This is a genomic window from Neobacillus ginsengisoli, from assembly GCF_030813055.1.
Genome location: NZ_JAUSTW010000001.1, coordinates 922,442 through 980,112 on the forward strand (window position 1 = coordinate 922,442; position 57,671 = coordinate 980,112).

Genomic DNA, 57,671 nt, shown 5'->3' on the forward strand with positions numbered 1-57,671 from the left:
CAAGGTCATCAGAAAGAAGATTAGCAAGAAAAGTAATAAACGGTGAAAGGTATTGGCCGGCGAAATTCAGTCTATGGTATTTTAGGCCGCCGGGGGATTGCCCGCAAACATGGTACGACCAGCCTTTTGTCTCACGATATAAGAAACACTGTTTTTATCAACCAACGGGTGAAACCTGTGCAAATGTTTATAACACCTTTTAAATCACTTAGAGCCGTTATCAATAACGGCTCTATTTTTATAAAAATAATCCGAAACACTTTTCGAAATCCGAAATTCCTCTTATAATTAGGTAAGTTTGTTAAAGCTAAGGGTGGGACTTAAATGGATTCATACAATTTTTCTGTTAAACAGGTGTTATTTCTTATCTTTATAACCTTATCGGGAGTAATTTGGTCAGTCATCTTTCATCAACCGCTTGTGATCGGCTTTCTTCCAGGTTTCCTCGTCCTGGTTTCGACTTCGATAATGAAAAAAATGCCCTTGAAAAAGCTTTTACATATTAGTTTGAGAGGGGTAAATAAAACAAGAATCGTCATTCTCATTCTTTTTCTTGTAAGTTTTTTACTCCCATCCTGGTATTTATCCGGTACGATCGATCAAATGGTGAAAGTGGCCTTGCATGTTATTATCCCGCAGCACTTTTTTGTTCTTTCGTTTATCGTTGCGCTTAGTTTTTCGATGCTTCTCGGAACAACGGTTGGGACATTAAGTGCAATAGGTGTTCCGATTTTAGGAACAGCAATAGTCCTCCATCTTCCGGTGGACATCGTAGCGGGAGCACTCGTTTCAGGGGCGTTTGTAGGGGACCGAACGTCGCCGTTTTCCAGTTCACATCAACTTTTGTCACATACCGTTGAGGTTCCTGTGAAAAGACAATGGAAAGCAATGCTTTTGACAACGGTTATCGCGATAATAATTTGCCTTTGCTTCTATGGCGTTTCCGATTTCTTCATTTCAAGCAAAGTGACAATAAACTCGAAGCCGTTACTTTGGAGTGGGCTTTCTTGGTTAAAATTTATCCCACCGCTGATTTTAATAGTATTTGTCGTTTTTCGAATGAGCATCATTTATGCTTTTCTTTGTAGTATTCTATCAGCAGCTGTTATTGCTTTTTTTGACGGTTCATCCCTTCAAAAAATAGTTAGTTCATTTTGGAACGGAATTAATGGTCTCGGCGGCGGGCTGGTTCACATGTATGAACTACTGCTCTTTTTAGCATTGGCAGGTGCCTATAATGGTTTATTGGAGGAGTTGAACATCATTCAGCCTTATTTAGATAAATGGATGCAATCCTCCCGTTCTCTAGTGGGTGATACCCTTAAAACAATAGCGGCAACTCTATTAATCAGCTTCATTGCGGCAAACCAGACACTTCCGATTATTTTAACAGGGAGATCCTTTCTGCCGCATTGGTCCAATAAATACAAAAAAGAAGAATTAGCGAGAGTGATGGGCGATACAACAATGCTTTTTCCGGGTATGGTTCCGTGGAGCGTACTGGCGATCATGTGCAGCACCATTGTCGGAATCCCTTTGGTAAAATATCTGCCATACGCCATGTTTTTATGGATATTACCTTTTTTAACTATTTTCCTTTCGTTAGTCAAACAAGTGCGGAAATCAAAAATAAAGAAAACAGCAGCATAGATCCGGAGCCTTTTTGCAGGGCTCCATTTTTTGATAAGAAATTCCTTTTCGAATGATTTCCCAAAATCCAACATATAAGTGGTAATAATGATATTGGACAAGGGATGAGTACATGGTAAAAAAAATAGCAGTTATTGGCTTTGGGAGTACGATGATCGGAATCGGGATAAACGGCTTTATTATTCCTTTCCATTTGATCAATGGTGGATTTTTGGGTATTAGCCTTATCCTTAACTATTTGTGGGGCTTTAAAGCAGGTCTTATGTTCATATTTCTAAATGTTCCTGTTTACCTATTTGCCTTTAAATCGGATCCTAGGTATTTTATTAATGGATTAAGCGGAGCAATTATTTCCGGAATCATGATTGAAATATTAATGCCTTTAAATGGTAAGTTTCATTTACCAATCATGAGCAGTGTGATTATAGGTGCTGTGTTTATTGGAATTGGCGTCGGAATTATGTTAAGAAATCATATAAGCCCCGGTGGAATGGATTTGCTTGCCCTGTTACTGTCAAAATGGTCAAGGATAAATGTTGGAGTAATTATTTTTGCGCTCGACATGGTGGTGATTATGACGGGGTTGCTTATCCTTCAAGATGCGAAACTGTTTTATTCTTTGTTGATTATCTCCATTGTTGGCTTGTTTGCTAGTCTAATCACTTCATTTCACAGTGTACAGATTTATTTAAAATGAACCCGGAATTCAATAAAGAATAATCACGTATTATGGTAAAATGAAAAAATCTACTTTTGTTTGAAGGAACGGAGAGGTTTTTTCATGAAACCGGTCAGTGATCATGTAAAGGAAAATCTACAGATATTATTTGTGGGCTTTAATCCCAGCATACGATCCAGTGAGACAGGCCACCATTTTGCCAATCCGAACAATCGTTTTTGGAGAATACTTCATGAAGCGGGATTAACGCCGCGAAGGTATCAGGCTTCAGAGGATGAAAAGCTAATTGCGCTGGGGATGGGAATCACAAATATCGTCCCAAGGCCAACAAAGGCCGCAGATGAAATTACGAAGGAGGAATACAAAGAGGGACGGGAAGTTTTAAAAAAGAAAATTGAAAAATTAAAGCCAAAGGTAGTTTGTTTTGTTGGAAAAGGCGTTTTTCAAGAATATAGCGGGAAAAAAGCAGTTCCGTGGGGAAGGCAAATGGACTCCGTTGTCCCTGGTACGATTGATTTCGTTGCCCCATCATCGAGTGGGCTGGTCAGAATGAACCTCACTGAGATTATCGAAATCTATAAGCAGCTAGCTGATTTGGTATCATCAAAATAAAACATCGACGGAACCTCGAAATCCGTCGATGTTATTTATTTTATGATAGCTCAAATTTCTTTCGATAATTTGATAGGGCTAACAGTGGGAAAATATAACGATAGCTGTGATAGTGGATATAGAAGGCCCCTCCCATTCCTTGTCCTATCGGGTAGGCAGTGGTCCAGTCTTCTTTTTCAAGTGATGCGAGCAAATAAGAAATTCCTTTGCGGATTTCTTCTGTTGACTTATCAGCAGTTGCAATCAAGGCATCGAGTGCCCAGGAGGTTTGGGTTAAAGTACTCACTCCCAATGGAACATATGCTTTTTTTCCATCGCTTTGGCAGGATTCACCCCAGCCGCCATCCTTGTTTTGAATCCTTTTTAACCACTTAACCGCCTGTTGGACTGAGAGATGGCTGGATGGAACTCCTACAGCCGCTAAACCCGTAATTGCCCCCCAAGTTCCATAAAGATAACAAATACCCCATCTTCCATACCATGAGCCATCATTTTCTTGATTTTTCAATAGCCATTTAACGCCTTTTTTAATAGCATGTTGATTCTGCGATAGATTTGTATAATTTCCAAAAAACTCAAGTGTTCTTCCAGTTAAATCGGCTGTAGATGGATCAGATAGCAAAAATTCGCCTTTTTCGATCGGTAAAAAATCAATTAGTTTAGTATCGGTCTTTCGTTCAAAGGCCGGCCAACCGCCATCATCATTCTGCATTGAAAAGACCCAGCTAATACCTCGGTCCCAAGCTTGAAGCTGATCTGTTGCAATTCTGGAAATGGACCTAAGCGATGCAGTCGAATCGTCAACGTCCGGATTAATCGTATTGCTATCAGAAAATCCCCAGCCGCCAGGTAGACTTTTGGGATTATGAATCACCCAATCTCCGAATTTATGATGCTGTTTTATTAGCAGGTATTGATTAGCCTTTTCAACCATGGGGTCTTCAGGTAATAACCCAGCTGATTGCAACGCATAGCCAATCAAGGAAGTATTCCACACATTCGCTGTAGTGTATTGCATATGGGGCAAACCATTGATTTCGCATTTCATAGAGAGAATTCCATTTATCGCTTTTGTGATAATAGGATCCGACCTTTTATGACCAAGCGCTAAAAGTGCGAAAATCATTAAGAAGGTTGAGCTAAAATAGCTATAAAATGTTCCGTCCGCTTCAAGATGATCGAGCATATACTTTTTTGCACGCTTAAGCGCCATTTTATGAAGCTGCTCAGGTAAGCCAAGTAAGTTTTTTACGCCTTCTTCAACAACAGAAAATAAAGAACGCAGTTCAGGATGACGAACCCATGATTCTTCAACCTCCCTTGTGTGTTGCAAATCGGAAAGGTCCGGACCTTTATCAGTTCTCATCGTGAACTTTTTTTCGCTAAGTATCATGATCGGAGCAAGGTGCGCTCTCCCAAATACCGAAAACTTATAAAAATTAATTGGGAAGTGCAGCGGCAAAAGAATCACTTCAATTGGAAGGGGTGAATAGGACGGCCATATATATTGTCCCGTTAAAGAGAGCATGATTTTTGTAAACATACTAGCTTCTTCTAAACCCCCATTTGCTAAAATGAATTTTTTCGCTGCACGCATTCTTTTATCGTCTTTATTGTAATAGCCTGAATAGAGTAATGCATAATAGGCTTCTATGGTAGAAGATACATTCCCATCGCCCTCATCGAAATAAAGCTTCCAAGCGCCATTTTTCTCCTGTCTGCTTAAAATCCTCGCCGCAAGACCTTGGATTAATTCTTCATCATTTAATTCCAATGTCCTTAATAAAATAATCATATAGGCATCTGTTGAAAGGCCAGTTTCAAATGGATAATTCCATGAGCCGTCGGGAGATTGATCTTTTCTAAGTATCTCAATAATCCCATCGATTCCTTTTTTTATACTATTCATTCCTAGTCTTCATTCCTCTCCCAATTACCGTTCTCATCTATACATATTCCCTTGGTGAAAGGAGAATTCGTGAGGGAGGTCATGTGCCATTTTTTTTATGAGAACTCGAGAAAAAACTCCTCTGGAAAGTCTAAAGGAAGAATTAAAGGTAAAAAGTAAAGCTGCAAGTGGGGCCTCCCTTCAAGATGGATACGTAACAAAGGAAGAAAAAATTATTTTGGAAAAAATCGGTTTGAAGACGAGGGAATTAAATAAAAACAATGGAACCAGGACAAAGGCTTATTTTGATTTTTACCAACAACATCCTGAAATCCACTGGGCTTTTTTAGGACATATGGTTTCTCGAAATGGTGGTTGGAACATGACAGATTTAAAAGGAGAGTTTCTAACAAGAATATTATCAAGTAAAGAAAGGAATGCGTTTTTTGCTTTTTTAGAGCGCGGCAACTGGTTAATTTTCCAAGATGCGTATCCGCAATTTTTGGTTTATGAAGAAAGCTTAAAACGACACAAACCTTATTTCCATCTTTTTCCACATCTGAACATATCGGTATTTATGGAAACCATCTGGAATTATTTTTGGAGAAATCATGATACCTATGTCCTCACCATGGCGCTTATCATAAATGAACAAAGCTATTTGGAAAAAAGAGTTGTCCAAAATCCACGATATAAAAAAGAAGTATTCGGTAAATTGGAGTTTAAGCTCCAGGACCTTCTTTCCTTTAACCATATTCTTTTTCCTTATGCTAAAAAAAACTTGATTGGGCAAACACTACACCAGTTTGATTCGTTCAATGAGCGGATTCTTCTTGGAAAAAGGCTATATGCCGTTCTGTTTCAGAATCAGGATCGCTTAAAGCTGGTAATAGATTGGGCGAAACACCATCCGCATACCGGTTCAAGAAAGGATTATTGGCCCCATATATTTAACAATGTAAATGAAGGAATTCCCGGTTTTGCCTATCAGCTCCGTTTAAAATCATGCCAGCTCAGGCCTGGAGCAAGAAGAATTTATAGTCCGGACCTTGAAAGTGCATGGAAAAATGTAAGCCAGGAAGAAGCGGAAAAAGGAGATTGGTTTGAAGACGTTTATGTAATTGGGTATTTGGAAGAAAATAATGAAATTTTTGATGGGGAGATTAAAAATGAATACTGCAAAACACTTGAACGTCTCGAGCTTGCGGCACTTGCTAAAAAGGCGATTTCCATTTTGGAATAAAGATTATATTCCGGCAATGGTGCTTTCTGCGGTAATTGGAACGTTTTTAGATAATTATTTTGTTAAACAACAGCTTTATGAGTTTCCCTATAGACCTTTTCCTGAACTTTTTTCAGTCAATATTGTTTTTACACTTCTAGGTCTTCCCGTCCTCGTGATGATTTTACTTCATAACATGAAGCGAGTAAATTTATGGGGCAAAGCAGGTCTCATTATTTTTCTAAGCCTCTTAATGCCGATTCTTGAAAAATTAGCAGAAGTCTGCGGCTTGTTTGTCCATTCAAGCGAATGGAAACACCTCTATACATTTGCAGGCTACTTGGTATTTTTAACGATTATTTATCTATTTCATCAATGGGTGGAAAAGCAAAAAGGGTAAAAAACAAAAGCCAAGACATAAAGTCTTGGCTTTTGCGGTGATCACATTTGTGATACCTTAGTAATCGCAGATGCAATCACCTACCCCTCCCATCCGTACAGTGGTTAAGTGTCCCGCAACAAGCGAATGTTGGGAGGGGTACATATAGTTTATCACATTTTATAAGTAATTATAATAGTAACAATCACTTCGGACTTTCTTTTCTTTTTTGAAAAGTGTATGATAAAAATGATTTTTTACATAAGGGAGTGTTTGAAGTGGCTAAAAAAGGACATTTTTTAATGGAAAACGGAGAAAAAATCGAATTTGATTTATATCCAAATGAAGCACCGGGCACGGTTGAAAATTTTGAAACGTTAGCGAACAAAGGTTTTTACAATGGTCTTACGTTTCATCGGGTTATACCCGGTTTTGTAAGCCAAGGCGGATGCCCAGAGGGCCGCGGGACCGGCGGACCGGGTTACACGATTAAATGTGAAACAGAAGGAAACCCTCACAAGCATGTACCTGGTGCATTATCAATGGCACATGCAGGCAAAAACACAGGTGGAAGCCAGTTCTTTATCGTACACGAATCACAACCGCATCTTAATGGTGTTCATACTGTTTTCGGGCAAGTAACATCCGGTTTGGAAACGGCTAAAGCGATGCGAAATGGTGACATAATGAAAGAAGTAAAGGTTTATGATGCTGAATAAGTAAGATTTAGAGAGCTAATTTGTGGTTAGCTCTCTTTTTTGTTAGCGAAAGTATGTTTATTCCCCCAAAGGGCAAATTAAAAAAAATGGTTATTTTGGGGGTTACTATGAAAAAGATTGTTCTAATTCTTATACCTTTCCTATTTTTTTCGTTTCACCTAACTGCAAACGCTGAAAGCAATGGAACAAAAGAACTCAAGGCAGCGATTATCATTGATGATTTTGGGGGTGGCACCGGTGGTGTCAAAGATTTCTTAGATGGGGATATTCCGATCACCGCAGCTGTAATGCCTTTTACACCAACATCAAAAGAACATGCGGAATGGGCTCATAAAAACGGTATTGAAATTATGGTGCATTTGCCGATGGAGCCGAAAAGAGGAAAAAGATCCTGGCTGGGACCAAAACCGATAACAGTTGATTTGACGCTTAAAGAAGTAAGGCAACGGGTTGAGGAAGCAATCGACAACGTGCCATATGCGGTGGGGCTTAACAACCATATGGGTTCACTGGCAGTAGAAAACGAAACGATCGTGCGAACGATTGTAGAAGTAGCAAAGGAAAGAAACCTTTTTATTATCGACAGTGGAACAAGTCCAGGTACGAAATTTCCTGAAATCGCAAAAGAGCTGGGCGTACCATTGTTAAAAAGGGATGTATTCCTTGATGATATTTCTTCCTCATCCCATGTAAGAAAACAAATGGTCCGGCTGGCAAAAGTAACCGAAATTAAAGGCCAGGGCATTGCCATCGGCCATGTTGGAGTTACCGGAAAAGTATGTTCAATTGGAGTTTTTGAATCGATAGAGGAATTTAAAAGACGAAACATTAAGATTGTACCTGTCTCCCAGCTTTTTTCAGGAAAATTGCCAAATAAAAATTTCCCACCCTATTCGCATTGAAAAGCCGGAATCTTGAATTAACGGGGTTACTTCAAAGGTGCAAACATTAAAATCACACGAAGAAACACACGACATTTCACATATCGTGTGTTTCTTTTTTGTTATAGCAAGGTTTCTATACATTTTTACGAACTTTTCACATATGAATTCACAGTGTATTTCTAAAGGATAGAAATAATTATTGGACTGTATGTGAATTTAGTTTAATTTTATGGTGTGAATTCTACCTAGTATTTAAGAATTTTGCAGATATTTGCATAGCGAATGCGAAGGTTATTCGTACAGGACAAGCTGGAAATTGCCGATGATAGTTCGAATGTGAGGCTTATTCGGAAAAGGACAAATGCTCCCAGTCACATCACATAACTCGTTTTATTTTATAACTATTCAAAAGTAAAACGGTTAAGATTAGGGTTCTTCTTAAAACAATAGTCAACCGTTTGTGATTAGTGGTAAGATTTCTCCTGCGATTTACAGTTTTGCACCTCACAAGTGAACCCGTTAATCCTGAATTCCGTTTTTTTTATGATAATTTCCATTGCTAACATGCTGAGATTCATCCAAAATGAAACAATAGATAACAATGTAGGTGAAAGGGAGAAGGAGTTTTATTATGAAATTAGTTTCTTGGAATGTTAACGGCCTTCGGGCATGTGTTAAAAAAGGATTTTTGGATTATTTTAATGAAGTGAATGCCGATATATTCTGTGTGCAGGAAACGAAACTGCAGGAGGGGCAAATTAGCCTTGAATTAGATGGATACCACCAATACTGGAATTATGCTGTTAAAAAAGGCTATTCCGGCACAGCTGTTTTTACTAAAAAACAACCCTTATCTGTCAGGTATGGGGTAGGTACGGATGATTCCGAAGCTGAGGGAAGAATCCTAACATTAGAGTTTGCTGAATTTTTTCTTGTAAATGTTTATACACCAAACTCACAAAGAGATTTAGCTAGGCTTAGTTTCCGATTAGAATGGGAGGAGCGAATTCTTGCATACCTTAAAGAATTAGATGCTGTAAAGCCAGTTATTCTATGCGGGGATTTGAATGTTGCTCACCAAGAAATTGACTTAAGAAATCCAAAGTCAAATCAAGGCAACTCCGGTTTCACGGAAGAAGAACGAGGAAAAATGAGTGTATTACTGGAAGCGGGTTTTACAGATAGCTTCCGGCACTTTTATCCTGCTCAGGAAGGTTCTTATACATGGTGGTCATATATGCGCAAAGTCAGGGAAAAGAATATTGGATGGCGGATTGATTATTTTATTGTTTCGGACACATTTATAGATCGTCTGGTTGATGCCAACATTCATTCCGAAATCATGGGAAGTGACCATTGTCCGGTTTTACTGGAAATAAGATAAAATTTTCTTATCATCGCTCATAAAAAACTCGAAATTTTAATTTTCGAATTTCTGTTTTATAGTTACCTTAGATGTAACGATAGCGGGGGATGAATATGGATATTAAAAAAGACGTTCAACAGCAGTTTGGTAAAAATGCAGAATTCTATGTGTCGAGCACCATTCATAAAGAAGGTAAAGACTTGCAAAAGCTGCTTGAGTTGGCCTCCATTCATGGACAGGAACACTTGCTTGATGTAGCAACAGGCGGCGGTCATACGGCAAATGCTTTTGCTCCATTCGTAAAAAAAGTAACTGCTGTTGATTTGACACAAGAAATGTTGGTAGCGGCTGAAAAGTTTATACAAGAAAATGGCCGTCAAAACGTCGATTTTGTCATCGGAGATGCGGAAAAGCTGCCATTTCGCGATGATTCTTTTGATATTGTGACTTGCCGAATTGCACCCCATCATTTTCCGAATGTAAACAAGTTTATTAAAGAGGTTCATCGAGTCCTTTCAACAAATGGTCAATTTTTGCTTGATGACAATGTTGCACCTGAAGAGGATGATTTGGACCAATTTTATAATACAATCGAAAAAATAAGAGACTATAGCCATTTTCGCGCCTGGAAAAAAACAGAATGGCTTCGAATGCTTGAATTTGCAGGTTTTGAAATTATTGAATGGCATCGTTTTGATAAAACTTTTAAATTTGATCCATGGTGTAGTCGGATGAATGTATTGCAAGCAGATAAAGATAGATTGACTCAGTACATGCTTACAGCAACTCAAAAAATCAAAGATAAGTTTAGGATTGTTATTAACGAAGATCAAGTGATTTCATTTCAAGGAGAAGCGATTGTTTTAAAAGCAATCAAAAGGGGATGAAAAAACCTTTGCATCGAAGAGTAAGAACTCTTTTATGCAAAGGTTTTTTACGTTTAAGAAAATGTTAAATGTCATTTAGTGCGGTGCCGATAACATCGAATTCAGGTAGCCTCTCATCTTGATTAGAGTTTTCCCACTGTTCCTGCTCACTGGAACCAACAACTGCTTTTTCATCCTCTTTTTTATATGGTTTCATACCCACAGTAAGAACATCTCCTTTCCATTATTTTGTGACCGTACTAAAGTATTTTTACCCATAAAAAACCGGTCTAAACCTCTTTTGAATTTGGGAAATTATCAAGAAAGAATAGGTAATTAATAAATTGAAGAAAAGTGTATAGTAAGATGTATCAAAAATCTAATGTTTTCACAGGTGATGAAAAGAGGTTAATGGTAACGTCATATATTATGTCAGATTGCCTAAATGCGTTCACCCGGTTGGGCAAATTCTCCAACCCTGTAATAGGGCGAACGGCAAGGACAGTGCTACTTGTTTTTTTACGGATTTTAGAACATAAAAAGGATGGATCATTACTTTTGACAAGAAAAGGATTTTTGTATATATAGATGTGCGATTTGATTTTTGAAACAAATAGGTAATATCCAAAAAACTACTTCCATTTATTTCCTGAAAAATATTACAGAAAAAGATGTTGAATTTTGCTGGAATACGTAGTATTATAGATTTTGTCGCTAAGACAACATCGATAGATTGCTTAATTAACAAATGGATTTAAAATGCGGGTGTGGCGGAATTGGCAGACGCACCAGACTTAGGATCTGGCGCCGCAAGGCGTGGGGGTTCGACTCCCTTCACCCGCACCAAAGTTTTTTACGAAAGCAAAATAACTTACCATATTGCGGAAGTAGTTCAGTGGTAGAACACCACCTTGCCAAGGTGGGGGTCGCGGGTTCGAATCCCGTCTTCCGCTCCAAGATTGCCGGGGTGGCGGAACTGGCAGACGCACAGGACTTAAAATCCTGCGGTAGGTGACTACCGTACCGGTTCGATTCCGGTCCTCGGCACCAAAGTTTTTTGCGATAGGAAAAAAATTCAAAAATGCGCCCGTAGCTCAATTGGATAGAGCGTCTGACTACGGATCAGAAGGTTATGGGTTCGACTCCTTTCGGGCGCGCCATTATTTAACGGGAAGTAGCTCAGCTTGGTAGAGCACTTGGTTTGGGACCAAGGGGTCGCAGGTTCGAATCCTGTCTTCCCGACCATTTTTAAACCATATTTAATGGGGCCTTAGCTCAGCTGGGAGAGCGCCTGCTTTGCACGCAGGAGGTCAGCGGTTCGATCCCGCTAGGCTCCACCAGAAATTAATTTTATATTTGGCGGTGTAGCTCAGCTGGCTAGAGCGTACGGTTCATACCCGTAAGGTCGGGGGTTCGATCCCCTCCGCCGCTACCAAATACTTTTTTAAAAATAATGGAGGAATACCCAAGTCCGGCTGAAGGGATCGGTCTTGAAAACCGACAGGCGGGTTAAACCGCGCGGGGGTTCGAATCCCTCTTCCTCCGCCATTATTTTTTTCTTCATATGTGGAGGGGTAGCGAAGTGGCTAAACGCGGCGGACTGTAAATCCGCTCCCTCCGGGTTCGGCGGTTCGAATCCGTCCCCCTCCACCATTTTAGGGGTATAGTTTAAAGGTAGAACGAAGGTCTCCAAAACCTTTGGTGTGGGTTCAATTCCTACTACCCCTGCCACTTAATCTTATAAATTTCTAATTTTGCCGGTGTGGCGGAATTGGCAGACGCGCACGACTCAAAATCGTGTTCCTCTGGAGTGTCGGTTCGACCCCGACCACCGGTATCATGCTATTTACGAAAGAAAAACGAGAATGCTCATCATATCAACGTTTTAAGCGTTCCTGCTACGGTGGGGACGCTTTTTTCGTTGTCCCAAAAACCGTCTACGAATAAGTTCAAATCTGACGCACCTGTTAATACGCAGTGGAGGTCGAATGAATCGATGAGCAGGAGAAAAAACGTGTTGGATCAACGGGAAATAAGGATTATGGAGATGAAGGTGAAGACATACGTAGAGTCGTTTGCATCTGCGATGGATTTATTTCTGAAGGACTGTGAGGTACGTAATTTACGTCCCCACACCATTCGTTACTATCAGAATGAAATATATGCGTGTCTGAACCAACTAAGAGAACAGGGGATTAACGTAGAAACGTTGTCCCCAGTTGAGATAACACAGGAGCATATCAGAGAGAATGTTATTGCTTATATGCGTCAGCAAAAGGGTAACGATTAATACACGATTACGAGCCTTACGAGCGAAATAAACACTTTTCTAAGCTATCTTAAGGAACAGGAAATAGATGTAGCAGCGATTAAGCCGTACCAAGTTACAGCAGAGCATATCAAAGAAAACGTAATTTTATATCTACGGAAATATAAAGGTGCTAAAGTTGTAACAGTTAATACTCGATTGCGGGCGCTACGTGCGTTCTTTAACTTTCTTCATAAAGAAAAGCATATTCCTTAAAACTCATTCGACCATATCAAGCTGCTAAAAGATCGCAAGCGTATTATAGCGACCTTTACAAGAACAATTGATAAAGTTGTTCGCTCAGCCTGACTTAAAGACGTTTACTGGCGCTCGAGATATACCATAATGCTGCTTCTTCTAGAAACGGGTATAAGAGCGAATGAATCCGTAGGACTAACGCTTGCAGATATTCGCTGGGAAGATAATTTAATATGTATACGGAACGCAAAGAGCTATAGAGAACGCCTTGTACCAATTCAATCGACCATGAAAGAGCAGCTAAAAAAGTATATTGCGATACGTGGTTACGTTGAGACTGACGCACTATTTGTAACGGTGTACAATTCTCCCATATCGAAGAGAGCGCTACAAAACAGAATCGAAAAATACGGAAGGGAAGCGCAATTGAAAGGCGTTCGTTGTATCTGTCATACGTTTAGGCATACATTCGCAAAGTTATGCGTACAGCAGGGAGCTAAAATTTTCGAGCTTCAAACGATTTTAGGGCATACAAGTATGGAAATTGTGAAAACGTACGTAAATTTATTCGGTACAGATGTAAGAGATAGACATAAAGAGTTTTCACCTTTAAAGGTATTAGAGAAACGAAGAAGAGGGCGCAGCAAATGCGCTTTTTTTTACCAAAACTTCCGAGTACTTGCGCCTATTGTCTCTGAAAGGGGGCGATATTATGCAAATATCAAAAGGTAACGGCATTATTAGTATCATAGCCGACAAGAACGTCACTAGCTACGCTACAAGCGACTTTAAGCACGCAGATATGAGCGGCTACATTATTGAAGAGCCAACAACGAAAGAACTTCGAAAACTTTATGAAGTAGCTCAGCGCATATTCTGGAACATGAAAGCTAAGCGAAAAAGGAACGCTAAGAGCGCCTTTCTATGCGTCTAAGGCTCTACAGCTATGCGGTATCAAATGCGAACATTTGTACCCGAAAGCACCCTTCGCCGCTGCCAGAAACAGCCGTCAAAACTTTGCTTACATATTTTAAAACTAGATAGGTAAAATTTAGGAAGCGATACCCCCTAAAAAAATTTTTGCTAGCAAATTTAGAAACGGGGGGTTTAATCGTACCAATAACGCATAGAGCTAGCGCCTATACATACATAACGCCAGTCAAGCGTTATACTCTAATCTATAATGATGTTTCGATTATGACTGTAGCTTTATCATCGTGGGCTGCGGCTTTTTTTAGCGCTCTTTTTTGCAAGCTATTTAACCATAAAAAGAGCGGGTAGCTAGTCGTACTACTTCGATATATAAACACAAATAGGTATTGCTAAAAACTGCGCTTCTTCAACTAAAGCCCCCTTTAACGCAAAAAGGACTTATGCTTTTTAGTCGCAAAAGTCCCATTTACTACAAAATACATTGTTGAATTCGTTTTTTACTCTTTATAAGGTAATTTATTACAAGAGCTTCCGTGCCTTCTCGACGTCTTCCCTCGCCTTATCTATCTCTGCGTCCGCTTCGCCTAGACGAGCTGCTGCTACGGCTGCATGATCTACTGCTCTTTCTAACTCTTGTCTTGCTTTATCTACGTCTTCTCTTGTTTTTTCTAGTTGTTTCTCTGCAGCGTCTTTTTTCGCCGTTGCCTTAGCTAGATGTTCTAGTGCCTCCGTGAGTAATTCTTTTGCATCTTTAATGTTCATTTAAATTCACCTCTCTTTGCTTTCATATTCGGTGGATTGCTTGTCCCCGTACCATATTAAATGAAAAAAGTAATTCAAATGAAAGTAGTAATTACCTATTTTGACTAATTAAATTAACCTGAACCGCTAGCTTAATAACATTTTACCGTATTTTTCGGAACTGCGGCTTTTTTTCGTTTTTAATACAGCAATCAGACGCTTTGTCCGGTTAGGATGGTTTGGCTTTAATGTTGGAAGTGCCTTAACTCTTAATGAAGTGGCGATGGACGCATTTATCAATACAAATACAGCAGCAGCTGCTGGAATTATTGGCTGGATAGTAATTGAATGGTTGATAAATAAAAAACCGACCATGCTTGGAGCTGTATCAGGTGCAGTTGCGGGCCTGGTGGCGATCACCCCTGCTGCAGGATTTGTTACGCCGGCTGCCTCTATTCTTATTGGATTCCTTGGAGGTTCGATTTGTTATTGGGGCGTCTTCTGGGTAAAAGGAAAATTTGGGTATGATGATGCTCTTGATGCATTTGGATTGCATGGAATCGGCGGAACATGGGGTGGAATTGCTACTGGTTTGTTTGCCACAAAATCTGTGAATTCAGCTGGAGCAAATGGATTATTTTATGGAGATCCAAGCTTAGTATTAAAGCAACTAATTGCAATTGTTGCAACCTATCTATTTGTTGGGACAGTATCCTATATACTTATTAAAGTTGTAAAAGTCTTTGTCCCTGTGAGGGCAAATGAACAAGAAGAATCTCTCGGATTAGATATTACTCTGCATGGGGAAAAAGCTTATCACGAAGCATAATTTTTCCGAAAAGAGTTTACCGAAACATATCCAGACAAGATGCTGGAACCAAGAGGCTGTTCCATTTACAAAAAGAAATTTTGGCGAATTGTGGTAATTCATTAAACTCGTGGGCCAGTAAAATACCGACACACAATTGTTCAAGGACTTCTACATAATGTAGGGTTCTTTTTTGTTATCCCAAACGCGATTTTTCCCTGACAGGCCGTTCTCGAGGAAGGTACGAATATTAATGCATTAGTGAGTTAAAGTGTTGTTTGCGCTCATTATGACATTGATTTATTCAGCGTCTTTCGTTTACGAATCCAGTTAGCCGCTTAATGAAAAAATCCTAAAAATGAAATGGAAAAATCTTATTGATAATAGATTTGAAGGACAAAATCGCAATAGGGAAAGGGAAAACTGTCCTTAAAGATGGATTTGAAGGACAAAATTGCAATAGGGGAAGAGGTAACTGTCCTTGAAAATGGAAGTGAAGGACAAAATTGCAATAGGGAAAGGGAGAACTGTCCTTGAAAATGGATTTTAAAGATAAAGCATTCAATTGGTATAGGATTAAAAGAATTTGCCCCAAATTAAGTAGTCTTTATCAATATTACATAGGGGGTTAATAAGATGAGAATATTTTTTCAATTCCATTCAAAACTGGATTCATTTCAACTTTTTTCAAAGATACACCTCTTGACGATAGGAATTATTTTATTTCTTTGTATCCTTTTGTTTGTATATAGAAACGCACTTAAAAGAAGGCAAAAATTTTTTCGATTCACGTTGGCGTTTCTCCTTTTGGTTTCGGATGTCTTGCTGCATCTATGGCTTTTAACTGAAAATGCATGGTCAATGAAAAGGGATTTACCGCTGCAGTTAAGTGATCTTGCTGTTATTTTAGCGATTGTGATGCTCCTGACAAAAAGCTATTCACTTTTTCAATTTATGTATTTTGCGGGGTTAGGCAGTTCCATACAAGCCATTTTAACCCCGGATCTTGGTAAGTTTTCATTTCCTCACTTTCAATATATCGAGTTTTTTATTTTACATGGAGGAGTGGTATTAGCGTGTTTATTTATGGTTGTAGTCCTCACCTTCGAACCAACCAATCGATCGTTGTGGGTGACTTTTCTAATCGTTAATCTATATGCAGCATGTATTTTTATCCTCAATAAACTGCTGGGAGCGAATTACCTCTATATCATGAAAAAGCCTAAAATCGCTTCGCTTTTGAATTATCTTGGTCCATGGCCCTGGTATCTTATTTCGCTGGAGTTTGTGATGATTTTGAGTTTTTTTATTCTTTACAGTCCATTTTGGCTAAAAAGAAAAATCACCTCGAACTAATCTCCTTATTCTTACATATTTTATACTAGTCCAATAGTATAAAGGGGTAGTAGGTTTTGGGAGATGTAAACCTGAAAAAAGGCGATATTATTCTTAAAAGAGGGACAGGTAGGTTAAGTAGTGAGATAGAATTTTTTACACATTCTCAATTTAGTCACGCGGCATTAGTGTCAGACCCGGAGAAAAAGCTGATAATTGAAGCATCATTAAATGGTGTGGGGTATACGAATCTAGCCGGCTTTATCGGATTTTCAACGGTTTATCGGATGATGACCCTTACGGATGAACAAGCTTCAAACATCGTAACATACGCCGAACAACAGCTAGGCAAACCATATGATTATGAGGAATTGGTTGATATGTTCCTCAGATATGTATTTCATATTCCTAATAACAGGATTGAGAAAGGAAGGTATGTTTGTTCTACCTTTGTCAATGCGTGCTATGGAAGTGCAGGAATTAAATTGACGAAGCAAAACCTGCCTTCACCTGAGGATATATTTGAATCGCCATTACTAACTAAAGTTGCTGATATTTAATGTGGTCCACTTAGGTAGAGCTAAGTGGTTTTTTGTTTTCTAAAATATTTTTCATAAATTGGAAAAATAAATGAAAAAAATGATTATGGAGGAAGACATTAATACCTAGGGTTAATTTTTTAAAAAGTTTCATAATTTGTCAAAAAAAAGTATAAGTTATTGTTTCGCTTTTTGTTCAAATGTAATATACTATATAAAAATAAGTATAGCACATTAAAGATAAACTCAAAGAATATAACATAATTAATTTAATTAGGGGGTGGATATGATTAAACTGACTAAACGCCAGGATGAAATCCTCCAAATCGTAAAGGAAAACGGCCCGATAACGGGGAAGCAAATTGCTGATAAGCTTTCGTTAACAAGGGCTGCATTAAGGCCTGACTTAGCAATTCTAACGATGGCGGGTAATCTTGATGCAAGGCCTCGAGTCGGTTATTTTTTTAACCATAACTATGAGGTCAAACTTCAGGCAGAGAAGTTTTTACATCAAAAAGTTGCAGATTATAAAGCACACCCCATTGTCGTAGAGAAATCTACTTCCGTCTATGATGCCATTGTTCAGTTATTCTTGGAGGATGTCGGAACGCTTTATGCTGTTGATGGTGAGGGGCAATTAGCCGGGGTTATTTCAAGGAAAGATTTACTTCGAACAGCGATAGGCAACAAAAATCTCAATGAATTGCCTGTAAGCGTAATCATGACGCGAATGCCAAATATCATAACAATCAAACCTGATGAAACCTTATTGGAAGCAGCAAAAAAAATGATTTCGAATCATATCGACTCCCTGCCTGTAGTGAAGGAATTGGAACAGAAAACCGATACATATTTACTGATCGGACGAATTACGAAGACGACGATAACGCGGGCATACCTTGAAATCATGGATCAAAAATTAGGTTAAGGAGAGTGGCAGCAATTTTAGAACAAAGAGAAGTTGTCTATGTTGTATCAGATTCAGTTGGGGAAACGGCTGAGTTTGTTGTAAAAGCGGTAGCAACACAATTTAATGGAGGTCAAATTGATATTCGCCGCAATTCTTATGTGGATGACTTGGAGGATATTGAGGATGTTATTCTTCTCGCTAAAAAAGCCCATTCTATCATTGCTTACACCCTCGTTGTCCCTGCATTAAAAGAATATTTAGACCGTCGGGCAACGGAAGAGGGAATCCTTGCAGTTGATTTGCTTAGTCCGTTGATGAATGCCTTCGTCACACGATTTAACAAGCAGCCTCATCATCGTCCCGGGTTAATGAGAAAATTGGATGAAGAATATTTCCGAAAAATTGAAGCGATTGAATTTGCTGTGAAATATGATGATGGTCGTGACCCTAGAGGAATTACGAAGGCGGATATTGTTTTAGTGGGTGTTTCCCGTACATCCAAAACGCCGCTTTCCATGTATTTAGCACATAAGCGTTTTAAAGTAGCCAATGTTCCGTTAGTTCCGGAGGTTCCGCCTCCTGATGAACTTTTTGAAATTCCGAGGAAAAATTGTATTGGCTTAATAATTTCTCCCGATAAATTAAACGAAATTCGCAAGGAACGCCTTAAGGCTTTAGGGCTGGCATCACAGGCGAACTATGCAAGCTTTGAACGAATCCTTGATGAGCTGGATCATGCTGAAAAAATTATGAAGCGTGTTGGCTGCCCTGTAATAGATGTTTCAAATAAAGCAATAGAAGAAACAGCCGGCTTAATTTTAGAAGTGTTAAAAAAAGAGAGGAGCTTTTAATGATGGAAAAATTCGTTTATTTATTTCATGAGGGCACTGGAGAAATGAAGGAATTACTGGGAGGCAAAGGGGCAAACTTAGCGGAAATGACGCGAATCGGCTTACCTGTTCCATATGGTTTTACGATAACAACACAAGCATGTAATGCTTTCTATGAAGCTGGTAAAACGATTCCATCACTAGTAGGAAAGCAATCCTTAGAAGCTTTAAGCCGATTAGAAGAAAAGATGGGCAAAAAACTGGGAGATCCGCAAAATCCGCTCCTCGTTTCCGTTCGTTCCGGCTCTGTTTTTTCAATGCCGGGAATGATGGATACCGTCTTAAATCTTGGAATGAATGATGAAACCGTTTCGGGAATGGCAAAATTAACCAATAACCATCGCTTTGCCTATGACTCTTACCGCCGCTTCATTCAAATGTTTAGTAATGTCGTTCTTGAAATCGATACCTATTTTTTCGAACAATTTTTAGAAGAAACACGCGAGCAAAAGGGATATTCCGCTGACCCTGAAATGACGGCTGAAGATTGGCAAGAGGTTATTGCCGGCTACAAAGAAATTGTGAAAAAGCATACAAGAAAGGAATTTCCACAGGATCCAAAAGAGCAGTTGTTTCTTGCCATTAATGCTGTGTTTAATTCATGGAATAATCAACGTGCGATTGTCTACCGCCGTTTGAATAAAATACCTGACCACCTGGGTACTGCTGTCAATATTCAAAGCATGGTATTTGGTAATATGGGAAATGATTCAGGAACAGGTGTTGCCTTTACTAGAAATCCATCTACAGGGGAACATGTACTTTACGGTGAATATTTAATTAATGCTCAAGGTGAAGACGTGGTTGCAGGCATTCGTACGCCACAGCCAATCGCAACCTTAAAAGATGAAATGCCGGGAGTATACAAGCAATTTGCAGAAACGTGCAAACGTTTGGAGCAGCATTATCAGGAAATGCAAGATATTGAATTCACTGTTGAACGCGGCAGGCTCTTTATCCTCCAAACCCGTAATGGGAAAAGAACAGCGCAAGCTGCGATTCGCATTGCTGTTGAGATGGTAGAGGAAGGTATTATTGATAGAAAGACGGCGCTGCTCCGTGTGGATCCGGATCAATTAAATCAACTTCTCCACCGCCGAATCGATGACAAATATCAACGCGTGTTGTTGGCAAAAGGTTTACCTGCTTCACCGGGCGCGGCCACAGGCCAAGTGGTATTTGATGCGGATGAAGCAGAACAGTTAAGTAATGACGGCAAAAAGGTCATCCTTGTTCGCCCGGAAACGACCCCTGATGATATTCATGGAATCGTAGCTTCGCAAGCGATTTTGACAAGTCGCGGCGGTATGACAAGCCATGCGGCAGTTGTGGCACGGGGGATGGGAAAAGCCTGTATTTGCGGCTGTGAAGCTTTAAAAATCGATGTGAAAGCAAAGAAATTTACTGTTGGCGAAACTGTTGTTAGCTATGGAGAAATCATTACGATTGATGGTTCTACTGGTGAAATAATGCTTGGGGAAATCCCAATGATCGACCCTGAGCTTTCTAAAGAGTTTCTACTTTTACTAGTGTGGGCGGATCAAGAAAGAAAAATCGGGGTTCGTGCCAATGCCGATAACCCGGAGGATGCCAAAAAAGCATTTGAATTTGGTGCGGGCGGGATTGGGTTGTGTCGCACTGAGCATATGTTCATGGACCTTAAGCGAATTCCGATTGTCCAAAAAATGATTTTAGCAGAGACTTATAGTGACAGAATGGATGCACTGGGTCAGCTACTACCAATGCAGCAAGGGGATTTTGAAGGAATCTTTGAAGCGATGCATGGGAATCCCGTAACCATCCGTTTACTAGATCCGCCGCTACATGAATTTTTACCGGACAAAGAGGAGCTTATAGTGGAAGTGACAAAGCTTCAAATCTTAGAGCCTGCTTCAAAAGAACTGAAGGAAAAAGAGCACTTGCTGAAAAAAGTGCGCCAACTAGATGAATTCAACCCAATGCTTGGTCACCGAGGTTGCCGCCTTGGTATGATTTATCCTGAAATCTATGAAATGCAAGCAAAAGCGATTTTCTATGCAGCAGCTAAACTGGCTGAAAAAGGAATGGAAGTTCAGCCGGAAATTATGATTCCGCTTGTAGGCCATGTGAATGAGCTAAAGCAAATGCGCCAGTTAGTTATCGATGCAGCTTTATGGGTTCAGGAAGAAACAGGAAAAGAGTTCACTTACACAATCGGTACGATGATTGAAATTCCTCGTGCAGCCTTGACAGCTGATCAAATTGCGGAAGAAGCCGATTTCTTCTCATTTGGAACGAATGATTTAACACAAACTACGTTCGGATACAGCCGTGATGATGCCGAAGGGAAATTCCTGCAAGCATATATTGAAAATAAAGTGCTGCCTGAAAATCCATTTGCTGTACTTGATCAAGATGGCGTAGGTAAATTAGTGGAAACGGGCGTCAAGCTGGGGCGCGGGACAAAACCTTCACTTAAAACAGGCATTTGCGGTGAACATGGCGGTGAAAAGAACTCAATTGATTTCTGTTACAAAACAGGGCTTGATTATGTAAGCTGTTCGCCATACCGTGTACCATTAGCAAGATTGGCTGCGGCCCAAGCAACGATTCGCCATGAAAAAAATAAAGAAGAGGTTTATACAACAGCATAAGGATAGTTTGGGATGGGTGCCATACGGGTGCCTATCCTTTTTATTACGGATTATCCCTCTGTTTTCTGCTAATACTAAAACAAATAATGAAAAAAGGGGAATCAACATGGGGGCTATTGAACGAAACGGTTTTAGATTTGTACCGGAATTTAGTGTTATTAAACAAAACGGTGCCATACATGTATATAATAGAGATCATTTTATCGAAGAAATTCAATTTCAGTTTTCAGGTAATTTCCCTGAGCTTGACCAATTGGAAGATTTGGTAGATAAATATTGCGATCAACACAATATTTAAAGAACGCTTGTTCGATATTAGGTTTAATGTTATAATTAAAAATGCAATAGAATAGGATTTCTCAAGGGTGGCGGCACATCTCCGGTTGAAAGGGGGTGATGCTGTTTGACAGTTTTTCAAGCATTAATGTTAGCTATTTCATTCGCTAGTCTCATTATTGCCGTACTGTCATTTCACAAAAAAAAATAATCCACCCTTGAGCCGGCAAGCGTAAGTGGTGGATTATCGTCCTATATGCCGATTCCCCTATGGGAACCATACTATTGTAGATCCGAGTGTGTCAAGTCATGCTCGGTCTTTTTTACTATATGCATCACTATGATTTTATTATACCTAACTATCATGAAAAAAGAAATGCTTCTGCACGTAATTGATGAAAAAGTCAAATTTTTAGAGGAGTAAATCAGATGACTAAATTAACAACTATTTACCCTTCAGCCATTGAACACACTAAAATGAAATTATATGAAGATATCGATCGATATTTTGAAACGAAAGAAATTATGCCGACCTTTGAGCAATATCTTATCGAACGCAGTCATTATATTGAACAAATATGGATTAATGTGTGGTTGAATAAATCGACAAACGATGTTCCGAAAAATGAAAAAAAGCTTTTCTTAAGTGAAAAAGGGTTCGTGGTTCAGGGGATAGACCGGAAATTAATCAATAAATTATTTCGGGATGAAATGCGAACCTATAAACCCTTCGATGCTGGTGGATGGCTAAATGAATCATTTGCGGGAAATATGGAAAAATGGGAAAACCGATATCAAACCGCAAAGGCGAACTATTTGAAAAGGGAAGAACAGAAACAGCTGGAAGGACAAAAGCTTTCAATAAGGATGGAAATAGAAGAAGCTGCGAATGAATTTATTGAAGAGAATTATCAGCTTTTCTACTTATATTGCAGGCATTTTGTTGCTAGTCAACTAGCAGGAGATTTCGAAAATAACCCTAAGTTTCAAGCAGTTGATACTTTTGCATTAGAAGAAAAATTAGTAGATGAAGGTCATTTTAATCCAGCAGCCTATACAACAGTTTCTACATTTTTCGAAGAATTGACAGGTGACATTCATAAAACACTCCACTGGGGACGCAGCTATTTTGAGTACCAGACTTATTTTTTTGTATATGAAAGCTTAATTTCTGATTATCTTTCTGAATTTATACCGGAAAAGGTGTTGGAACAGCTTCCATCTAAAATTAGAAAAGATTTTCAAGAAACATTTCATGAGGAATTATCTGCTTCATTTGTGAAAGGGAGTATTGCACAACTGCTTTATGAAGTTGAAGGATATTTTATTGAGGATATACAAGCAGAATATCTTTCCGACCTGTTAAAGCTGGCTGAGGTCCCATTTGAGCCGGCTGTTCATAAAGAGATTTTTGAAAAAGATTTAATGGAAAGAGAAAAAATACAGGCGGAAGAACAGGCGGAAATCCAACGCAAAAAAGAAGAAGAAGCGAGAATGATGGAAGATATCTTTGGCCAAGAGTACAATCCATCCTTGGAACGGCACGTTCACTACGTTCTGCATATCGGGGAAACTAATACCGGGAAAACGTATCATGCTTTAGAACGGATGAAGGAAGCGACTAGCGGCTTATATTTAGCGCCACTGCGGCTGTTAGCATTAGAGGTTTATGATAAATTGAATGCTGAGCACACTCTTTGTTCGTTAAAAACCGGTGAAGAAGAAAAAATTGTTCCTAATGCCAGGCATACCTCCTGTACGGTGGAAATGTTCCATGAGAAAGATTATTATGATGTCGTTGTGATTGATGAGGCTCAAATGATTACCGATAAAGACCGAGGATTTTCTTGGTATAAGGCAATTACAAAAGCCAACGCTAAGGAAGTACATATTATTGGCAGCAAAAACTCGAAAACAATGCTGCTGGAGCTTTTAGGAGATTCTGATATTGAAATTCACGAGTACAATCGTGATACCCCGCTTGAAGTGGAGTCTAAGGAATTTAATATAAAACATATCAAAAAAGGAGATGCGCTGATTTGTTTTTCAAGAAGGCGTGTTCTTGAAACGGCGTCAAGACTACAAAATGATGGTCATTCCGTTAGTATGATTTATGGCAGTATGCCGCCGGAAACAAGGAAAAAACAAATTCAGCAATTTAATAAGGGAAAAACCAAAGTCATAGTTGCCACTGATGCAATTGGAATGGGCTTGAACCTGCCGATCAGGCGAATTGTATTTTTAGAAAATGAAAAGTTCGACGGAACGAGAAGACGCCTATTAACTTCACAAGAGGTTAAACAAATTGCCGGTCGAGCAGGAAGAAAAGGGATTTATGACATCGGGAAAGTGGCCTTTACCAATGATATAAAAATGATGAGGCGGCTACTCATGCAAGAGGATGAGCCTGTTCATACCTTTGCAATTGCACCAACGAACTCAGTGTTTGAACGCTTTCAAAGATATTATCGTGACCTGGGATCATTCTTCGAGTTATGGGGGAAATTTGAAAGTCCAAAGGGAACAAAGAAAGCCTCGCTTTCTGAGGAACGATCACTTTATCAATTGATTATAGGTTCAGAAATTGAAGCCCGGCTTTCGTTAATGGACCTGTATGGATTCTTACACCTGCCTTTTTCAAAAAATGAACCAGGGTTGACGAAACAATGGGAAGAGACCATGTATGCCATAGTTCAGGGGAGCGAGCTTCCTGAGCCGATTGTTAAAGAGGGGAGTCTTGAAGAACTCGAACTTACCTATAAAGCCATTGGTCTCCATCTCCTGTTTTTATATCGCTTGGGTCAGCCTACAGAAGCAGTTTATTGGGAAAGACTCCGTGAGGAAATAAGTGATAAGGTGCAGGAACGGTTAAAAACAGATATTAAAAAATTCGTCAAAAAGTGTAAAAATTGCGGAAGGAAATTACCATGGGATTTTTCTTTTCCTATTTGTGATTCCTGTCATGCAGCAAGGTATAGAAGATCTCGATATAATGAATTCGATGATTTTTAACTTGCCATTTGTAATAAAAAATCCACCTCAGTTGGTGGATTTTTTTCTTAATCAGCACTTTCCGCAAATTGACGTGATGCTACCTTTATTAATGCAAGAAGATAATAACTAGTTTTTGCAATAAATCCAAAAACTAAAAGCTTTCTACTTTTTTGTGTGTAAGAAGAATATTTTTATTATATTCCGAAAACCGACACTATTTGCATGTTCTGCATTTTATAGTATTACTAGAAAGAATTTCTTAGAGAAAATACATAGGAAAGAGGGGATTACCAAATGAAAAAAGTGTTAAGTAGAGTCTCAAATCTATTCTTCCCTGCATTAATCTGTTTTGTGTTTATTACTACTATGTTTTTTCTACCTTTATCCAGTTCGGATGCATTTGCAAAATCATCTGTCTCTACGCATAACGTGACTGAAAAAGCGACAACTTATATCACCTCTTTTAAAGTCATTCGTGGAAAATTGGTGGGTAATTTTGATTATATTCAATGGTATTTCGGAAAGGATGCAGATAGAGAATTTTTGAAAGATTGTAAGTGTAGTAAGGAGATGGATCATGCTCCTGACGGATACTGGATTCGAAATGTAAATCCAAAGATCCGCACCTATTCTATTTCTAATTCCGCCCAATATGTATTACAGACACGGAGCCCATATTCTATTAAATGGAATGAGAAAGTTACCAAAAGTCAGTTTCTTAGCTTTTTGAAAGAGCGAAATAAGGATCATACGATTCCTTTTCACATTGAAGTTAAAAATGGTGTGGTTACAAAGATTACAGAACAATATATTCCTTAATCCTAAAAAGAGTAAGGGATGGTGATTTACTTAAATCATAATAACAAAGACCTCAAGCTTGGGGTCTTTTTTCTTTTCGGTTTAAAACCAGCGACCGCAGGGTTAATATAGATGTAATCAGCAAAATAAGCGACACAACTGCTATAGTGCGACCCCATTTTAGCATGTAAGCAATTTTCTTCGAATATATAATATTTCGGGAATGAAAATAAATTTACTTTATGATATTATTGCCATAATTAAAAATATCATTGGTAATGAAATGTGACGCATTATTCTGATGATACATTGGGAGAGCGAACAACATGCTAAGGTGGAAACGAAATTTATGGGTACTATGGATCGGGGTTTTTTTTGTATCAGCTAGTTTTTCAATGGTTATTCCTTTTTTGCCAATTTTTCTCCTTCAAATTGGTGTGCACAAAAATACGGAAATGTGGTCAGGATTGTTATTTAGTTCAGCTTTTTTTGCAGGGGCCATTTCATCGCCTTTTTGGGGGAGGGTTGCTGATAAATACGGGAGAAAACCAATGATTATCAGAGCGGGTTTTGTTTTGTTTATCATCTATACCCTAATGTCTTTTGTAACAAACCCGTATGAGATATTAGTTTTACGAATCATGCAAGGTTTATTAAGCGGGTTTATTCCAGGTTCCATCGCTTTAATCGGTACCAATACACCTAGTGATAAAGTGGGATATGCCCTTTCGATGATTTCTACCGGAACCGCTTCAGGAGGGATTGTCGGACCCCTATTGGGCGGGGGAATTGCTCACCTGGTAGGGAATCGATTGGCGTTTGCCAGTGCCGGATTCATTGTATTGATTGCGACACTCTTGATTATTTTTTGGGTGAAAGAGGAAAATTTCACTCCAAGTAAGGACCATGGCTCTGTTAAAAATGATGTTAAAGCAGCATGGAAAAATCAGCCCTTAATGATGGTCCTTGTCTTAACGGTTGTAACCACCTGTTCGTTAATGACCATTGAGCCGATTCTTCCGTTATATATCGTAAAACTGGGAGGCTCATCTGATAAAGCTTCCTTAATTGCCGGGATCGTTTTCTCACTCCCGGGGATTGCAAGTGCAATCTTTGCTCCATACTGGGGAAGATGGGCAGATAAAGTAGGATTTCAAAGAGTTCTTGTGCTTGGGCTGCTTGGTGGGGGAATTGGAACATTAGCTCAAATTTTATTTAGCGAAATTTGGGGATTTTCCATAATCCGTTTTGTCTTTGGTGCATTTTTCTGTGGGGTCTTCCCGGCATTAAATGGGCTTGTCGTAAAGTCCACACCTGATGATTTCCGCGGCAGAGCATTCGGGTTAAACCAAACTGCCAACCAAATAGGCGGGATGATTGGCCCTATGATCGGAGGTTATATTGGGGGGGTTTTTCCGGTACAAATTGTTTTTATTGTAACGGGCATCCTATTATTAGCCGCAACGGGAATCGCCTATTGGAAAGCCAAGGACTTAAACAGTTCTTTTAGGCGAAAAGTGAGCCTGGAAAAGTAGAAAAAGATTGAACAAACGTTAAGGAAGGCGGAAATAGGGTTGTTTAAAAAAATTAAAAACTATTTTCTAATTTTATTCATCCTAATAGCAGCTTTGATTCCTTATATAAATGAACATCCTGTTTTTGCTACCGAGGGCACCGGAACCTTAACAAAGAAGTTAAATCAACTGATAAATGCGGAACCTGCTTTACAAGGAGCAATTGCGGGGGTCAGCATTCGTTCAGCTGATAGCGGAAAAATTATTTACGATCATTTTGGTGATACTCGTCTGCGGCCGGCATCCAATCTAAAACTATTAACTGCAGCAGCAGCAATTTCTGTCTTGGGTGAGGATTATACGTTCAATACAGAAGTGCTCACAGACGGACCTGTGAAAAAGAATACACTAAAAGGGAATCTTTTTTTAAGAGGAAAGGGTGACCCTACCTTATTAAAATCAGATTTTGATAAAATGGCTAAGCAGATTCAAAAACAAGGGATTAAAAAAATAGAGGGAAATCTTGTTGGTGACGATTCTTGGTATGATGATGTCCGTTATTCCAAAGATCTTCCATGGAGTGATGAAACCACTTATTATGGTGCTCAAGTATCTGCACTAACAGCCTCCCCGACAAAAGATTACGATGCAGGTTCCGTTATGGTGGCGGTGAAACCAGGAGCGGAACCTGGAGACAAGGTAAAGGTAAAGGTAACCCCGAAAACCGATTATGTGAAAATAATAAATAAGGCAGTGACCGTCCCGGAAGACGGGAAAAAGGAAATTACCATTGAGCGGGAACATGCCAAAAATACCATTACCATTATTGGAACGATTCCTACAAAATCGAAGGAAGAAAAAGAGTGGATCTCCGTATGGGAACCAACAAAATATGCTCTCGCCCTTTTTAAGCAATCATTTGCCGAACATGGAATTAAATTTACCGGAAAAATAAAAACAGGTATAGCTCCGGAAAATACACAAATGTTAACTGTCCATCGATCGATGACTTTATCCAAACTCCTTGTTCCATTTATGAAGCTGAGCAACAATGGCCATGCTGAAACCTTAGTTAAAGAAATGGGGAAAGTGATCAAAGGGGATGGCAGTTGGGAAAAAGGGATTGAGGTATTGCAGTCTGGGATGACAAAATTCGGCGTCAACACCAAAACAATGGTCATAAGGGATGGGTCAGGAGTTTCACACATAGATTTAATTCCCGCTAATCAAATCTCGCAATTGTTATTTTCTGTTCAGAAAGAAAAGTGGTTTCCAGCATACTTTGGTTCTTTACCGGTATCCGGTGAAAAGGACAAACTGGTAGGTGGAACGTTAAGAAATCGATTGAAAAATCAATTAACATTAGGAAAAGTTCATGCAAAAACCGGGACCATTTCCACAGTCAGCTCATTATCTGGCTATATGACAACAAGAAGCGGGCGAACATTGATTTTTTCAATAGTATTAAACAATTTACTTGATGATTCGAAAGGAAAGCAGATTGAGGATAAAATGGTCGCTATTTTGGCCAATCAATACTACTAATTCATTATAAAAGCTTTCCTCATTAGGAAGCTTTTATTTTTTTGCTTATTTTACAATTTTTTAGAAAAGGAATATTGGTGGGATATTCAGTAAAAACTAAACTCATCAATTGTACTGAAAAAAGCTTAGTATTTTTCGGAGGTCTCCATGAACAAATCCTCTGCGCAAAAGCCCCAAATACGGGATGTTTCTGCTTATATTTCTCCACTTTCTATCAATTATTTACACATAAGAAACCCATGGATTTCCGCATTTTGGTCAGCAGCATTCCCCGTTTTAGGACAAATCTTGATGGGTAAATATTTGATCGGGTTTGGATTAATCAGCTGGGAATTTTTTATAAATCAGAAGGGAGGGCTAAACTTAGCGATTGTTTATTCAATGATCGGTGAGTTTGATCAGGCTAAGCATGTGCTGAATACAAGGTGGTTTTTGTTATATATTCCATTGTATATATACGGGATTTGGGATAGTTTTACCAGAACCACTTTATATAAAAAATATTATTTTTTAAGCTATAAAAAAGGTTATCCTGTGATTTCAAAAAATATTAATACATTTGAGCTGAATAAACTGGAAAAGCGCAACCCAATTTTTTCAATGCTTTGGTCTATCTTTACACCTGGAATGGGATATTTATATATCAATCGTTTTTTATCAGTCTTTATCTTTTTTCTTTGGTTTATTGTCAATGTTTATTTTTCAAAACTATTGCCGGCTATTCATTTCACTATGGTGGGTGATTTTCAAGCATCGAAACAAATATTAAATCCTCAATGGCTTTTATACATACCTTCTCTTTATCTTTTTGTGATTTATGATTCTTATGTTCAAACGGTTGAATACAATAAAATATTTGAAAAAGAACAAGCATTTTATTTTAAACGGGAATATCAGAATAAGGATTTTATTATGCCAAATTAAGCAGGTGATGGATCGAAATGTATGTGGTTGCTACCTTTCACCATTCGAAAAATATCGAAATGGCGATTGCTGACATCGAAAATATCGGCTTAGAAAATAATAAAATTCTTGTTCTCCCATTGGACAAGCAAAATGATCAAACAAAAATCTTTGATACCATCTACGATTCAAATGGTCAAAGTTATGTTGATGTGGCAGCGATATTAGGGATGGTATTTATGCTTTTAGGAGCTATTTATGGGTTTGTGTTAAATTGGGGCCCTGTTTTATGGGCATTAATTGGCCTAGTGTTTGGGATAATACTGGGCTTTTTAATTCGTTTTTTTTACAACAAGAGCAAAAAACATGAGAATATGGCGGTAGATTCCAGATCTGAGATTGTCGTGATTTTTCACTGTGAGGAGTACCAAGAGGAAAAGGTTACAGATATTCTATGGGGACATGTGGCACTAGGGGTAGCGACATATAAAAATTCTTAAATCAATTTGTAATCCCATTGATTAAAATAGGTAAAAAAAGGCATCAGTACCCGTCCCCGATGCCTCTATTTTTGCGACTTGCGGCAGGCTTTATTCCTGCCATTGTTTTATTTTTTGATAATTGGAAATAATCATTTATTTAGATTTATAATAGAACTATCAGATAATTATAGGAGGTGTACATATGATAGCTGCAGAACTATTGGCAGGGATAAAGACAATCATCCCCGAAGAGCTGATTGAAGAAGGCATATACGATCCATTTCTCGGTAATAATGGCAAAATTGTCGTTTCTCCAATCAATGAACATGATATTGCGAGTGTACTGAAATTCGCAAATGAAAATGTCAAGAAAGTGAATGTAATTAGCGGAGGTACGAAAAAGGGTTATGGAGGAATCGAAGCTTCAGCAGATATCCTTCTTTCCATGGCAAATTATAAGGGAATTATCGAGCATACGGTAGGAGATATGACAGTGACGGTCAAGGCCGGTACTGGCTTTAAAGAATTGCAGGATTATTTAGATGAATATAAGCAAAAAATCCCTCTTGATCCTGCTTGGCCAACAGAAGCAACGATTGGCGGTGTGATTGCTGCAAATGACAGCGGTCCAAAACGGCTCAGCTATGGTTCAGCAAGGGACTTAGTCATTGGGTCCAGAATCGTGTACCCGAATGGCTCTATCATTCGTACTGGCGGAAAAACCGTAAAGAATGTCGCCGGCTATGATATGAATAAACTCTTTATTGGTTCAATGGGGACACTTGGAGTGATCTCTGAAGTTACACTAAAACTCAGGCCACTGCATAAATTTGAAGGTCTTATATTATTATCCTTCCCAGATGGAAACCTCAATGAAATCCGCACATTTATTGTCAACCTCTTAGACTCAGTAATGGAACCGGTCGCTTTTGAACTGTTAGGACCTACCTTGGCTGAAAAGCTAACCGGCCTACCTTCATACACATTAGCCATTAGCTTTGAAGATGTCGAGAGTTCAGTCCGTTTCCAAATCGGATTCGTAAAGGATCACCAACCGCAAAATACGAAATTATCTATTTTAGAACAGAATGATTCTAAAGCATTTTGGAGCTCGCTTTATAAAATTTCACCTAATGGTTGTCTTTCAACATCTGGAAAGGAGACTTGGGCTGCCTTAAAAATCGGTGTAAAAAATTTGGATGTGATCTGGGTGATTAAGGAAACTCAGCTTCTCCAAGATATTTATAATCTTAATGTCGTGGCCCATGGCGGACTTGGGCATGGCCTTTGCCAAATTAATTTTACCGGAACAAGTGAAGATGTTGTTTCAGCGATAAAACACCTGCGAATTTTTGTTGAAAACCAGGGCGGGTACGCTATTGTAAAGCATTTACCATTAACACTAAGGCGGCAAATCGAAGTATGGGGTGAAAAACCCGCTCATTTCTTCTTGTTAGAAGGAATCAAAACAAAAGTGGACCCAAATCGAATTCTGAATCATAAACGCTTTGTAGGAGGGATTTAGGAATGAGTCTAAAAGAAGAGGAGTTGAGGCAAAAACCCGGTTGTTTAACAAGTGGAATTGGTAATTATTTATGGAGTGATCCTCCAAAGGAATATAAATGGGCTGACTGTGTTCATTGCGGCATGTGTCTGGAGGCTTGCCCAACGTATGAGCATTTAGGACATGAGCAGCATTCGCCACGCGGCCGGGTCCATCTTATTAAATCTGTTGCTGAAGGAAAATTGTTTGTGAATGAAGCATTTGCGGATCCTGTGTTCACATGCCTTGATTGCCGGGCCTGCACAACGGCATGTCCAGCAAATGTTGATGTAGGCGGATTAATTGAAGAAGCACGGGGGCAAATCAGGCAGGCCATGCCATTAACCGGTTGGAAGGGGACGGTTAGCAAATTCTTCCTTGAGTCTCTTTTTCCACATCCAAAACGCTTAAATCTTTTAGGGGACATTCTGAAGTTTTACCAAAAGAGCGGTATCCAAAAAGTCGTTCGTAAAACAGGGCTAATTAACATTATGCCTGAACACCTTGTTGATCTGGAATCCATTATGCCAGAAGTAAAAACCCCTGTACGGAAAAAATATAAAAATATAAAACTGATTAAAGCAACTCGAGAAATGAAACGTGAAGTATCCCTTTTAACAGGCTGTATTATGGACGTGATGTTCAGTGATATCAACGAAGCAACCATTAATGTTTTAACCCGGAACGGCAATGATGTAACGATTCCAAAGAATCAAACATGCTGCGGTGCCTTGCATGTTCATGCCGGTGACCGTGAAACAGGAAGAAAATTAGCCAAGCAAAATATTGAAGCGTTTAAGGATTCCGATAAAGTAATTGTCAACGCCGCTGGCTGCGGCTGTATGTTAAAAGAATATCCCGAATTATTCCATGACGATCCTGAGTGGACAGAAAATGCTAAAGTGTTCTCTGCAAAGGTAGAAGACATCTCCAAGTTTCTTTATGATACAGGCTATGAAAAGCCTAAAGCGGAATTAAAGACAAGGATTACGTATCATGATGCCTGCCACCTGGCCCATGGGCAAGGAATTCGACAAGAACCGCGTGAACTGCTACTCAATATCCCTGGTGTGGAAATGGTACATATGCCCAATGCGGATCGCTGCTGTGGAAGTGCCGGTATCTATAATATGACGAATCCGGAAATGGCAGGAGCTGTTTTGGAAAGCAAAATGACCAACGTCCCTGAAGATGTCGAAATGATTTCAATGGGGAACCCGGGCTGTATGCTCCAAATGGCAGTCGGTGTGCAAAAATACGGCAGGAACCAAAAAATCGTTCATACTGTTCAACTGTTAGACTTGGCCTATCAAAAGGAAGTTGAACAGGGGAGGAATGAGTGATGAAGCAAAAAGCAATAAAAACTGGCGATCTACACATCATCAATCTTGCGCAATTATTATCTGGGCCAAACTCCATTCTCTATAAAGAGGAAGACTTGCTGGCTTATGACTGTGATGGTTTTACGATAGAAAGACATTTGCCAAGAGCGGTGGTTTTTCCAAAGGACACAGACGAGGTTTCAAAGCTTGTCAAATATTGCACGCAAAATAACCTGCCGTTTCTTGCGCGCGGGGCAGGTACAGGACTCAGTGGAGGCGCAATCCCCTTAAATAATGAAGTAATTATTAGCCTTGTTAGAATGAAAAGACTCTTGGAAATGGATATAGAGAATCGTCGGGCAGTAGTAGAACCCGGATTTGTAAACTTAAAACTAACAAACTCGATTTCCGACAAGGGATATTACTATGCTCCCGACCCTTCAAGCCAGTACGCTTGTACGATTGGCGGAAATGTTGCCGAAAATGCCGGAGGCGCCCATTGTCTTAAATATGGCGTAACCACAAACCATATTTTGGGCATGGAGGTTGTGCTGCCAAACGGCGAAATTATTGAAATTGGAAAAAATGGTATTCCGGATTTCCCTGGCTTCGATTTACTGGGGATCTTTACCGGTTCTGAAGGAACGCTGGGCATTGTAACGAAAATTACGGTTCGAATATTGAAAAATCCTGAGGGAAAGAAAACAGTACTGGCCTATTTTGACAAAGTTGAGGATGGAAGTCATGCTGTTTCCGATATCATATCCACCGGTATCGTACCGGCAGCACTTGAAATGATGGATAAAACGGCGATTGAAGGTGTTGAGTCCGCAGCTTTTCCAGTAGGACATCCAAGGGATATTGAAGCAGTATTGTTGATTGAGGTGGATGGGATATTAGCAGGGATTGAAAATCAGATTGATTTAATTCTAGATGTTTGTAAAAGCAGGAATGTCAGGGAGGTAAAAGTGGCACGGGATGAAGCGGAAAGGGAGCGCTGGTGGGCGAATCGAAAAACAGGCTTTGGTGCTATGGGGGCGATATCCCCTGACTATTTGGTCCAGGATGGTGTAATACCGCGTAGTAAGCTGCCGGAGGTATTACGTAAAATCAATAAAATCAGCGAAGAAAGCGGATTGAGGATTGCAAACATTTTCCATGCCGGTGATGGAAATCTTCATCCGCTTGTCCTGTTTGACTCCGGAAAGCCGGGTGAAACAGAGCGGGCGATTGAGGCCGGCAGTAAATGCCTAAAGGTGTGCGCAGAGGTAGGCGGCTCTATTACCGGTGAACATGGGGTTGGAATTGAGAAAAAAGAAGAAATGCGTTTTATATTTAACGATCTTGAAATTAAAGCACAAACTGACATTCGAGATGTATTTAATCCTTACAATCTATTAAATGCAGGGAAATTATTCCCGACACCGGGCCGCTGTTCAGAGGTAAAAAAAGAAATGAGTAATTCTGTAAAATAGTACCATACGAATAACAAGCTACAGGGAAATTTTTGCGGAGCTTTTTTAACGTTTCAAGTATTTTTAATGGGTTTGAAGGTGAATATTCAAATCGAAGCAAGACGCTTAATAGCTACTGATCAATACAAACTGCCAATTGAGCCGTTATCAGACAACTTTCCCGAAATAAGTATAAAGGATGCCTATCTTATTCAATTGCAGAAATAATTGCCACAAGTGTTAGGGGCAGCGGCGATGGGGCATCCTGCTCGAGCAATTGCCTGGAGGCGAATAAGCTGGCACAAAAAGGCCAAGGCCTAAAGAAGGGTGATATTGTCTTAAGCGGCCCCCTAACCGGTGCAGCCGTAATTACCCCAGGGGACCATTTTTCCGTTAGTTTTTATGGTATCGGTTCATTGGCTGCTACATTTTCAATATAATAAGCAGAAAAATTCCACATTAGGTATGGTGTGGAATTTTTTTGCTTTGGAAATTATGAACGGAAAAAATGTTTTTAATTGGGTACTTAAGGGCAAAAACCTACAAGTAAATAGGGAACCTATGCTTGAAGAGTGCATCGAAGGACAGAATCTTCTAAATCTTTTTTCATTTATGGTGCCATTTTTATTATTCATCTCTTAAAAAATCTGATAATATATGAAAGAATAACAAGTTACTTAGCAATCCGAAATAATCATAAAGTGAGTTCATTTCAAAAATGAATATATTTGGAAACATTGAGCAAGGAGGATTGAATCATTAGATGGGAAATTCATTACAGGATTCGATTAATAATCAGGCAGTGATTACACGATCCAAACGGTTATGGATGGCCTTGGTGCTTGGATCACTAGCAGCATTCGGTCCTTTATCGATCGACATGTATCTGCCTGCTTTGCCTAATTTGGCAAAAGATTTTCACTCAAGTCAATCAATTGTGCAGCTTAGCTTAACTTTCTTTCTGCTCGGTTTGGCATCTGGACAGCTACTCGCAGGGCCGATTAGTGATGTAGGCGGTCGCCGAAAACCACTTCTGATTGGTTTAATCACCTATTTTATTGTATCTTTGTTCTGTGCTTTCAGCACTTCCATTTGGACATTGGTTGGGTTGCGGTTTATCCAAGGTCTTGCTGGTTCTGCCGGGATTGTAATCTCGAGAGCGATTGTCCGTGATTTATATTCAGGTTACGAATTAACAAAATTTTTTGCCCTGCTTGCATTAGTTAACGGAGTCGCTCCGATCCTCTCTCCTGTTTTCGGTGCCCAGTTGCTTAAATTTGTTCCCTGGCAGGGTGTGTTTATCGTTTTAAGCTTGATAGGAATTGTGATGTTTTTTGTGGTCCTATTTGGCTTACCTGAAACTCTAAATGCTGACAGACGTTCAGCCGGAGGAGTTAAAAATACATTATTAACTTTTTGGAAGTTGCTCTTGGATCGCAGCTTCATAGGTTATGCCTTGGTTCAAGGACTTGTTTTTTCAGCGATGTTCGCCTATATCTCCGGCTCTCCCTTTGTTGTGCAAACTATCTATGGTGCTTCACCGCAAACATTTAGTCTCATTTTTGCGTTAAATGGAATTGGGATTATGATTGCCAGTCAAACAACAGGCAGATTAGCGGGACGGATTCATGAATCTAAGCTTCTTGTTTTCGGTGTAGGAATGTCCTCGATTGGCGGAGTCGTCTTGTTTATCCTTCTTCTTTTGCACTCAAAATTAGTCATTATTTTGCTTCCGCTATTTTTTGTTGTTTCAAGTGTCGGTATGGTTAATACAGCTGGATTTTCTCTCGCGATGCAAAAACAAGGCAAGTCTGCCGGTAGTGCATCAGCCCTCCTTGGGGTGTTATCGTTGGCCGCTGGTGCAATTGTCGCGCCACTTGTTGGGATAGGTGGAGGACGTTCTGCAGTACCAATGGGCATTGTTATTGCATGTGCAGGAATTGGGGCCGTTCTTACTTATCTTTTCCTGGTACCAAGAAACAATAAATAAGCATCAGTTCTTATGCGAACCGATGCTTTGGTGGTGTCACTCATTTTAGGAAAATAAAAATTGCCTCATTTCACCATATTTGTGGAAGCCTAGTTTTTCATAAAGTCGGATACCCGCAGGTGTTGCGTGAAGAATGGCCATTTTATACCCATCTAGTTTAGCTTTTAAAAGCAGAGCTGTCATAATTTCCATACCCATTCCCTTACCCTGGAATTCCGGCAGCGTTGAGACATTATAAATTCCTGCTATCCCATCGCTATAGAAGCTCGTAGCAGTAGTTACAGCTGTCCCACCGAGGTAACCTACATAGTTTTCAATATTTTGATCTTGTTTTGCCATCGTTTCGGTGACTGCATTTCTCAAGAAATCCGGTATACCAAATGCTGCAGATGAACAAACGGTGAAGGCCGCTGCCCCTTCATGATTCCTTACAGCCTGTATCTTTAGGTCTGGAAGTAGTTCCGATAAGGGCTGAAAAGAGGCCAAATCAATCGCCATTAAAACAGTGTTATGAATTTGCAGCGCGCTATTGTCTATTAAAATATTTCCAATATCTTGTGGGGTGTCATGATCCCATAATCTCCAAAGAAATGGAATATGATGTTCTTTATAATCTTGAATAGTAGTTTTTACAAATTCCAGTGCTCCTTGTTCAATATTTGACTTGATTATGTTGTTAACCAATGGGTGAGGAAGGGAGGACTTAACTCGAAAGATTTTTTCATCCTCTATAGCTTGAAAATAACTTGTGCAACTTGCCCAAAAGCGCATCAGACTTATCATATTATCTTGTGTAAGCTGAACTACTTTGTGATTTTCCAATTCAGATAAGGAAAGTTTCATAATTAATTCCTCCTCATGTCAAATCTACTAATGGATATGTTGAAAATTATTCTTTAGAACGAGTTGAAAAGTGCTTAGAAAGGATTTTAAATCTTAAAAAATACCTCTCAAACTAAGGTTTTTGAATCTATTAACCGATTTCAGCCTTAGTTTATAACCCGATACATTCTAAGCGGCCGCCCAACCGTGCCGTATTGTTGTTCTTCTATCAATTCCTGTTCCTCAACCATATAGGAAAGGTACGTTCTGGTAGTCGAAAGACTAACACCTGCCAGTTTTGCAATTTGATCAGCACTTAGCGGTTCCGGTGAGTAGGTGATGCATTTTTTTATTTTCTCTAATGTACGTAGATCAATCCCTTTTTGATTGATTGGTAAAAATGTCGATTCCGAGACCCGCAGTTTTTTCAAATCATCTACTGTACCTTGATCCAGCTGGCTTGAGGAAGAAAGTCTCGATTTGAATTTCGCATATTTTAAAAGAGCTGTTTGTAGCTGATGTAGGTCAAAAGGCTTGATTAGGTAATCAATGACCCCGAATCGAAATCCATCTTCAACAATTTCAAGTTCTTTTGCTGCGGTAATTAAAATCACGTCACAACGTCTATTTTGCATCCTGATGGTTTTCAACAACTCGATTCCGGAACGGTCCGGGAGGTATACGTCTAGTAGGAGCAAATCGGGCTCCACCATATCCATCATTGTGTGAGCTTCTTCAAAGCTATGAGCGGTTCCAACTAGTTGGTAGCCTTTTTGAGATGCAATAAACTTCCCGTGAAGTTTTGCAATCATAAAATCATCATCTACAACCAACACGCGCAAAAATTGCTGACTCATTATCTAACACTCCATTCTTGGTAAACTTACCTGTAAAGTAGCTCCTTCTGGAGAAGAAATCATATAGATACTTCCATCTAATCTTGAGACTAAACGGGATACTAATGATAAGCCGAAACCTCGTCCTTCGCCTTTGGTTGTTTTTCCGTCTTCAAACATTTGGTCGCCCAGTTCAGGGTCAATGCCGGGACCTGTGTCGCTCACTTCCAAATAAAGACGTTCATCTTCTTCTTTAATATGGACGGTTATAGTTGCACCAGGATGTGTGTCCTTACCTTGCGTTTTGATGGCTTCCATTGCATTTTCAATGGCATTTCCGAGGATGGTCAGAACTGTTTCCCTGTGGGGGCAGAGCTCGGATACACTTGAGTCTCCTGTAATTGTTAAGTGAATTCCCAGCTCTTTAGCCCGATGCAATTTTCCGATAAGAACGCCAACAATTGCGGGGTCGCGAACCCGAGCTAGGAAAAAGTCAAGCACATTTTGTTGTTCATTATGTACTTCCTCAATGAGCTCTCTTACAAGTTCATATTCCTTCATTTGGATTAGCCCGGAAATAAGGTGAAGCTTGTTCATAAATTCATGGCGTTGACTCCGCAATGTATCAACGTACTGGCCGATATCTGCTAACCTTTGGTCCAATTGATCAAGCTGTAATTTGTCGCGAAAACTTGCCACAGCCCCAATTACTTTACCATTGATTTTAACGGGAATTCGATTTACCACAACTAATGAATTGCCAACAATCATCGGTTGGTCAAAATGAGAAGTCCCTTCGCATATGACTTCTTTTAATCGTGAGCTCGGCAGAATAGATGTAATCGCTTTCCCAATCGGTTCGCCATATTCCTTTGGTAACATACTTTTTGCTTCCCGATTAAAAGTTGTAATCATTCCGTTGGTATCTACTGCGATGATTCCTTCCCGAATGGATTCAAGAATGGCAGCTTGCTGTTGAGTGAGAAAGGCAATTTCATGGGGCTCTAAATTGAAAATTTGTTTCTTAATATGGCCAGAGAGTAAAAATGCGCCAATGAGGCCAATGATCAAAGCGATTACGCCAATGGCGATGATCTCAAGGATTAAGGAAGTAAGCTTTTTCCATATACCCTCCATTAAAAAACCAACTGAAACGATGCCAATCTGATGCTGTTGCCCGTCATATACAGGATATTTTCCACGGATCGAGAGTCCAAGTGTTCCTTTTGCTTGAGTTATACTTCCTTTTCCCAGCAAAACTGTTTTATCATCGTCACCTACCATATGCCTGCCGATTTTCAATGGATCAGGATGGCTATAGCGAATTAACTTCATGTTTGAAACGACAATAAACTGAGCCCCTGTTTTCTTTCTGATACTTTCGGCAATCGGCTGGATGATCGAAGAAGGGTCAGGCTCCTTGAAGGCTTGGACAACTTCAGGTAATCCTGCAACCGTTTTCGCAACCGCCAAAGCATTGGTGCCTGTCTCTCCATATTCCCTGTGAACCATAATAATTGATAATGTGACAATAAAAAGTACAAGGACAAATAAAAGATTTAATAAAATAAGACCATTAATTTTAGTACGCAGCTTCATGGGGCCTTTTTTCCGTTTCAACCGTAGACACATCCTTGTCCGCACAAAGGGGAGTAGTTTAGTAATTTTCTGAAAAATGAAACTATCTTTATTTTAAAGTAAAAACCTTTAGTCAGTCTATATCAAAATAGTATTTATTACGGTTGGGGAAATCGTTTAAATTGTTTTTATTGTTTTTATCAAACATATCGGGTAAATATTTTCATAATGTTATGAATTTTCTATAATTCATTATGTAAACGTTACCAAAAAATTAAGAAATGGGGGAATCCAGTGGGTGCTTTGGAGAAAAAGGTGTATCAGGACATGACACAATCGGCTCCGGTAATGATGGAACTAAAGGGAGTTACAAAGGAATTTATCAAGCCAAATGGTGAAGTCCATACTGTTTTACGAAATATTGATTTAAAAATTACAAAAGGTGAATTTGTATCGATTGTTGGACCAACAGGCTGCGGAAAATCAACGACATTAAGCTTGATTGCCGGGTTTGAACCTCCTTCAGTAGGTGAAGTTCTTATTTCCGGTGAGAAATTAGAAGGGATCAACCCCCGGGCTGCCTGTGTCTTTCAAACAGAAAATGCCTTCCCGTGGAAAACAGTCATTGATAATGTTTCCTTGGGATTACGGTTACGGGGAATGAGCAAAGCTGAAGCGTATGAAGAAGCAAGAAAATGGATTGCCCGAGTTGGATTAAAGGGATTTGAAGGACATTATCCTTCCCAGCTTTCCGGTGGGATGAGAAAACGGGTAGCATTGGCCCAAAGTTTAATAGTACAACCTGAAATTCTCCTAATGGACGAGTCGTTTTCTGCCCTTGATGTTCACACAAGACATCTGATGGAAAATGAATTGCTTCGCATCTGGGAGGAAACGTCCGCATCGGTATTTTTTATTACACATGATTTAGAAGAAGCAATTGCCTTAAGCGACAGGGTGATTGTACTAACGGCCGGTCCTGGAGCAACGGTCAAAGGAGATTACCGGATTGATTTGCCAAGACCGCGCAATGTCGCGGAAATAAGTTTTGATCCTGCTTTTATGAGAATCCACAAACAAATTTGGGAAGATTTGAAGGACGAGGTGATGATTAGTTATGAGAACGCAAACAAACTCCATTCCTAGTCCTACCAGTGTGGAAGTAGTTTCACGAAAGACTGAAATGAAGAGGAAAGCGCTAAAACTTCGAGTTCGCAATTTGAGTCTGCAGCTGTCAGTGTTTGTTGTGTTGATGGGAACTTGGCAATATTTATCGAGTCAAAAACTGATTGATCCATTCTTTTTCTCCAGTCCATTTGATATCGTGAAGCATATTTGGACATGGGTCGTAAATGGAACAACCGCTGGCCCGCTATATCTACAATTCTTGGTTACCTTTGAAGAAACGATTCTTTCTTTTGTATTAGGAGGGATTGCGGGAATTATTTTCGGTTATGCATTAGGTGTCAATGAACTGCTTTCGGTTATATTAGGTCCTTATATTAAAATGATCAATGCCATTCCGCGTGTTGTGCTTGTGCCAATTTTTATCTTATGGTTTGGACTCGGCATGTCATCCAAGGTCGCTTCAGGTTTAGTACTTACGTTTTTCATTGTTTTCTTCAATGCCTTTCAGGGAGTTAGAGAGGTGGATCGCAATTTAGTCAATAACGCGCGGCTTTTAGGAGCAAGCAAACGCCAATTAGCGCGTCATGTTATTATCCCTTCCGCCCTTACATGGATTTTATCGAGTTTGCATTCGAGCTTCGGATTTGCCTTAATCGGAGCGGTTGTCGGTGAATTCATTGGTGCAACAGAAGGGCTGGGCTACCTAATCGCCCAAGCACAGGGCGCCTTTGATACAACTGGTGTTTTTGCCGGAATGGTCATCCTGTCGATTACGGCGTTGATTGCCGATTGGGGAGTTTCAAAGCTGGAAAAACGGTTTATTGCTTGGCGGCATATCCGCCAATAAATAAAAGCGGAAGCGACCTTTTAGCGCACGACAGGACTGGACAGCTCCGTATGAGATAAAGGAAACACGAATCGCGTTTTTGGCGTTTCGAAGTTGACTTATCGTAAGGAGGAGAGGGAAGTATACTAGTCGCTGGGAGCTGGAGCTAGACAATTCTCTAAGTACGAATTTTATATCAATTTATCTATTGAGGGGGAAGGTACTAATGAACAAAACTATGAAAAGATTAAGCACTGGGGTATCAGGTATCGCAATTGCAGCAATGTTGTTATCAGGATGTTCATCCTCGACAACAACATCGGCACCAAGCAAAACAAAAGACAACAGCACTGCATCTACTTCAGGAACTCCAAGGGTATCCATTATGGTCGGCGGCTTGGAGAAAATTATTTACATGCCATATATGCTGGCTGAAAAGCTAGGATATTACAAGGATGCAGGGGTAACAGTAACCCTTGTAGAGGAAAGCGCGGGTCAGGATGCGGAGTTAGCCCTTTTAGCTGGACAGGTCGATGGGGCAGGCGGTTTCTACGATCATACCCTTGATTTACAAACCAAAGGGAAAAAGGTTGAAGCAGTCGTAACGATGGCTGATGTACCTGGTGAGCAGCTTATGGTAGCAAACAGATTAAAGGATAAAGTGAAAACATTAGCAGATTTGAAGGGACTTACAATTGGGGTAACAGGACTAGGCTCGTCCACCAATATGTTAGCAAGCTACAATGTAGTTAAAGGCGGAAATAAGGAAAGCGATTACAAACCATTGCCGGTTGGAGCCGGGCAAACGTTAATTGCAGCCATGCAAAATAACCGAATCGATGCAGCCGTAACAAGTGAGCCGACTGCGTCCTTACTGAAGAATAAAAATTTGGCTTACACATTTGTAGATATGAACTCTAAAGATGGAACAGTAGCTGCATTAGGCGGAAAATATGCCTCTACAAGTCTCTATATGAGTAACGATTTTGTGAAAAAGAACCCGGAAGTCGTTCAAAAATTGGCTAATGCTTATGTAAAAACATTAAAATGGATGAGTACCCATACTCCTGAGGAAATTGCCGATAAAATGCCGGAAGAGTATTATGCAGGAGATAAAGCTCTATATATCCAAGCCCTTAAAGGTCAGCTTCCAATGTTCACAACTGATGGAAAAATGCCGGCAGGAGTTCCGGACAATGTTCAAAAGATCCTCTCTGCGTTTAAACCGGCTGTAAAGAATGTCGATCTTAGCCAGACTTATACAAACGAATTTGTTGATAAAGTGAAATAATGATTTTCATAGACCGGGTGCCGCTTGCTGTGGCCCCGGTTTTTATGTGAAAAAGATTTTTTGGGGAACACCAGGTAGAAATTTAAAAGGAAAAGTTAACTGAATTTACGATATTAAGCAAGTAAATATGGGTTTTATGATCCTTGTGTTACTATAGTACTTAATCGGAGAAAATCGAGGTGTTCACATGAAAATTGAAGTTTGGTCGGATTTTGTTTGTCCGTTTTGTTATATTGGGAAGCGTCGGTTAGAGGAAGCGCTGGCTCAATTTCCGCAAAAGGATCAGGTCGAGGTAGAATTTAAAAGCTTTGAGCTTGATCCAAATTCACCAAAAAATATTGATAAAAGTATTCACGAAGTATTAGCAGGGAAATATGGGATGAGTCTTGAACAGGCAAAACAAGCCAATCAGGGAGTTGGTCAGCAAGCTGCAGGTGTTGGTTTGACCTACCATTTTGATACGATGAAGCCAACAAATACATTTGACGCCCACCGCTTGGCGAAGTTTGCAAAAACTCGTGGGAAAGAAGCAGAAGTAACCGAAAAGCTCCTTTATGCTTATTTTACTGATTCCAAGCACATCGGGGATCACGATACGTTGGCAGACATCGCAGCAGCTGCGGGTATCGATCGGGAAGAAACATTAAAGGTGCTGCAAGATCAAAACGCATATGCAAATGATGTTCGGATTGATGAATCAATTGCGCAGCAATATGGCATAAGTGGCGTTCCGTATTTTGTTATCAATCAAAAGTATGCTATTTCCGGAGCTCAACCAACGGCAACGTTCTCAGGTGCACTCCAACAAGTGTGGCAAGAGGAATCAGCATCACCGGTGTTGCAGGATCTTTCAACAGAGAATGCAGAGGATGCAAGTTGTGCTGATGGAAGCTGTGCAATTCCGGAGCGAAAAGAGTAATATTACTTTACATTTTCTAATTCTGTGCTATAGTTTTACTATATTTCGAACTCAATATGATGATCGACTCACACTAGGGGGGCCTTTGGCTGAGATGGAACTTTGTTCTAGACCCTTTGAACCTGATCTGGATGATACCAGCGGAGGGAAGTGGAACGAACCTTTTATGTCAGCCTCATTTATTTTGACATTAATCTTCAAACCACTCATTTCTCTTAAAAGTGAGTGGTTTTTTATTTTGCAAATAAGGGGTATGAAAAATGAGAGCGATATCTGAAGATTTGTCACAAAAGATTTCGGATCAAGTAGAATCAAAAAAAGAAGAATTGATTGAATTACTGACAAAACTAATTGCGTTTCCAACAGTAAGCCCGCCTGCCCGAAATACAAATGATGTGCAGGAATTTATTAAAAAGTACTTAGAAGATTTGGGATTTAAAACGGAAAAGTGGGATGTGTACCCTGACGATCCCAACGTTGTCGGCATCTTAAAAGGAGAAGCTTCCGATTTATATAATAGTTTAATCATAAACGGACATGTGGATGTTGCAGAAGTTGGCGATGATAAAGCGTGGGACCAATCACCATTTAATACTTATATCAAAGATTCCTATATTTATGGACGCGGTGTCGCCGATATGAAGGGCGGAATTGCGGCATCGTTAATCGCTATTAAACTTTTAAAAGAATTAGGTGTCTCGCTTAATGGCGACCTTCAATTTCAGTCGGTCATCGGTGAAGAAGTGGGTGAAGCAGGGACCCTTGATTGTACTGAAAAAGGCTATACAGCCGATTATGCAGTAGTCGTTGATACAAGCGACTTACATATCCAAGGACAAGGCGGCGTCATCACAGGCTGGATTACGGTTCAGAGCAAAGAAACCTATCACGACGGGCTGCGACGTAAGATGATTCATGCAGGAGGCGGCCTTAAGGGTGCAAGTGCGATTGAGAAAATGATGAAAATCATCTCAGGGCTGCAAGAGCTCGAGCGCCATTGGGCTGTGACGAAAAGCTATGAAGGCTTCGAACCCGGAGTCAACACCATCAACCCTGCGGTAATTGAAGGAGGCAGGCATGCTGCATTTGTTGCCGATCGCTGTGCGCTCTGGATCACGGTTCATTTTTATCCAAATGAAGATTACGAAGTGGTTATCAAAGAAATTGAACAGCATATTCTCGCGGTGGCTGCTGCCGATCCATGGCTGTGCAATAATCCGCCGCAATTCACTTGGGGCGGAAAATCGATGATTGAGGATCGCGGGGAGATATTCCCTTCATTAGAAATTGATCCTGAGCACCCGGGAACACGACTGTTAGCAGATTCGTTTGAAAAATTGTTAACACAAAAGCCGAAAATAGGAATGTCTCCGACCGTTACCGATGCAGGGTGGCTTGGACGGGCAGGAATTCCAACTGTCATATTTGGTCCTGGAAAATTAGAGGATGCTCATGCCGTCAATGAGAAGGTTGAAATAAGCCAATTAGTAGATTTTACAAAAGTATTAGCCGTTTTTATTGCTGAATGGTGTAATACTACAAGGAAGGAGGCAAATCAATGAAATTCACAGAAATTCTTTTTGAAAATGTAAGGGAAATCTGGGAAAAAACTCATCAGCATCCTTTTGTTGTGGGGATGGGCACAGGGGAATTGCCTGTTGAATCGTTTATCCGTTATATGAAGCAGGATTATGTGTTTTTAATCGATTATTCAAAGCTTTTTGCTTTAGGTGCGGTGAAGGCAAAGGACATTGAAACGATGGCTGCTTTTGCTAAGCTGCTCCATGAGACCTTGCATGGGGAAATGGACTTGCACCGGCAATACGCAGAACGGTTTGGAATTACCCATCAGCAGCTGGAGGAAACAAAGCCGGCTCCGATGAACTTAGCTTATACACGTTACATGTTGAATGTGGCTCAAAATGGTTCCCTTGAAGAGTTAATCTCTGCTTTGCTCCCTTGTATGTGGAGCTATTGGGAAATAGGCAAAATGCTCGCGGAAAAATATCCTGGTTCTACAGAGCATCCTTTATATGGGGAATGGATCAGCGTGTACTCATCTGATGAATTCGGTTCATTGGCTACCTGGCTGATCGATTTATTAGACCAATTGGCAGAAGGGAAACCGGAGCGCGAGTTACATGTTATTGAAGATCATTTTTTAACGACATCCAGGTATGAGTATTTGTTCTGGGAAATGGTCTATCGGGGGGGCGAGTGGCCTGTCTAGTTCGCCGATTTTATCAATAAGTGAACTTAACTATGCTTTTCCGGGTGACGCAAGCTCGAAGTTCATTTTTCAAGACATCTCAATGGAGGTAAGGTCAGGTGAGTTTGTTTCCGTAATTGGTGCAAGCGGATCAGGAAAAAGTACGCTTTTTAGACTGATCACCGGTTTATTGGAACCTGATCAAGGACAAATCCTGATTGACGGACAACAGTCGGGACAAAGATTAGGGAGTGTCGGCTATATGCCGCAAAAGGATTTGCTTTTACCCTGGAGGACCGTAATCGACAATGTGCTGCTGCCATTAGAGATCACAAGGGAAAAAAAGCAAGGAAAAATCGCCGAGATTAGGGAGTGGCTATCCAGGTTTGGTTTGGCTGAATATGAAAATGCTTATCCGCATGAACTATCCGGAGGAATGAAACAGCGGGTCGCCTTTTTAAGGACACTCATGACGGGCAGAGACCTTTTATTATTAGATGAGCCGTTTGGTGCTCTTGATTCCATGACAAAGCATAACATGCACAGCTGGTTATTAGAGTTGTGGGGCGATTTGCAAAAAACGGTATTGTTTATTACTCATGATCTCGAAGAAGCGATTCTATTAAGTGATCGGATTTATCTGTTATCCGGTGATGGTAAGAGTAGAGTGAAAGAAATGAAGATTGATTTGACCAGACCAAGACGTTCAGAGATTATTTATCAAACAGAGTTTATTTCTATGAGAAAAGAATTGGAGATGCTGATACATAATGAAGAGTAGATTGAAAAAATGGACAGATGACTATGGTCTGTTTGTATTGGTCGTTGTTCTTCTTATTAGCATATGGGAATGGGTCGTAAGAAATGGTTTGATTCCATCGTTTATTTTGCCTTCACCATCATCCATCTGGAAATCCTTGTTGGAAAACCGGCAGCTGTTGTTGGAACAGCATTTACCTGCCACCCTTAATGAGGTATTGCTTGGTTTTGTTCTATCTCTTATCGGTGGCGTGATTTTTGGGGTAGGGATGCATTTTTCGAGGGCATTGGAAAAGGTGCTATATCCATTTCTTGTTATTTCACAAACAGTGCCGCTGATTGCAATATCTCCAATTTTTATCATGTGGTTCGGCTATTCGATTTGGAGTAAAATTGCCGTCACCATTTTAACAGCATTTTTTCCAATCGTTGTTAGTGCATATGATGGTCTCAAAGCCGGGGGAACGGAATATCGTGAATTACTGTTAACGATGGGGGCAAATCGCTGGCAAATTTTTAAGAAAATCCAGGTGCCGCTCGCGTTGCCAACCTTCTTTTCAGGATTGAAAATGTCTGTCGTTTATTGTGTCGTGGGAGCGACGATTGGTGAATGGCTGGGTGCAAGTGAGGGTTTAGGGTATTTCAGCAGAAGAATGTCCGGAAATCTCCAGGCGGATGCCGTATTTGCCGCGATCTTTCTGCTTTCATTACTAGGAATCATCCTCTTTTTATTAATCGGTTTTATCGAAAAGCAATTATTGAAAAATAAAGTTCGCTAGGAAGGAAGAAAAAGGCAATGAAAAAGGGTTTTGTAGTTGTAATAAGTTTATTTTTACTATTATTAAGTGCCTGCAGTGCAGGAAACAAGGATAACCAAGCAGGCACAAAGAAGGATTCAGGTTCTAACACGAAAACCGAGAAGGTAAGCTTAATGCTAGACTGGTATCCAAATGCCGTACACTCCTTGCTTTATGTAGCACAGGAAAAAGGATATTTTAAAGAGCAGGGCTTGGATGTTGATATAAAAATGCCTGCTGATACAAACGATCCGCTAAAATTAGTTGCTGCCAACCAAGTCGACATGGCGATTAGCTATCAACCGGAGGTTTTGGTCGCTCGCGGCGAGAATATTCCTGTTCAATCGTTTGCCGCTCTTGTCCGCCATCCTCTAAATCAATTAATGGTACCTGCCAATGGGTCGATTAAATCACCTAAAGATTTAGCCGGAAAAACAATCGGTTATCCTTCGATACCGTTAGATGAAGCCATTGTCCAGACAATGGTGAAGTCTGACGGGGGCGACCCGCAGAAAATAAAAATGGTTGATGTTGGTTGGGATTTAATTCCTGCAATGGCAACAAAGAAAACGGATGCGCTTATTGGCGGTTATATCAACCATGAGAAATTATTGCTTGAAAAAGAAGGTCATCCAATGCGGGCATTAAATCCAAAAGAATTTGGTGTTCCGGATTACTATGAATTAGTTTTAGTGGGCAGTGAAAAGGAACTGAAAGCAAAACCGGAAGTGTTTAAGAAATTTATGGCTGCGATTACGAAGGGACAGCAATATGTCCAGCAAAATCCTGAAGAGGGCTTGTCGATTTTAATGAAGCATGAAGATAAATCCTCGCCATTGGATAAGAATGTTGAAACTAAGAGCTTACAGATCCTGCTTCCATTGATGGATGCAAAAGATAAGGCATTCGGCTACCAGGATCCGCAAACATGGACGAATGTTGCGAAGTGGCTAGAAGACAACAAAGTCGTAAAAACAACTATTAATGCTAAAGATGCTTTTGTGAATTTCTAAGAATAGAAAGCGGCAGGCACCGTCCAATATTTGGACGGTGCCTGTTTTTGTAAGTGGGGAGTTATCTTCTTCTCATTCTAAATTCCCACATGTTACTGCCTTCCCAACATCTTTTTACTTGATTACGACCGCGTGATGTAGTAACCCATCTGGATGGGCTGCCGTGCGGAGTTCTGCAACGTCTTGAAGTATTTCGGCGTCTGGAAGTGTTTCTGCGGGAAGTATTTCGGAGTCTGGAAGTAATTCGACGGGAAGTATTTTGTACTCTGGAAGTAACTCGTCTGGAAGTAATTCGACGGGAAGTGTTTTGTACTCTGGAAGTAACTCGTCTGGAAGTATTTCTGCGTGATGTGCGTCGTCTTGAAGTATTTCGTCTTGAAGTTCTACGTGATGTGCGATTTGAGCCGGGATCATTGAACATGAAGTCCCAAACCCCGCCTTCTCTTGCACCTTCAACTGCATTTTGAATATCATCCTGTGAAAAAAATCTCATTATTTGCACCTCCTTAATTCGTGAATAGGAGTAGAAAGCCAATTTTCTTATGTCGATGAAACTCCTCTTCTTAATTAATTTACGTTTATACGTTTCCATTTGTATGGGGAAATTGCTTATACATGTCAAAAAAACTTGTCCGAAGGTAACTCTCTGCTCCTACATACATACGTATAAAGGAAGGAGGTTATAAAAATGGACGAGACTGTAAAAATTCCGCACTATAAGTTATTTATTAATCCTATGGACCTACGCGAGCTAAAAAGAGATGTTTGGATTGACGCACCTATTCCTGCCCAGTTAACGGTTGAAGGGAAAAAACTCGAGATTGATTTAAGCTATCGAGGCTCACACATTCGTAAATTTTTGAAAAAGTCGTATCAAGTCTCTTTCTATAAACCAAAGGTATACAGAGGAGCAAAGCAAATACATTTAAACGCCGAGTACAAGGATACTTCCTTTATACGAAATAAGTTGTCTTTTGATTTCTTTGCTGACATTGGTAGTCTTGTTCCGCTCTCCCATCATGTTTTTATAACCTTAAACGGAAGAGCGGAAGGAGTTTATTTGGAAATTGAATCAGTAGATGAAAATTTTTTAAAAAGAAGAAACCTTCCGGATGGTGCCATTTTCTATGCGGTAGATGGTGATGCGAATTTTTCACTAATGAGTGATTTAGATAAAGAAACGAAAAAGTCACTGGAATTGGGATATGAAAAAAAATGGGGAATATCATCAGATGATTATTTTTTACAAGAACTAATTTTTAAAATAAATACAATTTCAAGGGCTGATTTTGAAAAGGAAATTATCAAATATATTAATGTAGAAAAATACTTACGATGGGTTGCAGGAATTATTTTTACGGCGAACTATGATGGTTTTGTTCATAATTATGCGCTATATCGGAATGGGGAAACAGGCCTATTTGAAGTAATTCCCTGGGATTATGATGCAACATGGGGAAGGGATGTAAACGGAAAAGTCATGGAAGCTGATTATGTACCGATAGAAGGATTTAATACATTAACAGCACGGATTTTAGATGTAGCAATTTTTCGCAAGCAATATCGAAATCTGCTTGAAGAAATCATGAATCAGCAATTTACGGTTGAATATCTTTCGCCGAAAGTGGAGGGACTGCTCCAATCAATACGTCCTTATGTGCTGCAGGATCCCTATAAAAAGGAACAAATCAATGACTTTGACAAAGAGCTAGAGGTCATATTGAAGTTTATCGAAGAGAGAAAGGCATATTTAAAGCGGAAAATGAACAATTTAGAATAGAGTGTTTTAAAATTAGGTTTAATAGTTTAGTTCCGAGAAAGTGTAAATTTTTCCGGGAGAATTTTAAAAGAATGGGGCCGTGCTGCAATCGGGGTTTATATTATCCATCCGGTTTTGCTTGTTGGTTTTGCAATAGGTTTTCACACACTTGCATAACCCGCTTTAATCAAATGGATTTTAGTCGCAGCTGCGGCTCTTTTTCTTGTTCCACTAACGTAAGCAGGTTAATTTAACAAAGCAAAAACAAAAATTAGAAGAAAGTGTCTAATAAAGAGGCTTAAAGAGTGATATTAATAATTTTAATTTTAAGCTTAACACATATAGCACCGTCCATTTTTATGACGGTGCTAAAAATAAAATTATTTAATAATTGCTTAAGAAGTAGGACATTTTGTTTGTTCTAAATACCCTTATTCTTTCTCTCTCTCATTCTGATAATTCGTTTATACGATTTTATCGTAGCAAAATGCATACCTTCATGAAATAAACAAAAACTGAGTAATTCTTCAACTGTTGATAAAGTAAGACCTGTTGACGTAGTAAAAGGCGTCTCGATAACTTCTTTTAGCCGAAATTCCAATGATTGTTCAATCCTGTCGATTTGATTTTCCAATAATCGGATTAATTCACTGATCGTAGGTAACGCCTGATCTCCCCAATTGGTAGGCTTTGTGCCAGTAGTGAATAATTCTGAAAAGTTATTCGGCATTATCATTTTTTCCTTAATAAAATAAAATGCGAATTTTTCTTGCACAACATATATATGTCCTAGATTCCATTTTATATTATTATTGAATCCCTTTGGAATAAACAGTGATGCTTTATCATTCATTTCTGCCACGCAATTAATTGTGTTTTCTCGAACAAATCTTAATTGTTTAAGCAGGTAGTTTTTCATCTCTTTCCCTCCTGGGCATTCATTAAAAGAATACAACGATTCCATAAACAATTTAAATATATGAATTTATTTTTTTAGCTTCTGCAATAATATTTTTAATTAATGATTTAACGGTTTGACTTTTGGCTAATCTTGGACTTTGACCAGACCAAAGTGACATGAAATCTTGATTGTTTTGTTCACTGGAAGTCTTTCTAATATCCTGGGTTAATCTATTTTGAGCTGGGAAATCTGGTAAAAGTGTTTCGTGCTTCTGCATTTCTAAAATAAATTTATTTTTAATTCCTCTTGCCCATTTACCAGAAAATGAACGAGTTAAAACAGCTTGGTCTTCGTTAGCATTAAGGATTGTTTCTTTATGAACCTTGTGTGCTCCACTTTCAACGCAAGTCAAGAAAGCTGTGCCCATTTGTACGCCCTTCGCTCCTAAACAAATCGAAGCCATTAGCCCTCTCCCATCCATAATTCCTCCAGAAGCTACAACAGGAATGCTAACATTGTCTACAACCTGTGGAATTAATGACATTAAACCAATCAAACTTTCTTGTGATCTATTGATAAAGTTCCCACGATGCCCGCCAGCTTCACTGCCTTGTGCCACAACTATATCCATTCCTATTTTTTCATTTTCAACTGCTTCTTCGACCGTTGTGGCTGTCCCCATCAGAATAATGTTAGATTGTTTTAATTCAGCAATCACTTCTCTAGAAGGAATGCCAAATGTAAAAGAACAAATAGGAATCATTTCTTCAATTACAACCTTAATTTGTTCAATAAATGTTTCAAAAACATTATTAAAATTAGGAAGTTCAAAGTTATCTTTTTGGTGCAAATTTAATTGCTGACGAATAGGGTTCAAGAACTGGTTAGCCGATTTAATTTCATTCTCTGTAACTTTAAATTCGTTAGGAACAAATAGATTAATACCAAACGGATTTGAAGTTAACTGCCTGATTTCCCTAATTTGTTCCCGTATTTGAACAGGGGTCATATACCCTGCTCCAATCATCCCTAGACCACCAGAATTTGAAACCTCAGCGACTAATTTCGAAGTGGTTACTCCGCCAGCCATTGGAGCTTGTATAATTGGATACTCAACTTTCAAAAGTTCCGTTATTTTATTATTTAGCATAATTTCACACCTCGTAATTATTTTCACTTAATAATCCTTTAGATTTCCTCTCAAATTGAATTCCATTTAAAAGCATTCCTGCCCCAATTAAAACGACACAAGATGCTCCTATCAAAGCAGTATTAAAATTATGAGTAAATGATGATAAGGCTCCAGCAAGGATTGGTCCTATCAACTGTCCAATAGCAAAAATAGCGGTCAGAATGCCAATTGTTCGATTACTATTAGATGGATTCATTTGCCGTCCTAATGTGGTAGCAAGTGTAGTGATACCCATAAACGTTGCTCCAAATAATAAAGCACTTATGATAAAACTAGTTTTTGAGATCCACAAAGCTGGCATCGCCATACCCAAGGATTGCAATGCCATTGCAAGAACTAAGGATTTAACGTATCCCCATTTTTTAGCAAGTAAAGACCAGGTTAGACAGGATGGAATCGCAGCCAAACCAACCATCATCCAAACTAAGGTGGCACCTTTATGAAAGGATGAGGTCGTTTCAGCGATTGATACGATAAACGTTCCTGTAACAATGTAACCCAATCCTTCTAAACCATAGGCGATAATCAACCAGATAAGCCATTTAGTAGGTGGGACCTGTGCAAAATTTTCTTGTTTATTTTTCATCTCAATTCCGTTGGAGATCTCATCAAGCCAGATCCATACGAAGAAAGCAAGTATTCCACTAACAACAGCTAGTCCTGTCCAAGTTCCTTCCCACTGATATAAATGGTTTAAACTCGGAATAAATAGACTGGATAAAAAGATTCCCAAACCTACCCCTCCATAAAATAAACCAGACCAACAGGTTTTGTTTATAGCAGAAAGTTTATCTAACACGATACCAGAGGCAAGGACCAACACATAAGCACTGGAAACCCCCGATAGAAATCGAAGTACATACCAAAGGATATGAGAATGTGTTAGACCCATTGTGGCAGTGGTTAATATATTGACAATAAGACATATTCTCAAGGAAATCGTTCTAAATTGTTTTAAAGGAATAGCACCTGCTAGAACTGCTCCAAGAAAATATCCTGCGTAATTACTTGAGGCTACATAACCAGCAACTGTATTTGAAAAGGAAAGATCTTTTTGCATAAGCGGAAGAATGGGAGTATAGGCAAATCTTCCAATCCCCATCGCAATGATTAAAGAAAATATTCCCCCTATTAAAAAAAGATAAGTTTGTTTCTTCAAATTAAAACCTCCAAATATAAAGCATATCTTTATAAGCTATAATGAACCTGTTAGAAATTGTGCTTCTCCTAGTCCGAAACTCCAGTCGGCATCGCTATTTTCTGATATAGAAACGATCAAATCTTGTGGTGAAATCCCACAATCAGATTCAAGATAATGGGCAAGAAGTGAGTATAAGGTTTCTTTCTGTTTAACAGTTCTTTTTTTACTAACAATACTAATAATTACAAGGTCTTTGCTTCTTTTAAACCCCAGTCCTGTATCCTCAATTATTAGCTCATGCGGCGGGTGTTGATGAACTATTTGATAACGGTCACTTTCAGGCACTTGGAAAGCTTCCACCATCGCACGGTGAGCCGAATCTAATAATTTTTTTAGCGTTTCTTCGTTTCTACCTTCTATTAAATCAAAGCGTAATAATGGCATTTTTTGTGTCTCCCTTCAAATTTCAATAACGTTTTTAGAATGTGTATTTTTACAAATATTAACCTCCAGTTAAAATGTAGTATATACAAATCATATCGCTTTTTTGTTATATGGTATAATACTTAAAAATGATATTTGGTATCACTATAATTGATGGCAAAGGATATTTCAAATTAAGGAGAGATTATTTTGGATTTGCATACATTAAAAATATTCCAGACTGTTGCAAAGTTGGGAAGTATTTCGCAAGCAGCAAGAGAACTTCAATATGCACAGTCTAATATCACTATGAAAATTCAGCAGTTGGAATCGGATCTTCAAACAACCCTTTTTCATAGACATAATCGTGGTACTGCTTTAACAGCCAAGGGAAGCATGTTATTAACATACACGGAAAAAATATTTGATCTTATAGAAGAAACAAAAAGTGTAATGAACGATGATCAAACACCATGTGGTCCGTTAATTATTGGTTCAATGGAAACAACCGCAGCAGTTCGCTTACCAGCCCTGCTTTCAAAGTATCATAAAGACTTTCCAGATGTTGATTTAACTTTAAAAACAGGATCTACTGAACAAAATATTCAAGGAGTTTTACAGTATGAACTTGATGGAGCATTTGTGGCTGGACCTATTGAACACCCCGAACTCATTGAAAAGGAAGTAATTGAAGAGGAATTGGTACTCATTACCGATACAATTCATCCCCCTATTTCTTCTTTTAAAGATATACAAACAAGGACGCTGCTTGTATTTCATGCTGGATGTTCTTATCGAGAAAAACTTGAACAATGGTTACGTCAAGAGGGGGTAATTCCCAAAAAGATAATGGAATTTGGAACACTGGATGCAATCGTCGGGTGTGTATCTGCTGGTCTAGGTGTAAGTATGGTTCCACAAAGTGTTGTTACAAAGCATGTACAAGACGGAATCCTTAGACAGCATTCCATTCCGAATTTATATGGAAAAGTCAAAACAGTATTCATCTATCGAAAAGATAAGTACGTACCGACGTCTTTATTAAAATTTATTGATCTGTTAAGTCATTAGATGAGATTGTTAATTAATAGAAGCATAATTTAAGGGATTAGGGATTATTTTAATTAAAAAGATTGTGAATAAGGCTTCTGTTAATGCGGATTTTAAATACTTGTTTCCTTTTTTTGTTTTGGATGATTTCCTTTTACCTGCGCTTTCATTATATCCTGGTACTAATGCTGCCCAAGAACATAAATGTGAAGAACCAGGAAACTGTTTTTTAATATTTGTTCCGATTTCAGCTAGGATTTGCTCAGCCATCCGTGTGGCAATGCCAGGAATTGAATCGAGTCGTTCTATATCTTCTTGATAGGAACTTACTCTTTGGGCTACCTCTTGATCTAACATCTCGATTTGTTCACTTAGGAAATCAATGTGCGTTAAAATAGTTTTTAACATTAATCGTTGATGGGGGTTTACATACCCTTTAAGAGCGATCTCAAGTTCATCTTTTTTTCGTTTCAATGTACGCTGAGCGAGGTTTGCTAGTTTCTCAGGATCATCTTCACCATCTGCAATCGCACGAAGCATATTCTTTGAAGAAACTCCCATAATATCAGAAACAACTGATCCTAGTTTGATATTCGCTCCTTCTAATACTTTTTGAATGCGATTGTGTTGTCTGGCACGTTCTTCAATAATACTCCTACGATAGCGAACAAGTTCCCGTAACTCACGTTGATTTCGATCTGGAATAAAACTAGCTTTGAGTAATCCATGACGTAGAAGTTGTGCAATCCACTCTGCATCTTTGACGTCTGTTTTACGACCTGGGAGTGCTTTCATATGTTGAGCATTTACAACTAAAAACTCAATTCCTTCGGACTCAAGTAAATTAACAATAGGTTTCCAGTAAACACTTGTACTCTCCATTGCAACGTGGGTATACCCATACTCCTTAATCCAATCAATTAGTTTTAATAGAAAAACTGTTTTAGTTGAAAACGTTTGGATCTCCTTTCCTTCTGGTGTCATAATACAGGCGGTAAAATTGTCCTTATGGACATCCATACCACATGCTCGTTCAATGATTACATCCATTGAAATTTTCCTTTCTACGGCTACTATTTTTAGAGGCTGGTGCAACAACCAGAATAGGATTAATCTACTATGAGTGCTTCCCTTAAGGGAGCGACAGTCTGTGATGCACCGAGGTCGTTGGAGTCAGACTAACGGATGGGCTCTAACGCACCATAGTGTATCGACCTTCCTCTCCCAGCCGTAGAATCATTATTGACGGTTTTAAACAATTTTCATTCTCTGTGGTGCAGCGCTTGCGCTGCATGGGTGGCTAACGGGTGCTTATCTTGAATAAGATTTAAGCAATGATCTTCAACAATAGGGCGCTTTTCTGGAGTAACGAAAAAAGTCCAATTTCTCAATTTTAATACTGAGAAAATTGGGCTTTTTAATATTGTAATTTCCTCAACGTTGTAAATCCGCATTTTCCTAACGCTACCCCTATATATGGGAATAAGCGTATTAATCGGAAGTTTTATTGGCGGTTACGGTTCTCATTTACTACCCGAGCACGGCATTAACTTGGTTTATGGTATCCTTGCGATCGCAGCAGTTATTCTAATGTTTATCCCTAAAAAAGGAATTGACGATGTTCGTATAGAGCAAATTTAAATTAATAAATGGCTGGCTGTGGTTCTTGCATTTATTGTTGGGATAAGTGCGGGTATAGTCGGGGCAGGAGGTGCCTCCTTTTTTCTCTTATGCAATTGGATTTTGCTTTTTTCAAATTGTTTTAGCAAACCTTTTTGATAATGAAGGAGACTTCTTGAGTTATAAGAATTGGTTCTATACCATTCTTTTGCTCTTATTAATTTTCTTTAAGAAGCACTTTGAAAAAAAAGTTGGGCATTCTTAATCTTATCTTAACAATGGTGGTTAATAATAGTCTTTGAAATTGAGAGGAGGTATAGCGATGCAAAACCTCAGCATTTGGTTTGCATTTACAGCAGGAATATTCTCTTTTTTTTCCCCTTGTATATTCCCTTTAGTCCCAGCGTATGTTTCACATTTAACAGATTCCAGCTTCAAAGACGGTAAAGTTATGGCAAATAAAAGGGTATTACTCATTCGCTCGCTTAGTTTTATTTTAGGATTTAACGTAATATTTGTGGCCATGGGTGCTTCGGCCAGTTTTATTGGGCAAGTAATAGCACAATATCGAGATTTGGTTGAGAAAATCAGTGGGATCTTAATTATATTATTTGGCCTTCAAATGGTAGGTGTCCTAAAGCTTCGTATATTAATGATAGAAAAGCGTGTTGAAACAGATCCCAATAAAAAGGTGAGCTTTTTTCGCAGCTTTCTTATTGGAATGGCATTTGGTTCGGGATGGACTCCATGTGTCGGGCTTGCTTTGTCTTCCATTTTGCTTCTTGCAAGTTCCACAAACACCGTATACGCAGGAATGGGGTTGTTATGGATCTATTCTATGGGATTGGGAATTCCATTTATTTTGATCTCGTTTCTTGTTACCTATTCCTTAAAATGGATGAAAAAAATAAATAAATGGCTTCCAGCACTTTCAGTCCTTAATGGCTGTGTCATGTTAATTTTGGGGGTTTTATTGTTTACAGGCCAAATGGCGAAAATCAGCTCTTATTTATCTGCTTTTACTAG

Annotated in this window: 53 protein-coding genes, 11 tRNA genes, 4 pseudogenes and 1 riboswitch (2 of these 69 running past the window's edge); of the genes and pseudogenes, 56 read left to right on the forward strand and 12 right to left on the reverse strand. The window is 39.3% G+C overall.

All coding sequences use genetic code 11. The features are described 5' to 3' along the window. The 4 genes from J2S10_RS04920 to J2S10_RS04935 all read left to right on the forward strand — a co-directional run. Nucleotides 1–203, forward strand: partial view of a cell wall hydrolase gene (locus J2S10_RS04920; protein WP_307404959.1) — the 3' end only. Its footprint begins 226 nt before the window's first position; 203 of the gene's 429 nt are visible here — the last part of the coding sequence; its start codon lies off the left edge, out of view; its stop codon occupies nt 201–203. Between the two features lie 121 nt (nt 204–324). Then, nucleotides 325–1,650, forward strand: coding sequence for a Na+/H+ antiporter NhaC family protein (locus J2S10_RS04925; protein ID WP_307404961.1), 1,326 nt, complete (start codon nt 325–327; stop codon nt 1,648–1,650). A 112-nt stretch (nt 1,651–1,762) separates the two neighbouring features. Next, nucleotides 1,763–2,347, forward strand: coding sequence for a YitT family protein (locus J2S10_RS04930; protein ID WP_307404963.1), 585 nt, complete (start codon nt 1,763–1,765; stop codon nt 2,345–2,347). 84 nt (nt 2,348–2,431) lie between these two features. Further along, entirely contained in the window at nt 2,432–2,941 is a 510-nt protein-coding gene (locus J2S10_RS04935) for a mismatch-specific DNA-glycosylase (protein WP_307404966.1), read from the forward strand. Nucleotides 2,942–2,981: 40 nt separating this feature from the next. Here J2S10_RS04935 and shc read toward each other — a convergent pair whose 3' ends face one another. After that, nucleotides 2,982–4,850, reverse strand: coding sequence for a squalene--hopene cyclase (shc, locus tag J2S10_RS04940; RefSeq protein ID WP_307404968.1), 1,869 nt, complete (start codon nt 4,848–4,850; stop codon nt 2,982–2,984). Nucleotides 4,851–4,947: 97 nt separating this feature from the next. Here shc and J2S10_RS04945 point away from each other — a divergent pair, with 97 nt between their 5' ends. The 6 genes from J2S10_RS04945 (at nt 4,948) to J2S10_RS04970 (ending at nt 10,286) form a co-directional block, all read left to right on the forward strand. After that, a complete protein-coding gene (locus J2S10_RS04945) occupies nt 4,948–6,072 on the forward strand; it encodes a DUF2515 domain-containing protein (RefSeq protein ID WP_307404970.1) in 1,125 nt (374 codons plus the stop codon). Next, complete coding sequence (locus J2S10_RS04950) at nt 5,999–6,451, forward strand: CBO0543 family protein (RefSeq protein WP_307404972.1); 453 nt, start codon at nt 5,999–6,001, stop codon at nt 6,449–6,451. Before J2S10_RS04945 ends, J2S10_RS04950 begins: the two co-directional genes overlap by 74 nt. Nucleotides 6,452–6,732: 281 nt before the next feature. Next, nucleotides 6,733–7,149: a peptidylprolyl isomerase gene (locus J2S10_RS04955; protein ID WP_307405166.1), complete on the forward strand. Its 417-nt coding sequence runs from the start codon at nt 6,733–6,735 to the stop codon at nt 7,147–7,149. A 107-nt stretch (nt 7,150–7,256) separates the two neighbouring features. Continuing rightward, on the forward strand, nt 7,257–8,051 hold the full coding sequence (locus J2S10_RS04960; RefSeq protein WP_307404975.1) for a divergent polysaccharide deacetylase family protein: 795 nt from the start codon (nt 7,257–7,259) through the stop codon (nt 8,049–8,051). Between the two features lie 613 nt (nt 8,052–8,664). Further along, nucleotides 8,665–9,417 (forward strand): exodeoxyribonuclease III, encoded by a 753-nt coding sequence (locus J2S10_RS04965; RefSeq protein ID WP_307404977.1) that lies wholly within the window; start codon nt 8,665–8,667, stop codon nt 9,415–9,417. Between the two features lie 95 nt (nt 9,418–9,512). After that, nucleotides 9,513–10,286, forward strand: a complete 774-nt coding sequence (locus tag J2S10_RS04970; protein ID WP_307404979.1) for a class I SAM-dependent methyltransferase — start codon at nt 9,513–9,515, stop codon at nt 10,284–10,286. 64 nt (nt 10,287–10,350) lie between these two features. Here the strand turns inward: J2S10_RS04970 and J2S10_RS04975 are convergent, their stop codons facing one another. Next, nucleotides 10,351–10,488, reverse strand: a complete 138-nt coding sequence (locus J2S10_RS04975) for a hypothetical protein (protein WP_307404981.1) — start codon at nt 10,486–10,488, stop codon at nt 10,351–10,353. A 538-nt stretch (nt 10,489–11,026) separates the two neighbouring features. Between J2S10_RS04975 and J2S10_RS04980 the strand changes: the two genes are divergently transcribed. From J2S10_RS04980 to J2S10_RS05045, 14 genes and pseudogenes are all read left to right on the forward strand, one after another. Continuing rightward, nucleotides 11,027–11,111: transfer RNA gene (locus J2S10_RS04980), tRNA-Leu, on the forward strand. A 35-nt stretch (nt 11,112–11,146) separates the two neighbouring features. Further along, nucleotides 11,147–11,221: transfer RNA gene (locus tag J2S10_RS04985), tRNA-Gly, on the forward strand. A 5-nt stretch (nt 11,222–11,226) separates the two neighbouring features. Beyond that, nucleotides 11,227–11,315: transfer RNA gene (locus J2S10_RS04990), tRNA-Leu, on the forward strand. 33 nt (nt 11,316–11,348) lie between these two features. Continuing rightward, nucleotides 11,349–11,425: transfer RNA gene (locus J2S10_RS04995), tRNA-Arg, on the forward strand. Nucleotides 11,426–11,433: 8 nt separating this feature from the next. Continuing rightward, a tRNA-Pro gene (locus tag J2S10_RS05000) sits at nt 11,434–11,510 on the forward strand. A gap of 19 nt (nt 11,511–11,529) precedes the next feature. Beyond that, a tRNA-Ala gene (locus J2S10_RS05005) sits at nt 11,530–11,605 on the forward strand. Between the two features lie 18 nt (nt 11,606–11,623). Beyond that, a tRNA-Met gene (locus tag J2S10_RS05010) sits at nt 11,624–11,700 on the forward strand. Between the two features lie 20 nt (nt 11,701–11,720). After that, a tRNA-Ser gene (locus J2S10_RS05015) sits at nt 11,721–11,813 on the forward strand. Nucleotides 11,814–11,833: 20 nt separating this feature from the next. Continuing rightward, nucleotides 11,834–11,918 (forward strand) — tRNA-Tyr (locus J2S10_RS05020). Nucleotides 11,919–11,922: 4 nt separating this feature from the next. Continuing rightward, nucleotides 11,923–11,996: transfer RNA gene (locus J2S10_RS05025), tRNA-Trp, on the forward strand. 25 nt (nt 11,997–12,021) lie between these two features. Then, nucleotides 12,022–12,102, forward strand: a tRNA-Leu gene (locus tag J2S10_RS05030). 159 nt (nt 12,103–12,261) lie between these two features. After that, nucleotides 12,262–12,555 carry a site-specific integrase gene (locus tag J2S10_RS05035; protein WP_307404983.1) on the forward strand — a complete coding sequence of 98 codons (294 nt, stop codon included), beginning with the start codon at nt 12,262–12,264 and terminating at the stop codon, nt 12,553–12,555. A 6-nt stretch (nt 12,556–12,561) separates the two neighbouring features. Beyond that, nucleotides 12,562–13,401, forward strand: a pseudogene (locus J2S10_RS05040) (tyrosine-type recombinase/integrase); the annotation flags it as partial. 82 nt (nt 13,402–13,483) lie between these two features. Beyond that, nucleotides 13,484–13,705 (forward strand): hypothetical protein, encoded by a 222-nt coding sequence (locus J2S10_RS05045; RefSeq protein WP_307404985.1) that lies wholly within the window; start codon nt 13,484–13,486, stop codon nt 13,703–13,705. 518 nt (nt 13,706–14,223) lie between these two features. On the opposite strand, the gene J2S10_RS05050 is transcribed toward J2S10_RS05045, so the two are convergent. Continuing rightward, nucleotides 14,224–14,466, reverse strand: a complete 243-nt coding sequence (locus J2S10_RS05050) for a hypothetical protein (protein ID WP_307404987.1) — start codon at nt 14,464–14,466, stop codon at nt 14,224–14,226. Between the two features lie 211 nt (nt 14,467–14,677). Here J2S10_RS05050 and J2S10_RS05055 point away from each other — a divergent pair. From J2S10_RS05055 to J2S10_RS05140, 19 genes and pseudogenes are all read left to right on the forward strand, one after another. Continuing rightward, nucleotides 14,678–15,274, forward strand: a pseudogene (locus tag J2S10_RS05055) (ammonium transporter); the annotation flags it as partial. Between the two features lie 615 nt (nt 15,275–15,889). Continuing rightward, the gene (locus J2S10_RS05060) at nt 15,890–16,609 is read left to right on the forward strand and encodes a YwaF family protein (RefSeq protein WP_307404989.1); all 720 of its coding nucleotides are present in this window, start codon (nt 15,890–15,892) and stop codon (nt 16,607–16,609) included. A 56-nt stretch (nt 16,610–16,665) separates the two neighbouring features. Beyond that, nucleotides 16,666–17,148 carry a YiiX/YebB-like N1pC/P60 family cysteine hydrolase gene (locus tag J2S10_RS05065; protein WP_307404991.1) on the forward strand — a complete coding sequence of 161 codons (483 nt, stop codon included), beginning with the start codon at nt 16,666–16,668 and terminating at the stop codon, nt 17,146–17,148. 265 nt (nt 17,149–17,413) lie between these two features. After that, entirely contained in the window at nt 17,414–18,055 is a 642-nt protein-coding gene (locus J2S10_RS05070) for a helix-turn-helix transcriptional regulator (protein ID WP_307404993.1), read from the forward strand. Nucleotides 18,056–18,060: 5 nt separating this feature from the next. Then, nucleotides 18,061–18,888, forward strand: coding sequence for a pyruvate, water dikinase regulatory protein (locus J2S10_RS05075; RefSeq protein ID WP_307404995.1), 828 nt, complete (start codon nt 18,061–18,063; stop codon nt 18,886–18,888). A gap of 2 nt (nt 18,889–18,890) precedes the next feature. Beyond that, complete coding sequence (gene ppdK, locus J2S10_RS05080; protein WP_307404997.1) at nt 18,891–21,560, forward strand: pyruvate, phosphate dikinase; 2,670 nt, start codon at nt 18,891–18,893, stop codon at nt 21,558–21,560. A gap of 106 nt (nt 21,561–21,666) precedes the next feature. Beyond that, entirely contained in the window at nt 21,667–21,858 is a 192-nt protein-coding gene (locus tag J2S10_RS05085) for a YbxH family protein (protein WP_307405000.1), read from the forward strand. 105 nt (nt 21,859–21,963) lie between these two features. Next, entirely contained in the window at nt 21,964–22,047 is an 84-nt protein-coding gene (locus J2S10_RS27395; protein ID WP_370876159.1) for a putative holin-like toxin, read from the forward strand. 218 nt (nt 22,048–22,265) lie between these two features. Beyond that, on the forward strand, nt 22,266–24,848 hold the full coding sequence (locus J2S10_RS05090; RefSeq protein WP_307405003.1) for a DEAD/DEAH box helicase: 2,583 nt from the start codon (nt 22,266–22,268) through the stop codon (nt 24,846–24,848). A 276-nt stretch (nt 24,849–25,124) separates the two neighbouring features. After that, entirely contained in the window at nt 25,125–25,649 is a 525-nt protein-coding gene (locus tag J2S10_RS05095) for a hypothetical protein (RefSeq protein ID WP_307405005.1), read from the forward strand. 305 nt (nt 25,650–25,954) lie between these two features. Continuing rightward, entirely contained in the window at nt 25,955–27,163 is a 1,209-nt protein-coding gene (locus J2S10_RS05100) for an MFS transporter (RefSeq protein ID WP_307405007.1), read from the forward strand. A gap of 39 nt (nt 27,164–27,202) precedes the next feature. Further along, on the forward strand, nt 27,203–28,687 hold the full coding sequence (dacB, locus tag J2S10_RS05105) for a D-alanyl-D-alanine carboxypeptidase/D-alanyl-D-alanine endopeptidase (RefSeq protein WP_307405009.1): 1,485 nt from the start codon (nt 27,203–27,205) through the stop codon (nt 28,685–28,687). A gap of 147 nt (nt 28,688–28,834) precedes the next feature. Then, the gene (locus J2S10_RS05110) at nt 28,835–29,611 is read left to right on the forward strand and encodes a hypothetical protein (RefSeq protein ID WP_307405011.1); all 777 of its coding nucleotides are present in this window, start codon (nt 28,835–28,837) and stop codon (nt 29,609–29,611) included. Nucleotides 29,612–29,628: 17 nt separating this feature from the next. Then, nucleotides 29,629–30,090: a Z-ring associated ZapG family protein gene (locus J2S10_RS05115; protein WP_307405013.1), complete on the forward strand. Its 462-nt coding sequence runs from the start codon at nt 29,629–29,631 to the stop codon at nt 30,088–30,090. A 184-nt stretch (nt 30,091–30,274) separates the two neighbouring features. Continuing rightward, on the forward strand, nt 30,275–31,597 hold the full coding sequence (locus J2S10_RS05120) for an FAD-binding oxidoreductase (protein WP_307405014.1): 1,323 nt from the start codon (nt 30,275–30,277) through the stop codon (nt 31,595–31,597). 2 nt (nt 31,598–31,599) lie between these two features. After that, nucleotides 31,600–32,958, forward strand: a complete 1,359-nt coding sequence (locus J2S10_RS05125; protein WP_307405016.1) for a (Fe-S)-binding protein — start codon at nt 31,600–31,602, stop codon at nt 32,956–32,958. Beyond that, on the forward strand, nt 32,958–34,412 hold the full coding sequence (locus J2S10_RS05130) for an FAD-linked oxidase C-terminal domain-containing protein (protein ID WP_307405018.1): 1,455 nt from the start codon (nt 32,958–32,960) through the stop codon (nt 34,410–34,412). Before J2S10_RS05125 ends, J2S10_RS05130 begins: the two co-directional genes overlap by 1 nt. Nucleotides 34,413–34,490: 78 nt before the next feature. Continuing rightward, nucleotides 34,491–34,619, forward strand: a complete 129-nt coding sequence (locus J2S10_RS05135; protein WP_307405020.1) for a hypothetical protein — start codon at nt 34,491–34,493, stop codon at nt 34,617–34,619. A 535-nt stretch (nt 34,620–35,154) separates the two neighbouring features. Beyond that, on the forward strand, nt 35,155–36,381 hold the full coding sequence (locus J2S10_RS05140; RefSeq protein ID WP_307405022.1) for a multidrug effflux MFS transporter: 1,227 nt from the start codon (nt 35,155–35,157) through the stop codon (nt 36,379–36,381). A gap of 45 nt (nt 36,382–36,426) precedes the next feature. Here J2S10_RS05140 and J2S10_RS05145 read toward each other — a convergent pair whose 3' ends face one another. The 3 genes from J2S10_RS05145 to J2S10_RS05155 all read right to left on the reverse strand — a co-directional run bounded on the left by J2S10_RS05145 (nt 36,427) and on the right by J2S10_RS05155 (nt 39,659). Next, nucleotides 36,427–37,224, reverse strand: a complete 798-nt coding sequence (locus J2S10_RS05145) for a GNAT family N-acetyltransferase (protein WP_307405023.1) — start codon at nt 37,222–37,224, stop codon at nt 36,427–36,429. A gap of 146 nt (nt 37,225–37,370) precedes the next feature. Continuing rightward, nucleotides 37,371–38,060 (reverse strand): response regulator, encoded by a 690-nt coding sequence (locus tag J2S10_RS05150; protein ID WP_307405026.1) that lies wholly within the window; start codon nt 38,058–38,060, stop codon nt 37,371–37,373. A 3-nt stretch (nt 38,061–38,063) separates the two neighbouring features. Further along, nucleotides 38,064–39,659 carry an ATP-binding protein gene (locus tag J2S10_RS05155; RefSeq protein WP_307405028.1) on the reverse strand — a complete coding sequence of 532 codons (1,596 nt, stop codon included), beginning with the start codon at nt 39,657–39,659 and terminating at the stop codon, nt 38,064–38,066. A 285-nt stretch (nt 39,660–39,944) separates the two neighbouring features. Here J2S10_RS05155 and J2S10_RS05160 point away from each other — a divergent pair, with 285 nt between their 5' ends. The 9 genes from J2S10_RS05160 (at nt 39,945) to J2S10_RS05200 (ending at nt 48,559) form a co-directional block, all read left to right on the forward strand. Then, nucleotides 39,945–40,763, forward strand: a complete 819-nt coding sequence (locus J2S10_RS05160; RefSeq protein WP_307405030.1) for an ABC transporter ATP-binding protein — start codon at nt 39,945–39,947, stop codon at nt 40,761–40,763. After that, nucleotides 40,735–41,592: an ABC transporter permease gene (locus J2S10_RS05165; RefSeq protein ID WP_307405032.1), complete on the forward strand. Its 858-nt coding sequence runs from the start codon at nt 40,735–40,737 to the stop codon at nt 41,590–41,592. Before J2S10_RS05160 ends, J2S10_RS05165 begins: the two co-directional genes overlap by 29 nt. Before the next feature lie 205 nt (nt 41,593–41,797). Then, nucleotides 41,798–42,862, forward strand: coding sequence for an ABC transporter substrate-binding protein (locus J2S10_RS05170; RefSeq protein ID WP_307405034.1), 1,065 nt, complete (start codon nt 41,798–41,800; stop codon nt 42,860–42,862). Nucleotides 42,863–43,049: 187 nt separating this feature from the next. After that, nucleotides 43,050–43,781 carry a DsbA family oxidoreductase gene (locus J2S10_RS05175; protein ID WP_307405036.1) on the forward strand — a complete coding sequence of 244 codons (732 nt, stop codon included), beginning with the start codon at nt 43,050–43,052 and terminating at the stop codon, nt 43,779–43,781. A gap of 65 nt (nt 43,782–43,846) precedes the next feature. Further along, nucleotides 43,847–43,947, forward strand: a riboswitch (TPP riboswitch). 94 nt (nt 43,948–44,041) lie between these two features. Continuing rightward, a complete protein-coding gene (locus J2S10_RS05180) occupies nt 44,042–45,343 on the forward strand; it encodes an acetylornithine deacetylase (protein ID WP_307405038.1) in 1,302 nt (433 codons plus the stop codon). Beyond that, nucleotides 45,340–46,011: a thiaminase II gene (gene tenA, locus J2S10_RS05185; RefSeq protein ID WP_307405040.1), complete on the forward strand. Its 672-nt coding sequence runs from the start codon at nt 45,340–45,342 to the stop codon at nt 46,009–46,011. The genes J2S10_RS05180 and tenA overlap by 4 nt, the downstream gene beginning before the upstream one ends. Next, a complete protein-coding gene (locus J2S10_RS05190) occupies nt 45,959–46,771 on the forward strand; it encodes an ABC transporter ATP-binding protein (protein WP_307405042.1) in 813 nt (270 codons plus the stop codon). Before tenA ends, J2S10_RS05190 begins: the two co-directional genes overlap by 53 nt. Next, the gene (locus tag J2S10_RS05195; protein WP_307405044.1) at nt 46,761–47,528 is read left to right on the forward strand and encodes an ABC transporter permease; all 768 of its coding nucleotides are present in this window, start codon (nt 46,761–46,763) and stop codon (nt 47,526–47,528) included. The genes J2S10_RS05190 and J2S10_RS05195 overlap by 11 nt, the downstream gene beginning before the upstream one ends. Before the next feature lie 17 nt (nt 47,529–47,545). Continuing rightward, a complete protein-coding gene (locus J2S10_RS05200) occupies nt 47,546–48,559 on the forward strand; it encodes an ABC transporter substrate-binding protein (RefSeq protein WP_307405046.1) in 1,014 nt (337 codons plus the stop codon). Between the two features lie 61 nt (nt 48,560–48,620). Here the strand turns inward: J2S10_RS05200 and J2S10_RS05205 are convergent, their stop codons facing one another. Continuing rightward, nucleotides 48,621–49,052, reverse strand: coding sequence for a CotG/ExsB N-terminal domain-containing protein (locus J2S10_RS05205; RefSeq protein ID WP_307405048.1), 432 nt, complete (start codon nt 49,050–49,052; stop codon nt 48,621–48,623). 195 nt (nt 49,053–49,247) lie between these two features. Between J2S10_RS05205 and J2S10_RS05210 the strand changes: the two genes are divergently transcribed. Then, nucleotides 49,248–50,339, forward strand: coding sequence for a CotH kinase family protein (locus J2S10_RS05210; protein WP_307405050.1), 1,092 nt, complete (start codon nt 49,248–49,250; stop codon nt 50,337–50,339). Nucleotides 50,340–50,739: 400 nt separating this feature from the next. Here J2S10_RS05210 and J2S10_RS05215 read toward each other — a convergent pair whose 3' ends face one another. The 4 genes from J2S10_RS05215 to J2S10_RS05230 are packed head-to-tail and all read right to left on the reverse strand — an operon-like array spanning nt 50,740 to nt 53,996. Beyond that, a complete protein-coding gene (locus tag J2S10_RS05215; protein ID WP_307405052.1) occupies nt 50,740–51,237 on the reverse strand; it encodes a DinB family protein in 498 nt (165 codons plus the stop codon). A 52-nt stretch (nt 51,238–51,289) separates the two neighbouring features. Next, nucleotides 51,290–52,369: an NAD(P)H-dependent flavin oxidoreductase gene (locus J2S10_RS05220; RefSeq protein WP_307405054.1), complete on the reverse strand. Its 1,080-nt coding sequence runs from the start codon at nt 52,367–52,369 to the stop codon at nt 51,290–51,292. 4 nt (nt 52,370–52,373) lie between these two features. After that, nucleotides 52,374–53,570 carry a YbfB/YjiJ family MFS transporter gene (locus J2S10_RS05225; RefSeq protein ID WP_307405056.1) on the reverse strand — a complete coding sequence of 399 codons (1,197 nt, stop codon included), beginning with the start codon at nt 53,568–53,570 and terminating at the stop codon, nt 52,374–52,376. A gap of 36 nt (nt 53,571–53,606) precedes the next feature. After that, nucleotides 53,607–53,996, reverse strand: a complete 390-nt coding sequence (locus J2S10_RS05230) for a tautomerase family protein (protein WP_307405058.1) — start codon at nt 53,994–53,996, stop codon at nt 53,607–53,609. A 189-nt stretch (nt 53,997–54,185) separates the two neighbouring features. On the opposite strand from J2S10_RS05230, the gene J2S10_RS05235 reads away from it, so the two are divergent. After that, on the forward strand, nt 54,186–55,046 hold the full coding sequence (locus tag J2S10_RS05235) for a LysR family transcriptional regulator (protein ID WP_307405061.1): 861 nt from the start codon (nt 54,186–54,188) through the stop codon (nt 55,044–55,046). A gap of 72 nt (nt 55,047–55,118) precedes the next feature. On the opposite strand, the pseudogene J2S10_RS05240 reads toward J2S10_RS05235, so the two are convergent. Then, nucleotides 55,119–56,075, reverse strand: a pseudogene (locus tag J2S10_RS05240) (IS110 family RNA-guided transposase); the annotation flags it as partial. 411 nt (nt 56,076–56,486) lie between these two features. Here J2S10_RS05240 and J2S10_RS05245 point away from each other — a divergent pair. Together J2S10_RS05245 and J2S10_RS05250 are read left to right on the forward strand one after the other, a co-directional pair. Continuing rightward, nucleotides 56,487–56,756 (forward strand): annotated as a pseudogene (locus J2S10_RS05245) (TSUP family transporter); the annotation flags it as partial. Between the two features lie 211 nt (nt 56,757–56,967). Next, nucleotides 56,968–57,671, forward strand: the 5' portion of a protein-coding gene (locus J2S10_RS05250; RefSeq protein WP_307405065.1) for a cytochrome c biogenesis CcdA family protein. 4 nt of this gene lie beyond the right edge of the window; only the first 704 of its 708 coding nucleotides appear in the window; the start codon lies at nt 56,968–56,970; its stop codon lies off the right edge, out of view.

Excerpts from the sequence above, each read along its gene's own strand:
- J2S10_RS04925 (WP_307404961.1), top strand. The coding sequence starts at position 325 with ATGGATTCATACAATTTTTCTGTTAAACAGGTGTTATTTCTTATCTTT.
- J2S10_RS04930 (WP_307404963.1), top strand. The coding sequence starts at position 1,763 with ATGGTAAAAAAAATAGCAGTTATTGGCTTTGGGAGTACGATGATCGGA.
- J2S10_RS04935 (WP_307404966.1), top strand. The coding sequence starts at position 2,432 with ATGAAACCGGTCAGTGATCATGTAAAGGAAAATCTACAGATATTATTT.
- shc (WP_307404968.1), bottom strand. The coding sequence starts at position 4,850 with ATGAATAGTATAAAAAAAGGAATCGATGGGATTATTGAGATACTTAGA.
- J2S10_RS04945 (WP_307404970.1), top strand. The coding sequence starts at position 4,948 with ATGAGAACTCGAGAAAAAACTCCTCTGGAAAGTCTAAAGGAAGAATTA.
- J2S10_RS04950 (WP_307404972.1), top strand. The coding sequence starts at position 5,999 with ATGAATACTGCAAAACACTTGAACGTCTCGAGCTTGCGGCACTTGCTA.
- J2S10_RS04955 (WP_307405166.1), top strand. The coding sequence starts at position 6,733 with ATGGAAAACGGAGAAAAAATCGAATTTGATTTATATCCAAATGAAGCA.
- J2S10_RS04960 (WP_307404975.1), top strand. The coding sequence starts at position 7,257 with ATGAAAAAGATTGTTCTAATTCTTATACCTTTCCTATTTTTTTCGTTT.
- J2S10_RS04965 (WP_307404977.1), top strand. The coding sequence starts at position 8,665 with ATGAAATTAGTTTCTTGGAATGTTAACGGCCTTCGGGCATGTGTTAAA.
- J2S10_RS04970 (WP_307404979.1), top strand. The coding sequence starts at position 9,513 with ATGGATATTAAAAAAGACGTTCAACAGCAGTTTGGTAAAAATGCAGAA.
- J2S10_RS05035 (WP_307404983.1), top strand. The coding sequence starts at position 12,262 with ATGAGCAGGAGAAAAAACGTGTTGGATCAACGGGAAATAAGGATTATG.
- J2S10_RS05045 (WP_307404985.1), top strand. The coding sequence starts at position 13,484 with ATGCAAATATCAAAAGGTAACGGCATTATTAGTATCATAGCCGACAAG.
- J2S10_RS05050 (WP_307404987.1), bottom strand. The coding sequence starts at position 14,466 with ATGAACATTAAAGATGCAAAAGAATTACTCACGGAGGCACTAGAACAT.
- J2S10_RS05060 (WP_307404989.1), top strand. The coding sequence starts at position 15,890 with ATGAGAATATTTTTTCAATTCCATTCAAAACTGGATTCATTTCAACTT.
- J2S10_RS05070 (WP_307404993.1), top strand. The coding sequence starts at position 17,414 with ATGATTAAACTGACTAAACGCCAGGATGAAATCCTCCAAATCGTAAAG.
- ppdK (WP_307404997.1), top strand. The coding sequence starts at position 18,891 with ATGGAAAAATTCGTTTATTTATTTCATGAGGGCACTGGAGAAATGAAG.
- J2S10_RS05085 (WP_307405000.1), top strand. The coding sequence starts at position 21,667 with ATGGGGGCTATTGAACGAAACGGTTTTAGATTTGTACCGGAATTTAGT.
- J2S10_RS05090 (WP_307405003.1), top strand. The coding sequence starts at position 22,266 with ATGACTAAATTAACAACTATTTACCCTTCAGCCATTGAACACACTAAA.
- J2S10_RS05095 (WP_307405005.1), top strand. The coding sequence starts at position 25,125 with ATGAAAAAAGTGTTAAGTAGAGTCTCAAATCTATTCTTCCCTGCATTA.
- J2S10_RS05100 (WP_307405007.1), top strand. The coding sequence starts at position 25,955 with ATGCTAAGGTGGAAACGAAATTTATGGGTACTATGGATCGGGGTTTTT.
- J2S10_RS05110 (WP_307405011.1), top strand. The coding sequence starts at position 28,835 with ATGAACAAATCCTCTGCGCAAAAGCCCCAAATACGGGATGTTTCTGCT.
- J2S10_RS05115 (WP_307405013.1), top strand. The coding sequence starts at position 29,629 with ATGTATGTGGTTGCTACCTTTCACCATTCGAAAAATATCGAAATGGCG.
- J2S10_RS05120 (WP_307405014.1), top strand. The coding sequence starts at position 30,275 with ATGATAGCTGCAGAACTATTGGCAGGGATAAAGACAATCATCCCCGAA.
- J2S10_RS05125 (WP_307405016.1), top strand. The coding sequence starts at position 31,600 with ATGAGTCTAAAAGAAGAGGAGTTGAGGCAAAAACCCGGTTGTTTAACA.
- J2S10_RS05130 (WP_307405018.1), top strand. The coding sequence starts at position 32,958 with ATGAAGCAAAAAGCAATAAAAACTGGCGATCTACACATCATCAATCTT.
- J2S10_RS05140 (WP_307405022.1), top strand. The coding sequence starts at position 35,155 with ATGGGAAATTCATTACAGGATTCGATTAATAATCAGGCAGTGATTACA.
- J2S10_RS05145 (WP_307405023.1), bottom strand. The coding sequence starts at position 37,224 with ATGAAACTTTCCTTATCTGAATTGGAAAATCACAAAGTAGTTCAGCTT.
- J2S10_RS05150 (WP_307405026.1), bottom strand. The coding sequence starts at position 38,060 with ATGAGTCAGCAATTTTTGCGCGTGTTGGTTGTAGATGATGATTTTATG.
- J2S10_RS05160 (WP_307405030.1), top strand. The coding sequence starts at position 39,945 with ATGACACAATCGGCTCCGGTAATGATGGAACTAAAGGGAGTTACAAAG.
- J2S10_RS05165 (WP_307405032.1), top strand. The coding sequence starts at position 40,735 with ATGAGAACGCAAACAAACTCCATTCCTAGTCCTACCAGTGTGGAAGTA.
- J2S10_RS05170 (WP_307405034.1), top strand. The coding sequence starts at position 41,798 with ATGAACAAAACTATGAAAAGATTAAGCACTGGGGTATCAGGTATCGCA.
- J2S10_RS05175 (WP_307405036.1), top strand. The coding sequence starts at position 43,050 with ATGAAAATTGAAGTTTGGTCGGATTTTGTTTGTCCGTTTTGTTATATT.
- J2S10_RS05180 (WP_307405038.1), top strand. The coding sequence starts at position 44,042 with ATGAGAGCGATATCTGAAGATTTGTCACAAAAGATTTCGGATCAAGTA.
- tenA (WP_307405040.1), top strand. The coding sequence starts at position 45,340 with ATGAAATTCACAGAAATTCTTTTTGAAAATGTAAGGGAAATCTGGGAA.
- J2S10_RS05190 (WP_307405042.1), top strand. The coding sequence starts at position 45,959 with ATGAGTATTTGTTCTGGGAAATGGTCTATCGGGGGGGCGAGTGGCCTG.
- J2S10_RS05195 (WP_307405044.1), top strand. The coding sequence starts at position 46,761 with ATGAAGAGTAGATTGAAAAAATGGACAGATGACTATGGTCTGTTTGTA.
- J2S10_RS05200 (WP_307405046.1), top strand. The coding sequence starts at position 47,546 with ATGAAAAAGGGTTTTGTAGTTGTAATAAGTTTATTTTTACTATTATTA.
- J2S10_RS05205 (WP_307405048.1), bottom strand. The coding sequence starts at position 49,052 with ATGAGATTTTTTTCACAGGATGATATTCAAAATGCAGTTGAAGGTGCA.
- J2S10_RS05210 (WP_307405050.1), top strand. The coding sequence starts at position 49,248 with ATGGACGAGACTGTAAAAATTCCGCACTATAAGTTATTTATTAATCCT.
- J2S10_RS05215 (WP_307405052.1), bottom strand. The coding sequence starts at position 51,237 with ATGAAAAACTACCTGCTTAAACAATTAAGATTTGTTCGAGAAAACACA.
- J2S10_RS05220 (WP_307405054.1), bottom strand. The coding sequence starts at position 52,369 with ATGCTAAATAATAAAATAACGGAACTTTTGAAAGTTGAGTATCCAATT.
- J2S10_RS05230 (WP_307405058.1), bottom strand. The coding sequence starts at position 53,996 with ATGCCATTATTACGCTTTGATTTAATAGAAGGTAGAAACGAAGAAACG.